This is a genomic window from Streptomyces sp. NPDC048258 (assembly GCF_043201995.1).
Classification (GTDB): Bacteria; Actinomycetota; Actinomycetes; order Streptomycetales; family Streptomycetaceae; genus Streptomyces.
The window spans coordinates 277148-334443 of record NZ_JBICZH010000008.1 but is presented as its reverse complement, the minus strand read 5'-3'; the positions used below and the strand labels follow the sequence as shown (position 1 = coordinate 334443).

45 protein-coding genes (2 of these 45 running past the window's edge) are annotated in these 57296 nt (G+C 72.3%); 20 read left to right on the top strand and 25 right to left on the bottom strand.

The window, feature by feature from the left end; all coding sequences use genetic code 11:
- The 3 genes from ACGFYQ_RS20820 to ACGFYQ_RS20810 form a co-directional block, all read right to left on the bottom strand.
- Positions 1–5, bottom strand: the beginning of a protein-coding gene (locus tag ACGFYQ_RS20820; protein ID WP_393745888.1) for a hypothetical protein. Its footprint begins 916 nt before the window's first position; 5 of the gene's 921 nt are visible here — the first part of the coding sequence; its start codon is at positions 3–5; its stop codon lies beyond the left edge, outside the window.
- 23 nt (positions 6–28) lie between these two features.
- A complete protein-coding gene (locus tag ACGFYQ_RS20815) occupies positions 29–895 on the bottom strand; it encodes a papain-like cysteine protease family protein (RefSeq protein ID WP_393745886.1) in 867 nt (288 codons plus the stop codon).
- A gap of 1128 nt (positions 896–2023) precedes the next feature.
- Positions 2024–2476, bottom strand: coding sequence for a YbhB/YbcL family Raf kinase inhibitor-like protein (locus ACGFYQ_RS20810; RefSeq protein ID WP_393745884.1), 453 nt, complete (start codon positions 2474–2476; stop codon positions 2024–2026).
- A 180-nt stretch (positions 2477–2656) separates the two neighbouring features.
- On the opposite strand from ACGFYQ_RS20810, the gene ACGFYQ_RS20805 reads away from it, so the two are divergent.
- On the top strand, positions 2657–3352 hold the full coding sequence (locus ACGFYQ_RS20805) for a hypothetical protein (RefSeq protein ID WP_393745882.1): 696 nt from the start codon (positions 2657–2659) through the stop codon (positions 3350–3352).
- Positions 3353–3524: 172 nt separating this feature from the next.
- Here the strand turns inward: ACGFYQ_RS20805 and ACGFYQ_RS20800 are convergent, their stop codons facing one another.
- Complete coding sequence (locus tag ACGFYQ_RS20800; protein WP_393745880.1) at positions 3525–4325, bottom strand: 3-hydroxybutyrate dehydrogenase; 801 nt, start codon at positions 4323–4325, stop codon at positions 3525–3527.
- A 178-nt stretch (positions 4326–4503) separates the two neighbouring features.
- Between ACGFYQ_RS20800 and ACGFYQ_RS20795 the strand changes: the two genes are divergently transcribed.
- Entirely contained in the window at positions 4504–5265 is a 762-nt protein-coding gene (locus ACGFYQ_RS20795; RefSeq protein WP_393745878.1) for a class I SAM-dependent methyltransferase, read from the top strand.
- 10 nt (positions 5266–5275) lie between these two features.
- Here the strand turns inward: ACGFYQ_RS20795 and ACGFYQ_RS20790 are convergent, their stop codons facing one another.
- Entirely contained in the window at positions 5276–5689 is a 414-nt protein-coding gene (locus ACGFYQ_RS20790) for a hypothetical protein (protein ID WP_393745876.1), read from the bottom strand.
- A 266-nt stretch (positions 5690–5955) separates the two neighbouring features.
- Here ACGFYQ_RS20790 and ACGFYQ_RS20785 point away from each other — a divergent pair, with 266 nt between their 5' ends.
- A complete protein-coding gene (locus ACGFYQ_RS20785; protein WP_393745874.1) occupies positions 5956–7551 on the top strand; it encodes an alpha/beta hydrolase in 1596 nt (531 codons plus the stop codon).
- Here the strand turns inward: ACGFYQ_RS20785 and ACGFYQ_RS20780 are convergent.
- Positions 7508–12151 (bottom strand): hypothetical protein, encoded by a 4644-nt coding sequence (locus tag ACGFYQ_RS20780; protein WP_393745872.1) that lies wholly within the window; start codon positions 12149–12151, stop codon positions 7508–7510. The genes ACGFYQ_RS20785 and ACGFYQ_RS20780 overlap by 44 nt on opposite strands.
- 165 nt (positions 12152–12316) lie before the next feature.
- Here ACGFYQ_RS20780 and ACGFYQ_RS20775 point away from each other — a divergent pair, with 165 nt between their 5' ends.
- Both ACGFYQ_RS20775 and ACGFYQ_RS20770 read left to right on the top strand, forming a co-directional pair.
- A complete protein-coding gene (locus tag ACGFYQ_RS20775; RefSeq protein WP_393745870.1) occupies positions 12317–13702 on the top strand; it encodes a hypothetical protein in 1386 nt (461 codons plus the stop codon).
- Between the two features lie 116 nt (positions 13703–13818).
- Entirely contained in the window at positions 13819–13998 is a 180-nt protein-coding gene (locus ACGFYQ_RS20770; protein WP_393745868.1) for a hypothetical protein, read from the top strand.
- On the opposite strand, the gene ACGFYQ_RS20765 is transcribed toward ACGFYQ_RS20770, so the two are convergent.
- Positions 13995–14429 carry a nuclear transport factor 2 family protein gene (locus tag ACGFYQ_RS20765; RefSeq protein ID WP_393745866.1) on the bottom strand — a complete coding sequence of 145 codons (435 nt, stop codon included), beginning with the start codon at positions 14427–14429 and terminating at the stop codon, positions 13995–13997. The genes ACGFYQ_RS20770 and ACGFYQ_RS20765 overlap by 4 nt on opposite strands.
- A gap of 86 nt (positions 14430–14515) precedes the next feature.
- Between ACGFYQ_RS20765 and ACGFYQ_RS20760 the strand changes: the two genes are divergently transcribed.
- The 3 genes from ACGFYQ_RS20760 (at position 14516) to ACGFYQ_RS20750 (ending at position 16810) form a co-directional block, all read left to right on the top strand.
- Positions 14516–15085: a PadR family transcriptional regulator gene (locus ACGFYQ_RS20760; protein ID WP_393745864.1), complete on the top strand. Its 570-nt coding sequence runs from the start codon at positions 14516–14518 to the stop codon at positions 15083–15085.
- Positions 15072–15845 carry an SGNH/GDSL hydrolase family protein gene (locus tag ACGFYQ_RS20755; RefSeq protein WP_393745862.1) on the top strand — a complete coding sequence of 258 codons (774 nt, stop codon included), beginning with the start codon at positions 15072–15074 and terminating at the stop codon, positions 15843–15845. Before ACGFYQ_RS20760 ends, ACGFYQ_RS20755 begins: the two co-directional genes overlap by 14 nt.
- Positions 15846–15916: 71 nt before the next feature.
- Entirely contained in the window at positions 15917–16810 is an 894-nt protein-coding gene (locus ACGFYQ_RS20750) for a sigma-70 family RNA polymerase sigma factor (RefSeq protein WP_393745860.1), read from the top strand.
- A gap of 349 nt (positions 16811–17159) precedes the next feature.
- Here the strand turns inward: ACGFYQ_RS20750 and ACGFYQ_RS20745 are convergent, their stop codons facing one another.
- A complete protein-coding gene (locus ACGFYQ_RS20745; RefSeq protein WP_393745858.1) occupies positions 17160–17501 on the bottom strand; it encodes a MazG-like family protein in 342 nt (113 codons plus the stop codon).
- A gap of 551 nt (positions 17502–18052) precedes the next feature.
- On the opposite strand from ACGFYQ_RS20745, the gene ACGFYQ_RS20740 reads away from it, so the two are divergent.
- The 4 genes from ACGFYQ_RS20740 to ACGFYQ_RS20725 all read left to right on the top strand — a co-directional run bounded on the left by ACGFYQ_RS20740 (position 18053) and on the right by ACGFYQ_RS20725 (position 23211).
- The gene (locus ACGFYQ_RS20740; RefSeq protein ID WP_393745856.1) at positions 18053–20071 is read left to right on the top strand and encodes an RICIN domain-containing protein; all 2019 of its coding nucleotides are present in this window, start codon (positions 18053–18055) and stop codon (positions 20069–20071) included.
- 197 nt (positions 20072–20268) lie between these two features.
- Positions 20269–20919, top strand: coding sequence for a hypothetical protein (locus ACGFYQ_RS20735; protein WP_393745854.1), 651 nt, complete (start codon positions 20269–20271; stop codon positions 20917–20919).
- A 15-nt stretch (positions 20920–20934) separates the two neighbouring features.
- Positions 20935–22083 (top strand): winged helix DNA-binding domain-containing protein, encoded by a 1149-nt coding sequence (locus ACGFYQ_RS20730; protein WP_393745852.1) that lies wholly within the window; start codon positions 20935–20937, stop codon positions 22081–22083.
- Positions 22084–22191: 108 nt separating this feature from the next.
- Positions 22192–23211, top strand: coding sequence for an endonuclease/exonuclease/phosphatase family protein (locus tag ACGFYQ_RS20725; protein ID WP_393745850.1), 1020 nt, complete (start codon positions 22192–22194; stop codon positions 23209–23211).
- A 107-nt stretch (positions 23212–23318) separates the two neighbouring features.
- On the opposite strand, the gene ACGFYQ_RS20720 is transcribed toward ACGFYQ_RS20725, so the two are convergent.
- From ACGFYQ_RS20720 to ACGFYQ_RS20695, 6 genes are all read right to left on the bottom strand, one after another.
- On the bottom strand, positions 23319–24203 hold the full coding sequence (locus tag ACGFYQ_RS20720; protein WP_393745848.1) for an ATP-binding cassette domain-containing protein: 885 nt from the start codon (positions 24201–24203) through the stop codon (positions 23319–23321).
- The gene (locus ACGFYQ_RS20715) at positions 24200–25204 is read right to left on the bottom strand and encodes an ABC transporter ATP-binding protein (protein ID WP_393745845.1); all 1005 of its coding nucleotides are present in this window, start codon (positions 25202–25204) and stop codon (positions 24200–24202) included. The genes ACGFYQ_RS20720 and ACGFYQ_RS20715 overlap by 4 nt, the downstream gene beginning before the upstream one ends.
- Complete coding sequence (locus tag ACGFYQ_RS20710; RefSeq protein ID WP_393745843.1) at positions 25204–26115, bottom strand: ABC transporter permease; 912 nt, start codon at positions 26113–26115, stop codon at positions 25204–25206. The genes ACGFYQ_RS20715 and ACGFYQ_RS20710 overlap by 1 nt, the downstream gene beginning before the upstream one ends.
- Complete coding sequence (locus ACGFYQ_RS20705; protein ID WP_393745841.1) at positions 26112–27080, bottom strand: ABC transporter permease; 969 nt, start codon at positions 27078–27080, stop codon at positions 26112–26114. Before ACGFYQ_RS20705 ends, ACGFYQ_RS20710 begins: the two co-directional genes overlap by 4 nt.
- Positions 27077–28741, bottom strand: coding sequence for an ABC transporter substrate-binding protein (locus ACGFYQ_RS20700; RefSeq protein ID WP_393745839.1), 1665 nt, complete (start codon positions 28739–28741; stop codon positions 27077–27079). The genes ACGFYQ_RS20705 and ACGFYQ_RS20700 overlap by 4 nt, the downstream gene beginning before the upstream one ends.
- 106 nt (positions 28742–28847) lie before the next feature.
- Positions 28848–30551, bottom strand: coding sequence for an amidohydrolase (locus ACGFYQ_RS20695; protein ID WP_393745837.1), 1704 nt, complete (start codon positions 30549–30551; stop codon positions 28848–28850).
- A 129-nt stretch (positions 30552–30680) separates the two neighbouring features.
- Here ACGFYQ_RS20695 and ACGFYQ_RS20690 point away from each other — a divergent pair, with 129 nt between their 5' ends.
- Together ACGFYQ_RS20690 and ACGFYQ_RS20685 are read left to right on the top strand one after the other, a co-directional pair.
- Positions 30681–31376, top strand: coding sequence for a TetR/AcrR family transcriptional regulator (locus ACGFYQ_RS20690; protein ID WP_393745835.1), 696 nt, complete (start codon positions 30681–30683; stop codon positions 31374–31376).
- Between the two features lie 148 nt (positions 31377–31524).
- Complete coding sequence (locus ACGFYQ_RS20685) at positions 31525–33234, top strand: flavin monoamine oxidase family protein (protein ID WP_393745833.1); 1710 nt, start codon at positions 31525–31527, stop codon at positions 33232–33234.
- Positions 33235–33301: 67 nt separating this feature from the next.
- Here ACGFYQ_RS20685 and ACGFYQ_RS20680 read toward each other — a convergent pair whose 3' ends face one another.
- Together ACGFYQ_RS20680 and ACGFYQ_RS20675 are read right to left on the bottom strand one after the other, a co-directional pair.
- Positions 33302–35323 carry a prolyl oligopeptidase family protein gene (locus tag ACGFYQ_RS20680; protein ID WP_393745831.1) on the bottom strand — a complete coding sequence of 674 codons (2022 nt, stop codon included), beginning with the start codon at positions 35321–35323 and terminating at the stop codon, positions 33302–33304.
- Between the two features lie 30 nt (positions 35324–35353).
- On the bottom strand, positions 35354–36409 hold the full coding sequence (locus ACGFYQ_RS20675) for an AI-2E family transporter (protein WP_393745829.1): 1056 nt from the start codon (positions 36407–36409) through the stop codon (positions 35354–35356).
- 114 nt (positions 36410–36523) lie between these two features.
- Between ACGFYQ_RS20675 and ACGFYQ_RS20670 the strand changes: the two genes are divergently transcribed.
- Entirely contained in the window at positions 36524–37822 is a 1299-nt protein-coding gene (locus tag ACGFYQ_RS20670; RefSeq protein ID WP_393745827.1) for an MFS transporter, read from the top strand.
- A gap of 81 nt (positions 37823–37903) precedes the next feature.
- Here the strand turns inward: ACGFYQ_RS20670 and ACGFYQ_RS20665 are convergent, their stop codons facing one another.
- Positions 37904–39007, bottom strand: a complete 1104-nt coding sequence (locus ACGFYQ_RS20665; protein ID WP_393745825.1) for a glycoside hydrolase family 20 zincin-like fold domain-containing protein — start codon at positions 39005–39007, stop codon at positions 37904–37906.
- A 167-nt stretch (positions 39008–39174) separates the two neighbouring features.
- On the opposite strand from ACGFYQ_RS20665, the gene ACGFYQ_RS20660 reads away from it, so the two are divergent.
- Together ACGFYQ_RS20660 and ACGFYQ_RS20655 are read left to right on the top strand one after the other, a co-directional pair.
- Positions 39175–39984, top strand: a complete 810-nt coding sequence (locus ACGFYQ_RS20660; protein WP_393745823.1) for an endonuclease/exonuclease/phosphatase family protein — start codon at positions 39175–39177, stop codon at positions 39982–39984.
- A 292-nt stretch (positions 39985–40276) separates the two neighbouring features.
- Entirely contained in the window at positions 40277–41713 is a 1437-nt protein-coding gene (locus ACGFYQ_RS20655) for a nucleobase:cation symporter-2 family protein (RefSeq protein ID WP_393745821.1), read from the top strand.
- A gap of 97 nt (positions 41714–41810) precedes the next feature.
- Here the strand turns inward: ACGFYQ_RS20655 and ACGFYQ_RS20650 are convergent, their stop codons facing one another.
- From ACGFYQ_RS20650 to ACGFYQ_RS20635, 4 genes are all read right to left on the bottom strand, one after another.
- Positions 41811–42533 carry a transcriptional regulator gene (locus ACGFYQ_RS20650; RefSeq protein ID WP_393745819.1) on the bottom strand — a complete coding sequence of 241 codons (723 nt, stop codon included), beginning with the start codon at positions 42531–42533 and terminating at the stop codon, positions 41811–41813.
- Positions 42534–42701: 168 nt separating this feature from the next.
- The gene (locus ACGFYQ_RS20645; RefSeq protein ID WP_393745817.1) at positions 42702–43526 is read right to left on the bottom strand and encodes an MBL fold metallo-hydrolase; all 825 of its coding nucleotides are present in this window, start codon (positions 43524–43526) and stop codon (positions 42702–42704) included.
- Between the two features lie 120 nt (positions 43527–43646).
- On the bottom strand, positions 43647–45158 hold the full coding sequence (locus ACGFYQ_RS20640; RefSeq protein ID WP_393745815.1) for an alpha/beta hydrolase: 1512 nt from the start codon (positions 45156–45158) through the stop codon (positions 43647–43649).
- 111 nt (positions 45159–45269) lie between these two features.
- Positions 45270–46229 carry an aldo/keto reductase family oxidoreductase gene (locus ACGFYQ_RS20635; RefSeq protein WP_393745813.1) on the bottom strand — a complete coding sequence of 320 codons (960 nt, stop codon included), beginning with the start codon at positions 46227–46229 and terminating at the stop codon, positions 45270–45272.
- A gap of 235 nt (positions 46230–46464) precedes the next feature.
- On the opposite strand from ACGFYQ_RS20635, the gene ACGFYQ_RS20630 reads away from it, so the two are divergent.
- Both ACGFYQ_RS20630 and ACGFYQ_RS20625 read left to right on the top strand, forming a co-directional pair.
- Positions 46465–47217, top strand: coding sequence for a class I SAM-dependent methyltransferase (locus ACGFYQ_RS20630; RefSeq protein ID WP_393745811.1), 753 nt, complete (start codon positions 46465–46467; stop codon positions 47215–47217).
- Positions 47218–47242: 25 nt separating this feature from the next.
- Complete coding sequence (locus ACGFYQ_RS20625; protein WP_393745809.1) at positions 47243–48175, top strand: endonuclease/exonuclease/phosphatase family protein; 933 nt, start codon at positions 47243–47245, stop codon at positions 48173–48175.
- On the opposite strand, the gene ACGFYQ_RS20620 is transcribed toward ACGFYQ_RS20625, so the two are convergent.
- The 4 genes from ACGFYQ_RS20620 to ACGFYQ_RS20605 form a co-directional block, all read right to left on the bottom strand.
- Complete coding sequence (locus tag ACGFYQ_RS20620) at positions 48162–49667, bottom strand: hypothetical protein (RefSeq protein WP_393745807.1); 1506 nt, start codon at positions 49665–49667, stop codon at positions 48162–48164. The two genes, ACGFYQ_RS20625 and ACGFYQ_RS20620, sit on opposite strands and share 14 nt — an antisense overlap.
- A gap of 50 nt (positions 49668–49717) precedes the next feature.
- A complete protein-coding gene (locus ACGFYQ_RS20615) occupies positions 49718–51199 on the bottom strand; it encodes a hypothetical protein (RefSeq protein WP_393745805.1) in 1482 nt (493 codons plus the stop codon).
- A complete protein-coding gene (locus ACGFYQ_RS20610; RefSeq protein WP_393745803.1) occupies positions 51192–54962 on the bottom strand; it encodes a CDP-glycerol glycerophosphotransferase family protein in 3771 nt (1256 codons plus the stop codon). The genes ACGFYQ_RS20615 and ACGFYQ_RS20610 overlap by 8 nt, the downstream gene beginning before the upstream one ends.
- A 343-nt stretch (positions 54963–55305) precedes the next feature.
- Positions 55306–56463, bottom strand: coding sequence for a hypothetical protein (locus ACGFYQ_RS20605; protein WP_393745801.1), 1158 nt, complete (start codon positions 56461–56463; stop codon positions 55306–55308).
- 381 nt (positions 56464–56844) lie between these two features.
- Between ACGFYQ_RS20605 and ACGFYQ_RS20600 the strand changes: the two genes are divergently transcribed.
- A protein-coding gene (locus ACGFYQ_RS20600) for a sensor histidine kinase (protein WP_393745800.1) crosses the window boundary here: on the top strand, positions 56845–57296 show its beginning. The gene runs 754 nt beyond the window's last position; only the first 452 of its 1206 coding nucleotides appear in the window; its start codon is at positions 56845–56847; the stop codon falls past the right edge of the window.

Sequence of the window (57296 nt, the reverse complement as noted above, 5' to 3'; positions counted from 1 at the left end):
CGCATGGTCTGCATGGTCGGTCTTCTCCTCAGCCCTGGATACCGATGCGGGAGTGGGTCCACTGGAACGAGTTGTTGTTCACGTACGTGGAGTGGTTCCACCAGGTGTAGGTCTGGGTGGTCTGCCACGGGTCGCCGACCGCGATCATGTTGGTGGTGCTGTCGTAGCCGTAGATGACGTTCATGTGACCGCCGCCGGTGCGCCAGCCGAACCGGACGGCGAACGGCCGGCCCGCGGCGATCTCGGCGACGGACTCGCTGAACGAGGCGTTGCGGTACAGGCTGCGGCCACTGTTGCTCAGCCCCAGCCTGGCCAGGCCGTTGGCCATGTCTTCCAGCGTCGCGGGCTGGTTGTTGCAGTTCACCCAGGTGCCCTGGGCGGCGAGTTGGCAGAACTGCTCCTGGCTGACGGAGCGGCCCCAGTGTTTGGCGATGGTCACGCCGGAGGCGTCCCAGCACCACTGGGTCCTGACCTGCTTCTGCATGTCGATCTTGAGCGTCTTCGCGGTCGTGGGGGCAGGGGGCGTGGGCTTCGGGTTCGGGTTCGAGCCGCAGACCGGCAGGCCGGTGGTGTTCTCCTGGATGAACGCGTCGGCGATGTAGTACGAGCCGGTGTAGATCCACCGCGGGTTGTTCTCCACGGTGTCGCCGGTGGTCCGGCAGGACATCCGGATCCTTTCGCCGACCTTCGAGGAGCCGTTGACCTGGGCCGAGAGGGACGGCTTGGCCCGGTGGTTGACGGTGTTGTAGTTGCCCTGCCCGCCGATGACCGTGCCGCTGACCACATCGGCCTGGGCGAGGGCGCCGAAGCCGAACAGCAGACCACCGGAGAGTGCGGCGGTGATCGCGACTATCAGCGCTTTCTTGCGGCGGGACGCGCGACGTTTGTGCATCATGCTCCTTGATCTGAGAATGCGGGAACTTGCTTGCTTGCCTGCTTGCTTGGCGGCGCTCCGATAAGTGACGAGTAGTCAGCTCGCTGTCAGGGTCAGGACCGAATGGAGCGCACAGGAACGTCACGCCCCCAGACCGCCGCGACGGACACCGCTGGTCTGCGGTTGCGGCGAGTCCGCCACCATTCCGAGGTGCGGCGCTCGGAGCCGGCGGCCGGCCGGCCGCTCGCCGGAGCAGCGGTACGGGTGGACAGCTCAGCCGCCCCGGGGCGGCGCCGCATTGGCGGTGAGGCTGCCGGGGTGGACCGGGGCGGGCAGCAGAGGCGATGGGCCGACGGTGATGCCGTCGGCGTCGGCCGCGCTCATCGCGCCGGCGATACGTTCCTGACCAGGTTCTTGCGGTTCCGCAGGCGGCGGTGAACTGCGCTGCCCGGCGGAGGCGGGTGCCCCGTCGCGAGACGGCGGCCCATCATCAACGGATGAATCTCCTGGTGGGTGGGACGGTTTTGCGGTGGAGCCGGTCGTCGGACACGCAGCTCGGCGGACCCCCGTGGTGGGGCAGTGTGCCGCCCTGCATCCCTGCTACGGCAAGACCTCACGGCAGCGGCGGCTCGCGACTGACCGGGCGTCACAACCGGGCGGCTCGACGCCCCTGCGCTGCCGGTGAAGCTGAGGTTCAGGTCCTCTACGACCAGGCACAACCGCACCTCTTTCCTTGAATGGATTGGGTGCCGGGAATCCTGCCAGAGAGATGGAGGGATCTGAACGCCGTTGATCTACGCGCGAAGATGTCGCCCATTCAATCACCGATGAGAGGTGATGTGACGATTCGTCAATCAACCTAGATTTGACGCCAGTTGACCATCTCGCGACCCTTGGTCCAGGCCATTTTTGCGAATCTGACGGTGCATGACTTTACGTAAACTTGAAGCATCGCGACCCTTTATTGGACGCTACGTCAAATAGCGAAATCGCCCAGAGTGTACGCCGCGTGACTCTCCATCATTTCAAAAGGGAAATCGACCTCAGGTTTTGCATGGAAAGGCCGCTGAGCCAAGAAAGGCGGGGTCTGCGCCCGCGCGACGGCCCGTCGGCCTGCTCCGTCCGGCGGTACGGCGCCCATGGCTGCGATCAGCGCTGATACGTGCCGACCAGAGTGCCGACGGCCAGTTCCCTGCCCTCGACCGCGCGGTGCACGGTGTCGGCCGCCGGCCGGCCGTGCAGGGTGAGCGGCTCGGACAGGGCGTACAGGCGGAAGAAGTAGCGGTGCGGCCCGTGCCCCGGCGGAGGCATCGGCCCATCCCAGCCCACGTGCCCGAAGTCATTGGGCCACGGCAGCCCGCCCCGAGGTTTCTGCCCTTCCTCGGCCCCGGTGACCCCCGGATCGATGCCGGTGACCAGCCAGTGGAGGAAGGTACCTCCCGGCGCATCCGGGTCCTCACAGAGCAACACCAGCTCAGCGGTCCCCTCGGGCGTCGCCGACCAGGTCAGGGGCGGCGAGATGTTCTCCCCCTCCCCGCTGTACCGGCGGGGGATCACGGTGTGATCGTCGAACGCGGCGCTGCTGAGTTCAATTCCGGTCATGCGCGGCGCACTACCCGCGGGCGGCAGCGCGGACACCGGCTGGCAGCGCAGAACACCCGATCAGCGGCGTCCGTGACGGGGAGTCCAGGGTGGGGTAGCAGGAATGGCGAGGTCCGTTGTCAGTGGCGGGTACGAAGATGTGACCGTACCGCTGAACCGGCGACATCCAAGGGATTCTTCATGTCCGCACCCGCCCCCGCACCCTTCCGCTTCCCCACCGGATGGTGCGCCACCGACCTGGGCTCGTACCGGCCGTGCGAGTTCACCTACGAGGTCTACCCGCTGGAGAGCCTGCCCTCCCTGGACGCCCACGGCCTCGACGGCGGCTTCGGGTGGCTGGGCGGGCCGGGTGCGACGGACGGGCCGCGGCCGGGTCACGGGGAGCACCTCGCGGCTGTGGAGGCAGACCTGGCGCCTCTCGGCCTGCGCCTTCCCGCCGACTTCCGCACGTTCTACAGCAGCGGCAGCCTCTGCCGCGCGTTCGACGAGGTGTCGGTGACGGCCTGCTGGAGCGACCTGTCCGGACCGCTGCAGAGCCCGGCCGAGGACGGCGCCCGCCTCGTACGGTTCCTGCGGGATCAGCAGGACTGCGTCATCTGGTACCTGTACCTGCGCCCCTCAGGGGAGACGTTCGTGGTCTGCTCGCACCTCGACCTGGAGCTCGCCGGGCAGGAGCTGGACGAGGCACAGGCGGCCGAGTTCCGTGCCGCGGCGGCGGACTCACTGGTGCGGTGCGCCTCGACCTTCGAGGAGTTCGCCTACCGTTTCGTGGTGGAGAACGAGCTGTGGATGCACCTGAACACCACCAACCCGGACATCTCGTTGGTCCCCCACCTCCAGGAGTACCTCGATCATTACGCAGCCGCGGCTTCCTGACCGCGCGCGGCGTGCTGACCGGTAGGTTCCGCCGGTCAGCCGGCCTCGGCGGGCGGCTCCGGAGTGAGTCTCGTCCACTCCGCAGGCATGCGCCGATCGCCGGATGGGCGGCTGCGAGCCCAACGCTCCCGGTCGCGTTGATCGCGATCGGCCGGTGCGCGCGGAGCGGAGTTCAGGCGGCTGTCCAGCCGCCGTCCAGGGGGATCGCGGCGCCGGTGAGGTAGCCGGTGTGGGGCCCGCAGAGCCATACGGCGACGGCGGCGACCTCCTCCGGTTCGATCAGCCGCTTGATCGCGGAGCGGCTGAGCATCACCTCGCCGACCACCTGCTCGGGGTCGATGCCGTGGGCGGCGGCCTGGGCCGCGATCTGCTGTTCCACCAGGGGCGTGCGTACGTAGCCCGGGTTGACGCAGTTGCTGGTGATGCCGTGCGGAGCGCCTTCGAGGGCCGCGACCTTGCTCAGCCCTTCGAGGGCGTGCTTGGCGGTCACGTATCCGGCCTTGAACGCGCTGGCCCGCAGCCCGTGGACGCTGGAGATGTTGACGATCCTGCCCCAACCGCGTGCGCGCATGTGCGGCATGGTCCGGCGGAGCAGGAGGAACGGGGCGTGGACCATCACCTTCTGGATGAGGTCGAACCGGTCCGGGGGGAACTCGGTCAGGGGGGCCACGTGCTGGAGTCCGGCGTTGTTGACCAGGATGTCGACGTCGGCCGGCAGCCCTTCGATGAGGTCGGCGCGGGCCAGGTCCACCACGTGTGGGCGGCCGCCGATCTCCTCGGCGACGGACGCGGCCGCCCGGGCGTCGATGTCCACGACGTGGACGCGGGCCCCGGCCGCGGCGAGGGCTGTGGCGCAGGCGCGCCCGATGCCGCTGCCGGCGCCGGTCACCAGGGCGGTACGGCCCGCCAGGTCGACACCTGCGGTCCGATCGGGTGCCGTCCGGTCGGACGCGGGAGTGGTTCCGCTTGTCATGGCCGGAATCATGCGCGATGTCCACCTGCCGCTCCCATGGCTGTGACCCCCATAGTCCGGCCGGGCCATGTGTCGGACACCGCCAGCCCGACCGCGCGCGAGGGGCGTCCGGCCCGACAGGGCCCGGTGGCCGGATCGTGCGCTCGTGGGCCGGGCCGCGTCCGGCGATGATGGCCCGATGGACATAGGGGTGGACACACGACCGGCCGAGGCGTATGCCGTGTCGGCCGAGTTCTACGACCTGCTGCACGCCCGCTCGTACCACCGGCACGCGCAGGCGCTCGCCGGAGCGGCGGCGGCGGCCCGCATCGGCATCGTCGAGATCGGCGCGGGAACCGGCCTGGTCACCGAGGTGCTCATCGACGCGTCGATCGTGCCGGTCCACGCCGTCGAACCCGCGGCCACGATGCGGTCGTTGCTGCTCTCCCGCCTGCACCCCCCGGTCGGCCGCTCCGCCGCAGACCGGGTCACCGTGCACGCCTGTTCCGCACTCGACCTGTCGCTCACGGAGCAGGCCGATCTGGCGGTCTGCCTCCGGCTGGTCCCGTGCCTGCCGCCCGAGGAGCGGCGCGCCCTGTGGCGGATGGTGGCCGATCTGCTGGTGCCGGGCGGCCTGCTCTTCCTGGACCGCCCGCCGGCCCGGCTCCCCGCCCGTCCCACCCGGCGTTCGCTGGGCGAGGTCCGGCTGGGCATCGACACCTACCGAGGTCAGGTCACCGCGCGCGCCGAGGACGGCCGGATCCGCTGCGACTACGCCTACCTGGTGTGCCGTCAGGGCCGGATCCTGCGGCGGGCGCAGGAGTCCTTCCTGCTCAGGCCAATGACCGTACGGGCGCTGCGCGAGGAGCTCGCGCAGGCCGGCCTCGCCCTGGAGGACGAGCTGACGGCGGACGTACTGCGCGTACGACGGGGGGTCCGCCGGGCCCCGGCACCCTGTTGAGGTGCGGTGGTCAGGTCGCGTAGATCACGGTGGTGACCACGATGATCACGGTGAGGACGGCGCTGACTCCGTGGGTGACGACGGCGGCGACGGGGAAGTTCCGCTCGGCCGCGGCGTCCCCGTCACGGGAGTGGCGGCCGCGGCTCGGCAGCCAGCGGAAGAGCAGGACCGCTCCGAGGGAGGCGACGATCAGGACGAGCGCGGAGGCCGCCCGCCCCGCGGAGTCCGCCCGGGAGAAGGTGAACAGCGTCCAGCAGCACAGCCCGACGACGGCGAGCAGGATGTGGGCGAGGATGACGGGCACCGGCAGGCGGGTGATCCCCACGGCGCGCTGCCGCCAGCCGCCCTCGCGCAGCCAGACCGTCAGCAGGTACCCGCCGATGCCGGCGGTGAGGATCCAGAATCCGAGCCCCGCGTAGCCCATCCCCCGCTCCTCCCCTCCCTCACGCCCCTGCCGCAATGCCCATGACAGCAGGCCCGGGCGGAACGGACGGCAACCCAGGGGCCGACTGCCACCGGAAGGAGTGAACTCCGCCGCCGGCGACGCACGGGTGCGCGTTCCCTCTGCTAAAGGCGCCCGTGCGGTGGCACCAGTGCCACCACGGGTACGGGTCGTAGCGATATCGCGCGAGGCCTACCCGTTCGAGGACGCTGAGCACGACCGATCCGCCCCAACGGGGAGAACAGCACATGCACTTGCTCAGGAAACCGGCGCGCTGGGCCGTGGCCGCCGCTTGCGGGATCCTCGCCGCGACCGCCCTGCCCGCGACCGTCCTGCCCACGTCCGCCGCGCACGGCGCGACCCCGGCCGGCGCACCTCCCGTACCGGAGCGGTACGCGCATCAGCGGCTCGACTGGCAGCCGTGCAAGAACGGTTCGCTGGAATGCGCGGCCATGTCCGTGCCCCGCGACTGGTACCACCCCGACGCGGGACCGAGCCTCACGGTGGCGGTGTCCCGGCACCGGGCCGCGGACCCCGCCGCGCGCCGGGGCGTCCTGATGATGGCGGCCGGCGGACCCGGCGCCTCGGGCCTGGGCCGGCCCGCCGGACTGGCCTCGTACGCGCCGAAACTGGCGGCCGCCTATGACATCGTCGGCTTCGACCAGCGCGGTGTCGGGGCCAGTACAAACGTGGTCTGCTCGGACCAGGACACCGTCGACGCCCTGTTCGGCAGCGGCGACCTGCGCGACCTGAGCGGGCAGGCCGTCCGCCGCACCCTGGACCGCACCCGGGACTTCGTACGCGACTGCCGGCGCAACTCCGGGGACCTGCTGCCCTACATCACCACCGACCAGGCCGTGCACGACATGGACCTCTACCGCGCACTCCTCGGTGCCGACAAGGTCTCCTACTACGGCCCGTCCTACGCCACCTTCCTCGGCGCCTACTACGCGACCGAGTTCCCCCGCCGCGTCGACCGGGTGGTGCTCGACGGCAACATCGGCTTCACCGGCAGCTGGCAGACCTTCATGACCGGCCAACCGCTGAGCTTCCAGCGCCGGTTCGAGGAGGACTTCCTGCCCTGGCTGGCGAGGAACGACGCCACGTACCACCTGGGCCGGACCCCTCAGGAGGCCGGAGCGCGCTACGAAGGGCTGCGGGCGGCGCTGCGCGAGCGCCCCCTGGACCTCGACGGAACCGTCATCACGCCCAACCACCTCGACGCGGCGGCCACGGGCGCCGTCTACAGCGGTGACTTCTTCCCCGACCTCGCGGCCGCCCTCGGCGTCCTGGAACACCCGGACAGCGCCCCTTCGGCCGCCCGCCAGGCCCTCGCCCAGAAGCTCAAGCACCCCATGGAGGCGGGGTTCGCCGCCGCCTTCTTCTCCGTCGTCTGCTCGGACACCCCGTGGACGCGCAGCACCGGTTACTGGGTGAAGAGGAGCGAAGCCGACACCCTCAGCCATCCCATGGCCGGGGCAAGGGAGTTGACGTTCGCTTCGGTCTGCGCGGCCTGGCCGCGCTCCACGGCGCCGCACATCGAGGTCACGGGTGAGGGGCTGCCGCCCGTCCTGATGCTCAATTCGGTCCACGACCCGGCGACCCACTACGAGGGCGCACTGCGAGCCCACCGAGGGTTCGCGGGATCGCGCCTGATCACGGTGGGCGGCGGCGACCACGGCGTGTACCAGGCGCACAACAGCTGCGTGGACACGTACGTCGAGGACTTCCTCGTCGAAGGCCGCCTGCCGGCCCAGGACTCCACGTGTGAGGGGAAGCCGCTGCCGGATCCCGCGGCGCCTACCCCTGTGCCCCCTCGCGCGTCTGCGCCCAGGCGCGGGTGAACAGTTCGTGCGGCGGGACCGGGGACACGAAGCGGGTGAAGGGCCCCTGGGGCTCCGAGGTCCCGGCCGACACCAGGTGGGCCGGGAGCTTGGCGGTCTCCACCGGGAGGTGCGGTGCCTTGAACTCCGTCCACGCGCCCGGAACGAACGCCGTCCGGCCGGCGCGGGCCCGCCTGCCGGTCTGTACGGCGCCCGCGGCCGCCAGTTCCGCCTGGGCCGCCTTGTGGCGGGCGGGAGTCCAGCCGTTCCAGCGGCGGACGTTCTGGTCCGTGGGCCGGGCCAGGGACAGGAGCTGGAGGTACAGGGCGGCCGCGTCCGCCCCGACCCCGAGGGCGGCCATGACCTCGCCGACCAGTTCCGGGGTGCTCAGCGCCGGGTTCAGCTCGTGGCCGCCCGGCGGCACCGGGGTCGAGGCCGTGCGGGCGACCATCCGGGCGAGCCCCTCGCCGCACACCGCCTGGACCCTGCGGACGGCCTCCAGCAGGCCGGGCAGGCCCAGCTCGCCGCACAGCCGCACCGCCCGGGCGACCCGCTCCGGATCGGCCAGTGCGGCCGGCCGCAGGAACACGTCGCGACCCGGCACGGCCACGACGAACAGGCCGTCGTCGCAGGCCGTGGACGGCTCCGTGTCCTCGCGGTACAGGGGCTCCGGGCAGGGCAGCACGGTTCCCGCGTACGGAGTGAAGGCCGGGTCCTCGGCCGCCGCGCGGCCCAGCTCGAAGTGCCAGCCCAGCGGGATCAGCGTGCCCGGGTCGTCCAGCAGCGCCCGCAGCGTGCCGTACAGGGCGACGGCGCCCGCGGCGGCCGGATCACCGACCGGACGCTCCGTGAGCGCCCAGGCCACGACGGACGCGGGCTCGGAGTGGAAGGACCGCCCGGTGATCGCCCAGCGGCCGGCGCTGCCGTCCGCCTCGGCGTGGTGCAGGCTGAGTCCGCCGCTCCGGTTGCCGACGAGGACGAACCCGGCGCTCGGGAAGGAGGCCTCCGCGGGCACCCCGCCGACCGCGAGGGCGCGGGCCCAGCCGTCGCCCAGCCCCAGGTCGGCTTCCAGCGCCCCGGCCAGCCCCTCGTCCACGTACGGGGTGGTGCCGAGCAGCTCCGCCCAGACGGCGGCCATCCGCTCGGCCGCCGCGGTCATCCCGCCCCGCGCCCACAGCTCGGCCGGGTCCTCGGGGACGCCCGCGGCGAGCACCGCCCGCCGCCCGGCGTCGCCGAGCCGGCGGCAGAGGTCGTCGTACTCCCGGGCCATGGCCTTGTTCGCCTTGTACGGGGCCGCCCGCAGCCTCTTCAGGTGCTCGTCGTGGTTCTCCCGGTCGGGCAGCCCGCCGAGCACCAGGGCGGCGATCGAGCGCCGGGCACCCGTACGCCACGAGAAGACGTCCAGTGCCTCGGGCGACAGCGCGAGCGGCCCCCGCTCCGCCACCAGGCGCAGCAGCCGGGGCAGCCGCGCCGCGTCGTCGCGGGCGATGGTGAAGGTCGCGCAGTCCACGGCGTCGGCGGCGGGCGCCGGGTCGGCCGCGGGCTGCACGAACGGTGCCACGCCGCCCCGTTCGGGGCCGGAGGCCACGAACCGCCCGGCCGCCCGGCACCGTTCCAGTTCCCGTTCGGGTGCCCGGCCGGTGCGCCACTCGCCTCCGCGCTCGGCGTACGGCTGTCCGCTCCAGGTCTCCAGCAGCGCGGCCAGGGCGGCGCGCTCCTCGGCGTCGGTGGTCTCCACGGCGGCCCGCCAGGCCACCGCGTCGATCCCGCCCACCAGCACGGACCACGCGTCCGGCGCCGCGGGCAGGGCCAGGCGGCGCGTCTCGTCGTCGATCTCGCCCCGCAGGTACCGGCCGTCGGCCGCGACCGCCGTCAGTGTCGCGGGCCGCGGGCCCGGTACGTAGGCCTGGTACGGGCGGACCATGGGCAGCAGCCCGCCGAGCGCGGGCGCCAGTACGGTGTCCGGGACGGCCGAGCCGAGCTCCACCACCGGCCCCGACCGCATGATGCCGACGCGCCGGGACAACTCCTCGCGCCGCCCCCGGACATCGGCTGCCAGCAGCGCGGCGCGCACCACACCGTCCACCACGCGCGGCTCGGTCACCTCGGGCAGCACCCGGGCGATCTCGGCGCGTACGGCGGCGTCGGCCTCGGCGTCCTCGCACTGCGCCCCGGCCGCGTCGAGGAGCGCCCGTACGGCGTCCTCGCCGATCGCGCGCAGTGCCTTGGAGCCCGGCTCGTCGCGGGGGGTGAGGAAGTGCCAGTACGCGGGCGGCGGCACGGGGCCCACGCTGTGGGCGGCGGCCCGCCGCGGGCGGTCGGAGCCGGGGAAGCCGTGGGCCTCCCACAGGAGCGAGCCGTCCTCGGCGGCGTGGCAGCGGATTCTCGACTCGCCGGCGAGCACGGCGTCCTCGCCGCCCTGGGGCATGCGGACGATGCCCCAGGGCCGGCGGCCCGGGCGCCTGCTGCGGTAGCGGGCGCGGCGGCCGTCGATGCCCTCCAGCAGGAAGTCGGTCGGTGACGGCCCCGCGTACGGCGTGCGGTACAGCACCCGGCAGCCCGTCAGGGCGCCGTCCTGGCCCAGGGGTGAGGCGGGCGCGCCCTCCGGCAGGGCCGCGAGGGTCAACTGGTCCCGGAAGACGGCCGTGCCCGGCGGTACCTCGGCCGTGCCGTGGCGCTCGGGCAGTGTGCCGTCGGTGCCGCGCGCTCCCGTCACGGGGTCGACGGCGGCCCAGCCGTTCCTCGACTGGAAGACCACGGAACTCCAGAAGCGGGCGCCGTCGCTCATCTGGAAGTCGTGGTGCCCGATGCCGTCGCGGCTGCCGGGCCGCAGGACCCGCTCGCCGTCGTGCCGGCCTCCGCCGTCCGCACTCTCGAACTGGTAACCCAGGCCGCCCTGGATGCTCTCGGTGTACGGCCGCAGCCCGTACGTCTCCTGCGGCTCGAAGATCTCGTCGGGGCTGCCGGACCAGAAGGCGTACGTGCCGAAGGAGTTCTTGGGGTCCGTCGTCCAGCTCACCAGGAACTGTCCGCCCGCGAAGTGGACGACGTTGCGCGCCGTGTCCTCGGGCAGCCGGTACGCGCAGGAGGCGCGGACGCCCGCGTGGTCGACGGCGACGGCCTTGTCCCGCCCGTACACCGTCAGGACGGGCCAGGTGCACGTCACGCCCGCGATCTCGCCGGGGTCGAAGTCCGCCAGGGCCGTTTCCAGGGCCGGCCAGCCCAGCTCCTCCGGCAGCCCGGCCCGCAGGGTCCGCGCGAGCGAACCCGCGAGGTCCAGGGAGGCCAGCACCTCCTCGATGCCGTCCAGGGCCGTGGCCGTCGGCCGGTCCAGCAGGTCGCGCAACTCGTCCACGGCCTCGTCCGCCGCGGCCAGTCCGCCGCCCGCCAGTGCACGGAGCAGGCTCTCGACGCGGGCGTGCACCTCGGCGGCGATGCCCGCGTTCTCCGGGAGCCGGGTGATCGCCGTGCCCGCGCCCCGCAGTGCGGCGTGCACGGTGCCTTCCAGACGCGGCCCGAACACCGGGTCCGCGGCCAGGGCCTTGAGGCCGCGCCGCGACCGCTCACCCCAGAAGGTGAGCCTGACCGCCTCGCCCGGGTCCTCCACCACGAGGCCCTCGGCGAGGCAGAGGTCGAGCAGGTCGGCGTCCAGCCCGGGCCAGCGCCAGCGGTCCTCGTGCAGCCGCAGCGGCCGGCCGGCCGCGCGCAGCCGGGGTGCGAACCGGGTCACCAGGTCGAGCAGTTCGGGCGGCATCGGCTGTCGCGCCACGCCTCCGTACGGCACCTTGTGGTGGCCGTACGCGCGGGTGTACCGCCCCAGCCAGGCGGCGATCCCGCCCTCCGGGGTGATCCGCCCGGCGACCACCGCGTCGGCCGCGCCCGAGGCCAGCAGGAGCCGCAGCCAGGCCGCCGCGTCGTTCTTCGACTCCGGGAACACCTCCAGCAACACGGCGTTCACCTCGTCGTCCTGCGGGTGGTCGGCCAGCAGTGCGGCGACCGCGTCGAGCAGGCGGTCCGGTACGGACTTCCCGCGCGCGGCGCCGATCATCGGGGCGAGCACCCGGGCCTCCTCGGCCGGGTCGAGGCCGGCGGCACGCACCGAGGCGCGGACCCTGCGGGCCAGATCGGCGGGGAGTTCGCCGGGCGACGCCGCCCACGCCGTGAGGACCCGTATGTACTCCGCGTGCGCCTCGGCCGGGTCCAGTACGCCGGCCAGCCATCCCTGGTGGCCGCTCAACTCCTTGACCGGGAGGGCCCCGGCGCCGGCGAGCAGCAGCACGTTCTCCCGGCGCCAGCCGGCGTCCACGGGCAGCGCGTGCTCGCGCTCCGCGGTGCGGGCCAGGGTGTACGCCCGCCCGGCTGCCCTCAGGTCCCAGGAGACGAGCCGGTGGGCCATCGTGTCCCAGAACCAGGGCAGGTGGCGCGGCGGCAGCGCGCGGGCGAGGTACTCCATCCCCTCCAGGGCCCGGCCCGCCTTCGGGTAGGCCCGGGAGATGCGGTCGCGCACGTCGGTGAGCAGGTCGACCGCGGCGGCTTCCGCCCCCGGGTCGTGGGCGCGCACCCAATCGGCGTACGCCTCCGACCTGTGGAGTTCCGACGGAAGGGGGACAGGAAGGTTCATGTGTCCGATCCTGCCACGCAGCACTGACAACCCCGGTCCGAACAGAACCCGTTCGGACGCCCGTCGTCCCAGGTCGGGCGCGGTTCGTGCTCCTAGGCTCAGGTGCGATCACCTCCGCACGGCGAGCGGGCCGTCGCACTCCCCCGGCCGAAAGGTGCTGCCTCCATGCCCCTGACCACTGCCCCGTCCCTGCCGGCGCGCCGACGCCCGAGGCGGGGTCGCCGCCTGGCCGTCCTGCTCGCCTGCAGTCTGCTCGGTCTGCCCGCGCTCGCCGGACAGGCCCAGGCCGACGTGGGTGACATCGTGGAGTTCGAACTCGCCGCGGACAGCGGTCCGGTCGGGATCACCGCCGGCCCCGACGGGAAGGTGTGGTTCACCGAGGGGGGCCGCAACAGGATCGGGCGGATCGCCCCCGACGGGGCCGTCGCCGAGCTCCCCCCGGTCACCTCCGGTTTCCCCGACGACATCACCACGGGAGCCGACGACAATCTGTGGTTCACCGAGTCCGCCGCCAACCGGATCGGGCGGATCACCCCCGCCGGCACGCTCACCGAGTTCCCGCTGCCGACTGCCGGCGGCTACCCGATCGGCATCACCGGCGGCCCGGACGGCAACGTCTGGTTCGTCGAGAACGGCGCGAACCGGATCGGGCGGATCACACCGGCCGGCAAGGTCACCGAGTTCCCCCTGCCCCACCCCGACACGTTCCCGTACCGGATCACGAACGGCCCGGACGGCAACCTCTGGTTCACCGAACAGGGCGCCACCCGGATCGGGCGGATCACGCCGGCCGGCAAGATCACCGAGTTCCCGCTGCCCGACCCCGACAGCACTCCGTTCAACATCACCGCCGGCCCGGACGGGAACGTCTGGTTCACCGACCCCACGCTCAACAGCATCGGCCGGATCACCACGCGGGGCGCCGTCTCCACCTTCCCGCTGCCCGAGACCGACAGCGGGCCGGTCGGCATCGCGGCGGGCCCGGACGGGAACCTCTGGTTCGCCGAGTCCAACGCCAACCGGATCGGGCGGATCACCACCCGCGGAGGAATCACCGAATTCCCCGTGCCCACCCCCAACCTGGAGAACACCCCCTTCCACATCGCCGCCGGCCCCGACGGAGACATGTGGTTCACCGAGCTCATCGGCAACCGGATCGGGCGCGTGTCGGTCGGCGCGCCCGCGGCCGACGTCGCGGTCGCCCTGACGGCGCCCGCCACGGCCCGCGCGAGCAGCCCGTACACCTACACCGTGACGGTCACCAATCACGGCCTGTCCCCCGCGAACGGCGTGGTGGTGACGCTGGCCAAGCCCGCCCCGCTGCACGTGGTGAAGTCCTCACCGCCGGCCCGGCGGACCACGAAGACCGGGATCACCTGGAACGCGGGACGGATCGGCGCCGGGCAGTCGCGTACCTTCCGCGTCACCGTACGGCCCGGCACTCCGGGTCCGGTCACGGCGCTGGCCGAGGTCTCCTCCGCCACCTTCGACCCGAGTACCGGGAACGACGCGAGCGCCGCCGAGACCCGCGTCGTCCGACGCCACCCGTAGACACGGCGAACGAGAACGGTTTGTACGTACCGGCGGGTATCGCGACCCGATAGTGCCGGGATTTGATACTTCTGGACAGCTCCGGTGTGCGCACTGCCCGCGGGAAGGACGTGACCGTGCTCGATTCCCTGCGCCCCAAGACCGTCGTCTGCCCGTATTGCCAGGCCACCGACAAGGAAGGCGTCGCACGGACCCTGTGCGCCGTGGCGGGCGTGCTGTCGGTGACCTGGCACACCGCGGCCTGCCCGCACTACGCCGCCGACCTGATCCTCGCAGACGGGGAGAACCGCCTCTAGGGGGTGTCGGGGGCGCCGGGGACGAGGCCGTCGGCCACCAGGCCGGCGAGTACCGCCTCGCCCAGGGCGTGCACGGCGGACTGGGGGCGGACCATCACGGTGAACTCCTTGACCCGGCCCGCCTCGTCGAGCTGGAGCAGGTCGATCCCGTGGATCTGCTTGCCGTTCACGACGGCCCGGAAGGGCAGGATCGCCGACGGGGCCTCCGCGCCGTCGCCGCTGGTCTCGGCCGTCCCCTCCAGGTGTCCGACGTAATGGAGGTCCTCGAACACGCGCAGCAGGACGCCGAAGAGTCCCAGCACCATCGGCTTGCCCTCGAACGGGATGAACTTCACCGGGCTGTAGAGCCGGATGTCCTCGGTGAACAGGTCGTCCAGCGCGGCGAGATCGCGCTTCTCCACGGCGGCGCGGAACCGTTCGGCAGTCTCCATGACCCCTCCTGATACTCAAGGAATTGACTAGTCACTTTCTTGAGTATCATGCACCGGACGGACGAGACAGGGAAGGGGCTGCCGCGATGGCCTTGAGACATGCCGTGCTGGCGGCGCTGCTGGACGGCGAGTACAGCGGGTACCAGCTGGCGAAGGTGTTCGACATCAGCGTCGCGAACTTCTGGCCCGCACTCCCCCAGCAGCTGTACGCCGAGCTGGCCAAGCTGGAGAGGGAAGGACTGGTCGCGGGCCGGGAGGTGGTCCAGGAGACCCGGCCCAACAAGCGGCTGTTCCAGGTCACCGACGCCGGCCGCGCCGCGCTGGAGGAGTTCGCCGCGGCGGCGGCGAAGCCGTCGGTCATCCGCGACGACCTGCTCGTCAAGGTGCAGACGGCGGACCGCATCGGCACGGCGCCGGTCATCGCACAGCTCGAAGAGCGGGCGTCCGCCGCCGAGGCCAAGATCGAGCTGCTCGACACACTGCTGCGGCGGATGCGGGGCGACGTGGACGAGGCGGAGTTCCTGCTGCGCGGCGAGCGGATCGGCGGGTACCTGACGTGCCTGCGCGGCATCGCCTTCGAGCAGGGCCACCGGGAGTGGTGCCTGCGGACCGCGGCCGTCCTGAAGGAAAGGCAGGCCACCCGTGCCGAACGGTGAGTACCTGCGCTACGTGGCCCTGGGCGACAGCCAGACCGAAGGGATGGGCGACGGCGACGACACGGCCGGCCTGCGGGGCTTCGCCGACCGGCTCGCCGAGCACCTCGCGGCCGCCGACCCCGGGGTCCGCTACGCCAATCTGGCCGTACGGGGACGCACGGCCGGTCAGGTCCGCGCCGAACAGCTGGGGCCCGCCCTGGCCCTGCGCCCCGACCTGGCCACCGTAGTCGCCGGGGTCAACGACCTGCTCCGGCCCCGGTTCGACGCCGCGGAGGTGGCCGGGCACCTGGAGGAGATGTTCGCCGCGCTCACGGCCGCCGGAGCCCACGTGGTGACCGTGACCTTCCCCGACCTGGGAGAGATCGTGCCGCTGGCACGGCCGCTCGCGTCCCGCGTGTCCGACCTCAACACCCGCATCCGCGCGGCCGCCGCACGCCACGGGGTCACGGTCGCCGAGATCGGCCGGCACCCCGTCGCCACCGACCCGCGCTTGTGGACCGCGGACCGGCTCCACGCGAGCCCCGTCGGCCACGCCCGGATCGCCGGGGCCCTCGCCCAGGCCATCGGCCTGCCCGGAAGCGACGACAGCTGGACCCTCCCCCTGCCGCCCCGGCCGGTCCCGGGTCGCCGGCAGGCCGCGGGAGCCGAACTGCGCTGGGTCGCCGGATTCCTCGGCCCGTGGATCGGACGCCGCCTGCGCGGCCGCTCCTCCGGCGACGGCCGCAGCGCGAAACGTCCCGAACTCCAGCCCCTGGAATAGGAGATCACCGCGATGATCCCGTCGGTTATCGTCCGTCACTGACGAAGGAACCGAACACGGGGATGTGACGGGTGAGCGAGAAAGACGTTCTGGCGCAGCGCTTCGAGGAGCACCGCACCCATCTGCGGGCCGTGGCCTACCGCATGCTGGGCTCGCTCAGCGAGGCGGAGGACGCCGTACAGGAGGCCTGGATCAAGCTGAGCCGATCCGATGCCGACGCCGTGGACAACCTGGGCGGCTGGCTGACGACGGTGGTCGGCCGGGTGTGCCTGGACATGCTGCGCTCGCGCACCACCCGGCGCGAGGATCCGCTGCACGACCAGGACGGGCAGGTCCGGCTCCCGGACCCGGTCGTCAGCAGAGCGGACGGCCTCGACCCCGAGCAGGAGGTGCTCCTGGCGGACTCGGTCGGCATCGCGCTGATGGTCGTGCTGGAGACCCTCTCCCCCGCCGAGCGCCTCTCCTTCGTCCTGCACGACATGTTCGCCGTGCCCTTCGACGAGATCGCCCCTGTCCTCGGCCGTACGCCCGTCACGACCCGGCAGCTCGCCAGCCGCGCCCGCCGCCGCGTCCAGGGCGGGGCTCCCGCTCCCGACACCGACCCGACCCGCCTGCGGGAGGTCGTCGACGCGTTCCTGGCCGCCGCGCGCGGCGGGGAGTTCGAGGCCCTCGTCGCCATCCTCGACCCCGAGGTCGTGGCGCGCTCCGACGGCGGCGCGCTGCTCCCCAGCCTGCTCCGCCGCGGCGCGACCGAAGTCGCCTCCCAGGCGATCACCTTCGCCCGGTTCGCCGAGGCCGGCCACCCGGTGCTGGTCAACGGCACCCCCGGCGTGGTCTCCGTATCGCAGGGCCGGCCGCTCTCGGTCATGGCGTTCACCGTCGTCGACGGGAAGATCACCGCCCTCGACATCCTCACCGACCCCGAGCGCCTGGCGCGGATCGACCTGAGCGCCATCGTCGGCTGAGCCGTCGGCGGACGCTTCCGTTGCGGTGCGGCGGGCCCAACCGGCCCGCCGCACCCACGGCTCGCGCCGTTGCGCCGGAGCTGTCCGGCCGCCGGGGCGGTCAAACCTGGACTCGCCCTAGGGAGTGCCGTCAAAGTAGCGTCGGCCGCCCGAAGGGCGGGGCTGGTGGGGTCTGGCGCGTGCGATCGCAAGGCGGAGGAGGGAATCGACGCGGTGGGGGCACCTCCCAGCGGTAGCTGGGGGACGTCGGTGACCGACGACAACGCGGCTGGGGGTCCCCCGGGCGGAGTCTGGGGGAGTGCGTGCCAGGCCCCACCAGCCAGACGGGACTTTGACGACACGACCTAGGTCAGGTGCCGCTCTCCTCCGGGGCGGGCAGGAACTTGCCCGCCTTCAGGGCGAGCTGCCGGGCGAAGTGGGCCGAGGCGTCGGGTCGCATCCGGGCGAGGGCGACCATGCCCGTGATGATGACGTCGCAGACCTCGTCGTGGACGTCCTCCCAGCTGTGGGAGTGCCCCTTGCGGGGGTTGGTGCCCTTGGCGCCGATCACGGCCTGGGCGGCTTCGCCGAACTCCTCGCCGATCTTGAGCACTTGGAGCAGGTGGCTCTCCTCCGGCTTCAGCCCTTTCTCCGCGTCGGAGGCGTCGAAGCGGGCGGCGAGGGCGGTGATGGTGTCCCATGCGGCGGTCACGGCGTGCGGTGCCTCTCTGTTCCCCTGCCCCTTTGCGGTGGAATCGAGCAGAGGCAGCACCCTACCGGCGGCGCGGCCCCGTCCCGCTCACCCTGGCGGCCGGACGTGGTCCCGTCAGCCTCCCCCCACGGGACGCCCGTTCGCCGGGACGGCGGTGATTGTCCCGTTGTCGGGGGCTACCTGGGGGATGCGGACGGTTCCTCACGGGTCGTGACGGAGGCAATTCGACAGGTAGTAATTAGATGAATCCCTGACTGAATTCCCGTCAACAAGCCAACCCCGTATATCTCGATTTGATAACGACTCCCTCGGGAAGGCCTGGACCAATCACCTGCGACGCGCGTAACTTCCCTTGTTTTATTGGAGATTGACGGTTCGTCAAATCTGATCGACAGGTAACGGAACGATTTCTCGAAGCACCCTCCCCTTTGTCCGAATTCTCCGGCGCATTCGTCTGGCAGGCTTCCGCGCACCCAGTGATCCGATCACGATTTGAGGTGCCCATGACAGGACGACGCAGACGGCGCGAACACCGCCGCAAACCCCGGCGGTTGATACTGCTCACCGCCGCCACTGCCGCGGCGGCGGTGATCGCCGCAGGCATCGCCTACTCCGGACTCGGCGACGGAGCCCAGGCGGCGGCCCCCGTGGAGGCCGCCGCGGAAGCGGCCTCGCCGGCGGCCGCACCCGCCCGGGACCAGGACCCGGAGCCGATATCGAGCGCGCCCGCCAACGAGAGCGCCCGCGGCATGGTCTACGACGGCCTCGAGGCCGCGCCGAAGGGCGACCGGTGCGTCGGCGTGTACCGCACCGGCGCCGGGCAGTGCACCCACGGCCCCGACGCCCCGCCCAAGGGCGTCGACATCACGAAGGACATCCAGCCCGCCGTCCAGGCGAAGGCTCCCGCGGCCGATCCGGCCCGCCCCGCGACCGACGACCCGGCGACCACGGAAGGCGGCGGGCGTCCTCAGGACGCGCCCGCCGCTGCCGATGCCGGGTCCGCCAAGGCCAAGGCCGACGCACCCCCGCCCGCCGCCGCGACCGGTGGTCAGACCGTCGCCGCCGGCCCCGCCGGCCAGACCGTCCAGTGCGACGGCGACGGCAGCACCGGCAACCGCGTCCAGGTCGTCTACGTCCACGGTCCCGGCCGCGACCGCTACTCCGAGTACGTCGCCTCGTTCCGCAAGTGGGCGGCGGACGCCGACCTCATCTACTCGGCGAGTGCCCAGGAGACCGGCGGCATCCGGCACATCCGTTACGTGACGGCCGCCGACTGCACGCCGACCGTGCTCAACATCGAGCTCCCGGACTCGGCACTGGCCGAGTTCAGCGCGACCAACTCCGCGCTCGCCGGCAAGGGACTCGACCGCCGCGACCGCAAGTACATGATCTTCGCCGACACCCAGGTCTACTGCGGCATCGGCACGTTCAACGGGGACGAGCGGCCCGGCCAGGCCAACCTGAGCAACTTCGGCCCCTCCTACGGGCGTACGGACTCCGGCTGCTGGGGCGGCCACACCGCCGCCCACGAACTCGGCCACAACCTGGGCGCGGTCAACAACAGCGCCCCGAACACCAGCCGGGGCGCGCACTGCACGGACGAGTGGGACGTCATGTGCTACTCGGACACCCCGTACTACCCGCAGATGCGCAACATCTGCACCAACCAGGCGTCCGAGAACATCCTGGACTGCAACCACGACGACTACTTCCACACCAGTCCGAAGGCCGGCAGCTACCTGGCCACGCACTGGAACATCGCGGACAACCAGTTCCTGATGCGGAACAAGGGCGGGAACGGCACCGACCCCGGTCCGAACCCGAACCCGACTCCGACGCCGACCAAGAAGCCCACGCCGACGCCGACCAAGAAGCCCACGGGCGGACCGGCCGTGACCGCGGCCCAGATCCAGTCCGACTCGGTCGTGGTGAGCTGGCCGAAGGTCGAGGGCGCCTCCTGGTACCAGGTCCTGCTGAACGGCAAGCACCTGGCTTGGGTCCAGTCGCAGGCCCTGCGCATCTACAACCTCCAGCCCGGTACCGCGTACACGGTCGCCGTCTCGGTCCGCGACGGCTCCGGCCGTGACAGCGGACCCGGCAAGGCCGCCTCCTTCCGTACGACGGGCGCGGGCGGCGGTACGACCACCCCCGGTGCCCGGTACCTGCTCGGCAACGGCAGCACCGGCATGAACGCAGAGGTGTGGGGCGGCCGCGGCGCCGACGGCACCGTGCTCGTCGGTGCGCGTGCCAACGGATACGCCCAGCAGCAGTGGTACTTCGACGACGCGGGCAGCGGGCAGGTCCGCATCCGGTCCGCGGTCTCCGGCAAGTGCCTGCAGCCGGGCGGTACCCCGGCCGCGGGCATGTGGGTCGTGCAGCAGCCCTGCGGCTCGAACGCCGCGCAGGCCTGGAAGCTGACGGCCCGCGGTGGCGCGGTGGCCGTCACGGATCCCAGCGGCGGCTTCGCCCTGACCGTCAGCAACCGCCCCTACTACGGGAACTGGCTGCTCGACCTGCAGCGCGCGGACGGCCGCGCCACGCAGGCCTGGACCGTCCAGAAGTCCGGCTGACCGACCGGTCGGGCGAGCTGCTGACCGGCCGGTCGACCGACCGGCGGTCAGCCCCGACGCCCTGAGCCCACCCCGGGGGGGGGGGGCCCCCCCCCGCCCCGCCCCCCCCCCCCCCCCCCCCCCCCCCCCGGGGGGGCGGCCCCCCCGGGGCGCCCCCCCCCCGGCCCCTCACCCCAGTCCTCCGGAGCACCGCCACCATGCGCATACGCATCGCTTTCCCCGCCCTGCTGGCCGCCCTCGGCCTCATGTTCCTGACCCCCGTCGCGGCCCACGCCCACGGCGACACCGTGAAGGTGGTGGTGACCGGACAGCGCAACGGCCACGTCACCGCCGACATCACCTGGGAGAACGACGGGGACGCCGTCGAAGAGGCGGTCGCGGCCACGGTGAACGCCGTCAGCGCCGACGGCTCCCGCTCGCTCGGCTCCTGGCGCCTGGTCCGCGATCCCGGCGCGTCACCGGCCGGCTGGACCACGGCCGAGACGCTGCCGCCGGGCGCCTGGAAGGTCACCGTCGACGTGGGCTTCCCCGCTCTCGGACACGGCGAACTCGATGTCGCCGTGCCGGTGGTGGATCCGGCGCCCACGACCGGTACGCCGGCGCCCGGCACCCCGGCGCCCGGCACCCCGGCCTCCAGCGCCCCGGCCCCCGTACCGACTCCCACGACTCCCGCCGCACAGCCCGCCTCTGCCCCTCCGGCGCAGGCGCCGCCCGCCGAGGCCTCGGACGACGCCGTCTGGTGGACGACGGCGGGTGTGGCGGCGACCGCGCTGGCCGGCGCGGCCGGCGGTCTCCTGATCCGCCGCCGCCGGATGCGGCGGGCCCGGTCGGGGCGCCGGACGGCCTGACGGCAGAATCCCGGTATGGACATCACCGCGCACGCGCTCAACCGGGCCACGCTCGCCCGACAGTTGCTGCTGGACCGCGAGTCGCTCGACGTCGCCGACGCGATGCGGCGTGTGGTCGCCTTGCAGGCACAGCAGCCCGCATCGCCGTACATCGCGCTGTGGAACAGGCTGAACGGCTTCGACCCCGCCGGCCTCGACACGGCCGTGGCCGGTCACCAGCTGGTCAAGGCGACGCTGATGCGGCTCACCTTGCACGCGGTCCACGCCGAGGACTACCGGACCTTCCGCGAGGCCATGGAGCCGACGCTGCGCGGCTCCCGACTCGGCGACGCGCGCTTCACGGCATCCGGGCTCACCGCCGACGACGCCGGCGTACTGGTGCCGGATCTGCTGCGGTACGCCGACAGGCCGCGGACCTCCGCCGAGATCGGGGGCTGGCTCGCGGAGCGACTGGGCGCACCGATGGAGTCGGGCGCCCAGCGGATGCTGCGGCAGTACGCGCCGCTGTGGCACGCGCGCACGGGAGGGCCCTGGTCGTTCGAGACCCGGCCCTCGTACGTCGCGGCGGGCGCGCTGCCCGTGCTGGCGGACCCCGACGTGGCCGCCGGGAGTCTGCAGGCCCTGATCCGCCGCTACCTGGAGGGCTTCGGGCCGGCGTCGGTGGCGGACATGGCCCAGTTCGCGCTGGTCCAGCGGGCCAGGGTCAGAGCGGCGGTGAGCGCGCTCGCCGACGGGCTCGAACAACTGACGGGCCCCGACGGCACGGTGCTGTACGACGTTCCCGGCGCGCCACGGCCGGCCGGGGACACTCCCGCCCCGCCCAGGCTGATGGCGATGTGGGACAGCATCCTGCTGGCCTACGCCGACCGCGGCCGTGTCATACCTCCCGCCTATCGCAAGCACGTGACGCGCATGAACGGCGACGTGCTGCCCACGCTGCTGGTCGACGGGTACGTCGCCGGCGTCTGGCGTCCCGTCGAGGGCGGGATCGAGGCCACCGCCTTCCACCCCCTTCCCGGCCGCGTCTGGGAGGGACTGGCGGCGGAGGCCGGGTCGCTCGTCGCGTTCCTCGCCACCCGGGACCCCAAGGTCTACGGGCGCTACGGCCACTGGTGGGCCAAGGGGCTGCCGAGCGCCGAGACCCGGCTGCTCCCGGGTGGCTGAGCAGCGGTGGCTGAGCAGCGGTGGCCGAGCAGCGGTGGCGTCGGGCCGAGAGGAGCCGACGGCGCCCGGCTTCGCGGGGCTTCCTTCTTCCCCGGGAGGAGAACCCCGATGCCGGTCGCGCGCGTCCACAAGGTCATGAAGGTCGAGACCTCCCCCGCACCGACGGCGACGGCCCCCGGCCACCGCCGGGCCCTGCCCCCTGCCCGCCGCTCGGCGCGCCGTGGCCGGATCACCGCCACCCTGGCCGTCCTGACGACCCTGCTGATGCTGCTCCACGGCTGGATCCCGAACCGGATCGCCAACTTCGGCAGCTTCGTCCAGACCTTCCTGCCCTGGACCGGCGTGGCCGTCGTCCTGCTGTCGGCCGCCGCCCTCCTGCGCCGCTCCCGCGTCGCGCTGATCTCCGTCCTGCTGCCCGCGCTCACCTGGGCGGCGCTCCACGGCGGCACGTTCCTCGACCGGGGCGCCGGCGGAGCGGCGGACCTCACCGTCGTCACCCACAACGTGGACGACGTGAACCCCGACCCCGCCGGTACCGCCCGCGCCCTGGCCGCCTCCGGCGCCCAGCTGATCGCGCTGGAGGAGCTGACCGATCCCGCCGTCCGCGAGTACGAGCAGACGCTGGCCGGGACCCACCCGTACCACGTGGTGGAGGGCACGGTCGGTCTGTGGAGCACCTACCCCCTGCGCGACACGGCCCCGGTGCCGATCATGCCGTGGACCCGTGCCCTGCGGGCCACCGCCGACACCCCCGCCGGCCCGCTCACCGTCTACGTCGCCCATCTCCCCTCCGTACGCGTACGCCTGGGCTCGGGTTTCACCACCGAGCGCCGCAACGCGGCCGCGGGCCGCCTCGCCGGTGCTCTGGCCGGCGCCCCGGCCGGCCGTACGCTCCTGGTCGGCGATTTCAACGGGACCACCGACGACCGGGCCCTCGCGCCGGTGACGGGCCGCTTCCGCTCCGCCCATGACGAGGCGGGCGCGGGCTTCGGTTTCACCTGGCCCGAGAGGTTCCCCGTCGCCCGCATCGACCAGATCCTGGTCAGGGACCTCACCCCGGTGTCCGCGTGGACCCTTCCGGCCACCGCCAGCGACCACCTGCCGGTGGCGGCCTCGTTGCGGTTCTGACGAGCGGAGGCGACGCGATCGACCTGCTCGCCCGCCGCCGCGGGGATCCGCCTCCCCACGCGGGGGAACCCGGACCGACCGGCGGGCGACCGATGGCTGACCCGCGGCTAGCCGGCGGCCGGGCCGTCTCCCCCGGTCGTGAGCGGATCGAGGCGCCGACGCCGCCGGCTGATCGAGTCGGGGTCCCAGCCCGGTCGCGGAACGGACGCCAACAACAGCCGCGTGTAAGGGTGTTCGGGGCTGGTGAGGAGTTCGCCGACCGGCCGGTGTTCCATGGTCCGCCCGCGGTACATGACGAGCGCCTCGTCACAGACGTAGCGGACGACGGCCAGGTCGTGGCTGACGAAGACCAGCCCGATGCCCGTGTCACGCCGGATGTCCGCCAGCAGGTTGAGCACCTGCGCCTGCACGGACACGTCCAGCGCGGACACCGCCTCGTCGAGCACCAGCACGGCGGGTTCGACCGCCAGCGCCCTGGCGATCGCGGCGCGTTGGCGCTGCCCGCCGGACAGGCGCCGGGGCAGGGCGGCCGCCTCCCGGTCGCCGAGGCCGACCTGGGCCAGCAGCTCCCTGACCCGGTCGGCCCGCGCCGCGGGGTCACGCCAGCCGTGCAGCCGGAGCACGCCGTCGACCGTCGCGCCGATGCCGATCCGGGCGTCCAGGGAGAGGTAGGGGTCCTGGAAGACGATCTGCACGGCCTTGGCCCGGGCCAGCCGGGCCGCCCTGCCCCGTACCGACGCGGCCAGTGGCCTGCCCTGGACGAGGATCTCTCCCGCGTCGGGGCGTTCGAGGCCGATCAGCATCCGGGCCGTCGTGGTCTTCCCGGACCCGGACTCGCCGACGATGCCGAGCGCGCCGCCCGCCGGCAGGCAGAACGACAGGTCGTCGACCGCGACGACCTCCGTCCCGCCCGTACGGTAGGTCTTCCGCAGGCCGGTCACCCGCAGGAGCTCCTGGGCGTTCGGTCCGGTCACGGGCTGGTCGGTGGTCAACTGTCCTCCCTGCTGGGCTGGATGGAGCCGACGAGCTCGGCGGCGCGGTGGCAGGCGACCTCGGCCGGGCCCTGCCGTCTGAGCGGCGGCGGGGACTGGTCGCAGCGGCCCGGCTCGGCGAACCGGCAGCGCGGTGCGAAAGCGCAGCCCGGCGCGGACTCCAGCAGACCCATCGGCGCGCCGGGGATCGGAGTCAGCCGGCCGGCCGGGCCGTCGAGGGGCGGGGAGGAGCCGAGCAGCCCCGCGGTGTACGGGTGCCGCGGCGAGGCGAAGAGGTCCGCGACGGGCGCCGTCTCCACGATCCGCCCGGCGTACATCACGTAGATCCGGTCGCTGACCGCGGCCGCGAGTTCGATGTCGTGGGTGATGAGGAGCAGCCCGAGTCCGCGTTCGCGTCGCAGGCGCCCCAGGATGGCCAGGATCTCCGCCTGGGTGCTGACGTCGAGGGCGGTGGTCGGTTCGTCGCACAGCAGCAGCCGGGGTTCGGCGGTGAGGGCCGCCGCGATCACGACGCGCTGGAGCATTCCGCCCGAGAGCTCGTGCGGGTACTGGTTCAGGTGCCGGGCGGGGTCGGGCAGGCCCACCGCGCCGAGCAGTTCGACCGCCCGGGCGTCGGCCTGGGCCTTGGACCAGCCGTGGACCAGGCGCAGCGGCTCGGTGAGGAAGTCCCCGACGCGGCGTACCGGGTTGATGGCCGCCCGGGGGTCCTGGTAGATCATCGCCGCCTTGTTCGTACGTACGTCCCGCAGGCTCGCGGGGTCGGCTCCGACCAGGTCGGTGCCGTCGACGCGGACCCGGCCGCCGACCTCGGCGCCCGGGGGGAACAGGCCCAGGGCGGCGCGGGCGGTGACGGACTTCCCCGACCCGGATTCGCCGACGAGGGCGACGATCTCCCCGGCGCGGACGCTCAGTTCGATGCCGTCCAGGATCGGGCGGGCCATCGAGGGGAGGGTGACGGTGAGTCCGTCGTATGCGAGCAGCGTCGTGTCGAGCGCGGTCATCAGGAGTCCCTCCCCGCGAGGCGGTCGCCGAGGTCTTCCCCGACGACGTTGAAGGCGACGACCACGAGGACGACGGCCACGGCCGGCACCACCGCGGACAGCGGCTGCCCCTGGAGCACGGCGGCCTGCCCCTGGTTGATCATGGCGCCCCAGTCGGGGGTCGGCGGCTGTACGCCCAGCCCGAGGAAGGAGAGGGCCGCGAGGTCGAGCAGGGCGTAACCGAAATTCACCGTCGACTGGGCGAGCAGGGTCGGGGCGATGTTGGGCAGCATCCTGCGTACGGTGACGAACAGGGCGGAATGCCCCTGTACCTGGTAGGCGGCGACGTAGGGCCGGGCCTTCTCCTGCACGGCCAGGCCGCGTACCAGGCGTGCGGTGTACGGCATGTAGGCGATCGCCATGGCGATCACGGGCGCCGTCATCCCCTTGCCGAACAGGGCCACCGCGAGGATCGCCAGCAGCAGGGCGGGGAAGGCGAACACCACGTCGAGCACCCGGCCGGCCAAGGAGTCGACCCAGCCGCCCCGCCACGCGGTGAACAGGCCGACGGCGATGCCGACGACGGTGGAGAACACCACGACCGCGAGGGGGCCGGCGAGGCTGGTGCGCGCGCCGGCGAGCAGCGCCGAGAAGGTATCGTGGCCGCCCTGGTCGGTCCCCAGCCAGTGGTCGGCGCTCGGACCCAGGAGGCCGTCGCCGAGCTGCCCGAAGGTGGGGTCGTGCGGGGCGAGCCAGGGTGCGAGCAGTGCGACGAGCGCGAACAGGACGAGGAGCAGCAGGCAGGCCCGCTGGAGCCGGCTGCCGCCGAGGGTCCGGAGCCGGGCGAGGCTCCGGAGCCGGGTGCGGGTGCGGGGCCGGGGCCCGGGGCGGGGGCCGCGGGGCACGACGGGTGTCAGGCTCGGCGCGCTCATCGTGCGCTCCCCGCCGCCGCCATGCGCGGGTCGATCAGCGGATGCACCAGGTCGACGAGGGCGTTGACCACGACGAACGCGGCCACGACGAGCAGGACGATGGCCTGGACGACCTGGAAGTCCAGCTGGTCCACGGACTGGACCAGCAGGGAGCCCACTCCGGACATGCCGAAGGCGGTTTCCACGATGGCGGTGCTCACCAGCATGCCCGAGACCAGGAGCGCGGAGACCGTCACGATCGGCCCCAGCGCGTTGCGCAGCACGTGGCGCCGGATCACGGTCCGCCGCGGTGTTCCCCGGCTGAGGGCGACTTCGACGTGCTCGCGGCCCAGTTCGTCGATCATCGCCGAGCGGGTCACGCGGGTGACCAGCGCCATGAAGGTCACCGACAGGGCCGCCGCCGGAAGGATCACGTGGTGCAGCCGGTCCAGTACGCCGGTGCCGTTCCCGATCGTCGGGAACCAGCCGAGCCGCACGCCCAGTACGGACCGGAACAGGAGCGCGGCGACGAAGGCGGGCGCGGCGGCGCCCACCGTCACCAGGAGCATCAGGGAGCGGTCGGTGCGGGTCCCCCTGCGCAGCGCGCCGACCACGCCGGCGCCGACGCCGACCACGGCGATCATCAGGGCGGACGTCCCGATCAGCAGCAGGGACGAGGGCAGGCGCGACCAGATGACCGAGCCGACGTCCTGGTGGAAGAGGTAGGAGCGGCCGAAGTCGCCGCGCAGCACCCCTTCGAGCCAGGTTCCGTACCGGACGAGGAAGGGTTCGTCGAAGCCGTACTGGCGGCGGATCTCGGCGAGTTCCTGCGGGCTGGGGCTGCGCCCCTTCACCAGGAAGCTCGCCGGGTCCCCGGGCGCCAGGAAGAGTGAGGAGAACACGAGGAAGGAGGTGACCATCAGGGTCGCCGCCATTCCGGCGAGCTTGCGCAGGACCCGTACGGCGCGCGCCGCCGCGGCCGTCATCCCTTGGCCCCGATCTCGGCCGCCCACGGGTAGTAGAGGTAGGCGATGGACGGCTGGACGCCGGTGATCCGCTTGCCGAGGAAGACGCTCACGGGCTGGGTGTACAGGGGCAGCCACGGCAGGTCCCGCATGGCGACGGCCTGGGCCTCGGCGTTGGCCTTGGCGTGCTCGGCGGGGTCGTACGCACCGATGGCGCGGTCCACGGCGGCGTCGAACTGCGGGTCGGACCAGTTGCCGTAGTTGCTGAACGCGCCGGTCTGCAGCGATCCGTACATGTCGAGCGGGTCGGTGATGGACGTGTACCAGAAGGTGAGGAACAGGTCGATGCCCTCGCGTGCGGCCGGGTCGGTGAAGAGCGTCGAGTACTTCTCCGCGGAGACGGAGTCGATCTGCGGCTTCAGTCCGATGGCCGTGGCGGCCTGGGCGACGGCCTGGGTGATGATCGTCGTCTGCGAGTCCAGCGGGCTGGTCGCGATCACGATCTTCTGGCCGGAGACTCCGGCCTCGGCTGCGAGCGCCTTGGCCTTGGCCGGGTCGTACGGGTAGTCGGGCAGGTCCTTGCGCTGGCCGTCGCGTATCTCGGCGGGCGCGTCTCCCCAGAGGTTGTCGGTGACGAGCGAGTCGGCGACCTCGCCGACCCCGCCGGCTCCGGCCTTGACGATGCCCTTGCGGTCGATGGCCATGAGCAGGGCGCGGCGCACCCGGGGGTCGCCGAGGGGGCCCTTGAGGTTGCCGACGACCTCGTCGGCGACCGTGGTGTTGCGGCCGAAGTAGAGCGTGCCGGCCTGGCTCGCGCGCAGTCCGGCGTACGCGTTGGGCGGGACCATCCAGCCGCCGTCGACCTCGCCGCTCTGGAAGGCGTTGACGCGGGTGGTCGGATCGGCGAGGAAGACGAACTTCACCTGGCCGGACTTGGCCTTGAGCTCGGGGTTCCAGTAGTCGTCGAACCGCTTGAGCGTGAGCGACTGGCCGGAGGTCCAGGAGGCGAAGGAGAAGGGGCCGGTGCAGTTCACGCCGGTCATCGGATTGCCGTAGTCCTTGCCGGACTTGGCGAGGGTGGCGGCGGACTCGATCGTGCCGGGGCTCGCGGCGAGGTACTTGTTGAAGGTGGAGTCGGGCTTCGCCAGGGTGACGGTGACTTCCATGGGTCCGGTCCGGTCGACCGAGGTGACGTTCCGGAAGGGGTAGGCCCAGACGCTGGCCGTCTGCGGGTCGAGGTTGCGGCGCAGGGAGGCCACGACGTCGTCGGCGGTGAGCTCGGTCCCGTCGTGGAAGCGCACGCCGGGGCGGATCTGGTAGACCCAGGTGGTGGGGGTGGGGTTGGTGTACGAGGCCGCGAGGTTCGGCGAGGTCGTCAGGTCGGCGTTCCAGCGGAGCAGGCTCTCGCAGACGTTGGCGAGGATCTGGTTGGGCGGGTAGTCGAACGAGTAGGCGTAGTCGATGGTGGTCGGCTCGGCGAAGACGGACCAGGTGAACGAGTCGACGGTGCCGGCGGGGGCGGGTGTCCGGTCCGTGAGGGTGTAGGCGGTGGCGCCGCCCGCCGCCTCGTTCGCGGTGCCGCTGCACGCGCTCGTGATGAGCACCGCGGCCGCGGCGAGCCCGGCCGCCGCGGCCCGGCGGATCCGGCGGCGTCGAGGCGATCCCGTTCGGGGTGATGACATCGTCTGGCTCCCTGAGGGTGAGCTGGGTGAGGTACGTGGTGCCCGGCCGGTTGCGGTCCCGGCGGTCCGGTGGTTCAGCGGTCCGGCGGTCCGGCGGTCCGGCGGTTCAGCTGGTGGCGGCGAAGACGAGTTCGCCGTCGATGTAGGTGCGGCTCACCCTGGCCTCGGCGATCTCTTCGGAGGGGTGGGCGAACGGATCCCGGTCGAGGACGACGAGGTCCGCGAACTTGCCCGCCTCGACGGTGCCGGTGACGTCGTCGAGGTGGTTCGCCCAGGCGCTGCCCGCCGTGTAGGCGGTGAGGGCCTGGGAGAGGGTCAGGGCCTGCTCCGGGAAGAACGGCGCCATCGGTTCGAACGTCCCGGGCGAGTTGGGAGCCTCGTCGGGTACGGCGCGGTTGACGGCGACGTGGATGCCCCAGAGCGGGTTGGGGCTGCTCACCGACCAGTCGCTGCCGGCGACCAGGCGGGCTCCCGCCCGCTGGAGATCCCCGAACGGGTACTGCAGGGCGGCGCGCTCCGGTCCCAGGAAGGGGATCGTCAGCTCGTCCATCTGCGGTTCGTGCGCAGCCCACAGGGCCTGGATGTTGGCGGCCGCCCCCAGGCTCGCGAAGCGGCCGATGTCATCGGGGTGGACGATCTGCAGGTGGGCGAGGTGGTGGCGGTTGTCGTTGGCGCCGTTCGCGGCGCGGGCCGCGGTGAGGGCGTCGAGCACCTCCCGGACGGCGCGGTCGCCGAGCGCGTGGAAGTGGATCTGGAAGCCCGAGCGGTCGAGCCGGGACACCGCCTCGGTGAGCAGCTCGGGATCGATGAAGCTGAGTCCGGAGTTCCCCGTGGCGCAGCCGCAGCCGTCCAGGTAGGGCTCCAGCAGGCCCGCCGTGAAGTTCTCGGCGATCCCGTCCTGCATGATCTTCACGCTGGTGGCGTTGAAGCGGCCCACCCGGCCGGTGCGGCGGCGCTCCTCCAGGTCAGGAATCTGCTCCAGGCCGCGCTCGCGGTCCCACCACAGGGCTCCGACGACACGTGCGCGCAGGGCCCCCTCGCGTGCGGCGCGGAGGTAGACGCCGAAGTTGTCGGGGTGGCCGGGGAAGGCGCCGATCATGGCGTCCTGCCAGCTGGTCACGCCGAGGGAGAAGAGGTGCTCCTGCGCGGCGAGCAGGCCGGCGTGTGCCTCGTCGGGTGTCGCGATGGGCGCGTGGCGGGCCACCAGGTCCACCGCGCCCTCCTGCAGGGTGCCGGCCGGCGTTCCGTCGGCCTCCCGCTCGATCCTGCCGTCCGGCGGGTCGGGGGTGGTGCGGTCGACGCCCGCGACGTGGAAGGCCCGGGTGTTGGCCCAGGCTCCGTGGCCGTCGCGGTTGGTGAGTACGACGGGCCGGTCCGGCACCACCGCGTCGAGCATGGCGCGGGTGGGCGTACCTCCGGGGAAGACGTCCATCGACCAGCCGCCGCCTCGGATCCAGGACGCGTCCGGGTGGTCCTTGGCGTACGCGGCCACCACGGCCAGGTAGCCGTCGACGGTCCGCTCCTCGGCGAGGTCGCAGCCGAGCATCTGGGAGCCGGCCACGACCGGGTGGACGTGGGCGTCCTGGAACCCGGGGAGGAGGAGCCCGCCGTCCAGGTCGACGACCTCGGTGGACCCGTCCGCCAGCGAGCGCACGGTGCTCGCGTCGGTGACGGCGAGGATCCGGCCGTCCGCCACGGCGACGGCGGCGTCGACCGGGGTGGGCGAGGTCCCGGTGAAGACCCGCCCTCCGACGAAGACCGTGTCGGCCCGCTGCTTGACCGGCTGCCTGGTGTTGCCCATCGACGACATCGACGCATCCTCCGGCTCGGCGGGACGGACCCGCACGGCGTGTTTGTTGAGGAGGAGTGAACGGGAGCGCAACATTGTTGTCAACGGTGTTGCGCTCCCTCTGTTCCAAATCGATACACTGACCGCACCATGCCGAAGTCATCCGACACACCCGCCCGGTCCAAGCGCGCGGGCAGCCAGCTCACACCCGACGCGATCATCGAAGCGAGCCTGCGCATCGCGGCTCGCGGCAGCGAGGACGCCTTCACCGTCCGCCGTCTCGGCGAGGAGCTCGGCGCCGACCCGACGGCGATCTACCGGCACTTCCGCGACAAGGACGAGCTGCTGCTGTCCGTCGCCGACCGCACGCTCGGCGAGGTGCTCGACAGCATCCCCGAGGGCCTCGACTGGAAGGACCGGCTGCGCGCCCTCGCCGACGGCTCCCTGGAGGTCGCGCTCAAGTACCCGGTGGTCGGCTCGACGATGGCCAGCCGGACCACCCGCAGGTCCAACGAGTTCCGGGTCGTCGAGCTCATCCTCGGCGCCGTCACGGAGGCCGGTCTGGACGGGGCGGAAGCGGCCGTCCACTACCGGATGGTCGGCGACTCGCTCCTCGCGTACGTCGGCCAGCGCGCCGCCTACCTGCTGTTCGACGCGGACATCCGGGCAGCCGACGAGTCCTCCTGGAGCCGCGAGTACCGCCTGGTCGACCCGCAGGGATTCCCCCACATCACCCGGCTGAGCACCCAGCTGGCCGAGGTGACGGACGAACAGATCTTCCGTGCCCGGGTCGAGGCGCTGATCACCGCGATCGAGACGCGGGTCGAGACGCTGCGCGGAGCGTAGTGCGCACCCCTTCGCGCAACGGCGTTGACATCACCGTTGACAATGTCGTTGCGCGAGCGGTTCACTCCCCCTCAGCCCGAGTGCCGTGCCCGCACGCACTGTTCGGCCCGGTGCCCGGATTCCGAGAAGAGGGGGTCACATGCACCACGTGCGCAACGAACCTGCTTCCCCACCCCGTTCGGCCGACCGGGCCGGCATTCCCGACCGGCTCCGCCTCGCGTTCGCGCTGCACGGCGAAGCGCGCCGGCGCGGCATGCCGGTCGAGGAGGTCGCCGGCGAGCGCGTCGAGACCGTCCGCCGCGAGACCGCCCGCCGCGAGCGCGCGCGTCACGCGGAGGAGCAATCCGCCGCGCTCGGAGGGACGTTCGGCCGCCGCCGCATCCTCGGCGCCGCGGGCGCGCTGACGGCCGCCGCGGCGCTGCCCGGCGGGCTGCTCGCCCCGAGCCGGGCAGCGGCGGCCACCGGCGCCGCCGCACCGCGCGTCGTGGTCGTCGGCGCCGGGCTCGCGGGACTGCGCTGCGCCCACCGGCTGTGGAACCGGCCGGACCCGGTCGCCGCCACCGTGTACGAGGCCGACGCCACCCGCATCGGCGGCCGCTGCTGGTCCCTGCGCGGCTTCTTCGACAACGGCGCGGTCCACGAGCACGGCGGGGCCTTCATCAGCTCGACCGACACCGCGATCCTCGACCTGGCCCGCGGCCTGGGCCTGCGGCGGGAACGCGCGAACGGCGGCGAACTGAACGCCGGGGACTACGCCGCCTGGATCGACGGCGGCTCCTACCCGGGGCTCAGCCAGCAGGACGACTGGATCGCGGAGGCCTACGACGCGTTCAGCGCCTCGTACGCGGCCGTCGGCACCGCGCGCCACGACAGCCACACCCCGGAGGCGTACCGGCTGGACCAACTCTCCTGCCTGGACTACCTCGACGAGATCGGGCTGCCCCCCGGCTCCCGGCTCGGCCGGCTGATCCAGTCCCTCCAGCTCCAGTCGGGCGGCGAACCCGGCGAGGCCTCCGCGCTCGGGATGATCGGCTTCCTCGGGGCCTCGTCCGTCTTCGCCGGCGGACGCGGCTTCGACGAGAAGTACCACCTCGTCGGCGGGAACGACCAGCTCGTCAGCGGGATGGCGGCGCAGCTTCCGGCCGGCACCGTCCGCCAGGGGTACGAGCTCATCGCCCTGCGGCAGAACGGCGACGGCTCGTACACCTGCACCTTCGACCACGACGGCAGCACGGTCTCCGTCCCCGCCGACCACGTCGTGCTGGCCCTGCCCTTCAGCACGCTGCGCGACGTCGATCTCTCCCGGGCCGGCCTGTCCGCCCGCAAGCTGACCGCCATCCGGCAGCAGGGCATGGGCCAGAACGCGAAGCTCGTCACCCAGCTCTCGGCCAAGACCTGGCCGCGGCTCGGCTGGAACGGCATCAGCAACACCGGCCCCCTCGGCTACCAGACGGCCTGGGACGGCTCGGTCGCGCTGGGACCCAACGGGTCACCGGCCCTGCTGGTCGCCTTCCCCGGCGGGAACACCGCCCGCGACACGCTCACCGGAGCCGCGCACGGCCCGGCGCCCGCGGCGGACGTGCACTGGTTCCTCTCCCAGATCGAGAACCTGTACCCGGGCACCTCGGCCGCGTTCACCGGCACGGCGTACGAGGACCACTGGTCGCGCGCCCCGTGGCAGCGGGGCGCCTACCACTACTACAAGGTCGGCCAGTACACCTCGATCGCCGGCTGCGAAGGGATCCAGGAAGGCCGGATCCACTTCGCGGGCGAACACACCGACGTGGACAACGCCACGCTGAACGCGGCGGTCTCCTCCGGTGAACGGGTCGCGGCCGAGATCGCCTGCCAGATCTGAGGCCTCGCCCACACGCTTTGACCGGTCACCGCGCCGGGGCCACCTCGACGGCGTCACGTCGACGGCGTCACCTCGACGGGGTCAGCCGCTCCCACAGGAAGGTGTGCACCAGGGCCTCGTTGAAGGCGGTCTGCCCGTGGTCGGTGGCACCCGCGTGGCCGCCCCCGAGGTGCTCGTGGAAGAGGACGGGATGCCCGAACTCGCGCAGCCGGGCGGCCATCTTGCGGGCATGACCGGGGTGCACGCGGTCGTCGCGGGTCGAGGTGAGCAGCAGCAGCGGCGGGTACGGGGGCCCGTCGGCCCGGACCTGGTGGTACGGGGAGATCCGCTCCAGGTGGGGCCGGTCGGCCGGGCTGTCCGGGTCCCCGTACTCGGCGATCCAGCTGGCGCCGGCGAGCAGCTTGTGGAAGCGCAGCATGTCCAGCAGCGGCACGTGGGCGACGACCGCGCCGAACAGTTCGGGGTCGCGGGTGAGCATCGCGCCCATGAGGAGGCCGCCGTTGCTGCCGCCCTCGATGCCCAGCTGGGCGGGGGTGGTGACGTCCCGGGCGACGAGGTCCCGGGCGACGGCGGCGAAGTCCTCGTACGCGCGGACCCGGTTCGCGCCCAAGGCCGCCTTGTGCCAGCTCGGCCCGTATTCGTGCCCGCCCCGGATGCCCGCGACGACGTAGGTGCCGCCGCGCGCGAGCCAGGCCCGGCCGGTGACCGCGCTGTAGTACGGGACCATGGAGATCTCGAAGCCGCCGTACCCGTACAGCAGGGTGGGCCCGGGGCCGGGGCGGTCCTCGGGCCCGACGACGAAGTACGGCACCCGCGTGCCGTCCGCGGAGGTCGCGAAGTACTGGCGCACGGCCAGTCCGGCGGTGTCGAAGAGCGCCGGTCCCTGCTTGACGCTCTCGCTGTCGCCGCCCGCGGTGCCCCGGTAGAGGGTGGACGGCTGGAGGAAGCCGGAGACGTTCAGGAAGTACTCGTCGCTCACGTCCGGATCCGTGCAGGTGACGGAGGCCGTGGACAGCGGCGGTACGCCCGCCAGCGGTGCGCGGCTCCAGCCGTCGGGGCCGGGGGTGAGGAGCTCCATCCGGGAGGAGACGTCGGCGCGGGTGGTGAGGACGAGGTGGTGGCGCGTCCAGCTGTAGCCGCCGAGCGCGGTGCGCTCGTCCGGGGTGAACAGCACCTCGGCCTCCCGCTCCCCCGCCTGGAAGGCGTCGAAGTCGAAGGCGAGCAGGGCGCCCGCGGGGTGGCCGAGCCACGGCGACTTGGTGGTGACGGTCAGCCAGTTCCGGTACACGGAGGCGCTCGCGTCGTCCGGCACGTCGATCTTCAGCGGCGCGGCACCGGGCTCCGCGGGGAGGAGGAACAGCTCCTGGTTCCAGAAGTCGATCTGCCGGTGGACGAAGTCCCGTTCGAAGCCGGGTGTGTCGTCGCGCCAGCCGGTGGCGGACAGGTCCGAGGGCCGGCCCTCGTAGACCGGTTCCGCCTCGGTGAGCGGTGTGCCGCGCCGCCAGCGGCGTACCTGGAGCGGGTAGCCGGACCCGGACATCGAGCCGGGACCGAAGTCCGTCCCGATCCAGACCCGGTCGCGGTCGATCCACCCGATCCGGGTCTTGGCCTCCGCGACCTCGAACCCGCCCCCGACGAACTCCAGGGTCCGCAGGTCGAACTCGCGCACCACGCAGGCGTCCGCGCCGTCCCGCGACAGCATGACCAGGGCGTGCCGGTGCTCGGGGGCCAGGACGCTGCTGCCCGCCCAGGCCCACTTCTCCCCCTCGGCCTCGGCCAGGGCGTCCAGGTCCAGGACCGTCTCCCAGGCGGGCCGGTCCTTTCGGTACTCCTCCAGCGTGGTGCGCCGCCAGACCCCGCGTACGTGGTCGGCGTCCTGCCAGAAGTTGTAGAGGTGGCCGCCCCGGCGGGTGATGTAGGGGATCCGGCCGTCGTCGTCGAGGACCTCGCGGATCCCGCGCTCCAGCTCCTTGAACCCGGGGACCCCGGCCAGCGCGGCCACGGTCTCGTCGTTGCGCTCGCGCACCCAGTCGAGGGCCGCCTCGCCCGAGATGTCTTCCAGCCAGAGGTACGGGTCTTCATCGCTCATCCGCCGATTGTGCAGGACGCGGGGCCGGGGTCAGGAAACGCCGGCCGACCCGAGGCGGTCGGCGCGCAGGGCCGTGTACACCGACCACGTCACCGACACCAGCGGGACGGCGACGACCGCGCCCACCACTCCGGCCGCGATGGCGCCCGCGACCACCGAGACCGCCACCACCAGCGGGTGCAGCCGGACCGCCCAGCTCATCACCAGCGGATGCAGCAGGTGCCCCTCGATCTGTCCGATGACCACGATCAGCGCGACCACCACGGCCGCGGTCAGCGGCCCCTTCGCGGCCAGGGCGACCACCGCGGCGACCGCGAGCGCGACCGGCGAGCCGACGAGGGGGACGAAGGCCGCGAGGAACTCCAGCAGCGCCAGCGGAACGGCCAGCGGCACCCCGAGGAAGTACAGGGCCAACCCGACGAGGACGGCGTTCGTCGCCGCGATCAGCACGATGCCGTGGGTGTAGCCGGTGAACGTCCGCCATGCCGCGCTCCCGGCGACCGCCGTGCGTGCGCGCGCCGCGGCGGGCAGCTGCGCGCAGAACCACGACCACTGGCGCTCGCCGCCGTGCAGGAAGAGGACGGCGGAGAAGACGGCGAGGGCTAGGACGGTGAGGACCTGCACCAGGTGTCCGGCCCCGCTGAGCGCCGTGCTGAGCAGCGTCGAGCGGTGGCTCGACAGGAAAGCGCCGACACGAGACTCGATGTCCGACAGCGCTCCGGGATCCATCCGGAAGGGGGGCCGCTCCAGCCACTTCTCGATGCTGCCGAGGCCCTCGCGGAACTCCCGGACCAGGGTGGTGCTCTCCCCCGCCACCGCCTCGCCCACCAGTGCGAGCCCGCCCAGCAGCAGCACCACGCCGCCGACCAGGCACGCGGCGACCGCCAGGGACCGGGGCAGGAAGCGCCCCAGCCAGCGGACGGGGCCGGTGAGCAGCGCCGTGACGACCAGGCCGAGGAACAGCGCCACGGCGATCTCGTGGAACCTCCCCAGCAGGGCGAAGACCGCGTAGACGACGGCGCCGACGACCAGCAGGCGCCAGGCGTACGACGCGGCCGTACGCAGGAAGGACGACACCGGCGGCATGACCCCATGGGTGCCACGGCGGAGCTCCGATGGCACGCGCACGGCCTCGGATTCGCCCGTCCGGGGCGGATAATCCGTTGCCGAGACCTTCGCGACCGCCGACGATGGAATCTCGTGAGTACTTCCCGATGGGCCTCGGTCCTGCCCGATCTCGCCCCCTGGCGCTCCAGCCGGGACTTCCGGCTGCTGTTCTTCCAGGGGACGGTCACGTTCTTCGGCTCGTTCATGGCGATGATCGCGCTGCCGCTGCAGATCAAGCACCTGACGGACTCGCCGCTGGCGGTCGGCGCGATGGGCGCGGTGGAGCTGGTTCCGCTGGTGGTCTGCGGGCTGTACGGGGGCGCCCTCGCCGACGCCGTCGACCGGCGCCGGCTGATCCTGCTGACCGAGGCCGGGCTCGGGGTGCTCGCGCTGGTGCTGCTGGTGAACGCGACCCTGCCGAGCCCGCTGTTGTGGCCGCTGTACGTGGTGGCGGCCGGTGTGTCGGCGCTGACCGGGCTGCAGCGGCCCGCCCTGGACTCGCTGATGGCCCGGATCGTGCCGCACGACCAGCTGACGGCCGCCGCCGCGCTCAACGGGCTGCGCTACCAGTTCGGCGCGATCGCCGGTCCGGCGCTGGCCGGTCTGGTCGTCGCGTACGCCGGCTACGCCCCGGCCTACTGCGTCACCGTCGCGGGGTTCCTCGTCTCCGTGCTGCTGTGCGTCCGGCTCGCGCCGGCTCCGCCCGTGCGGGACGCCGAACGCCCCTCGCTGCGCGCGATCGCCGAGGGCGCGCGGTACGCGTGGAGCCGTCCGGTGCTGCTCGGCACCTATGCCATCGACCTCGCGGCGATGTTCTTCGCGTTCCCGAACGCGATCTTCCCGTTCCTCGCGGACGAGCTCGACGCGGTGTGGGCGCTGGGCCTGATGTACGCGGCGGGCGCCGTCGGCTCGCTGGTGCTGGGGCTGACCAGCGGCTGGGTGTCGCGGGTACGCCGGCACGGGCTGCTGGTGGTGTGCGGGGCCGCGGTCTGGGGCCTGGCGATCGCGGCCGCGGGCTGGTCCTCCGGCATCTGGCCGGTGCTGCTGTGCCTCGCGGTGGCGGGCGCGGGCGACATGGTGAGCGGGCTGGGCCGCGCCACGATCTGGAACCAGACGATCCCCGAGGAGCTGAGGGGCCGGCTGGCCGGCATCGAGGTGCTCTCGTACAGCGTCGGCCCGCAGCTCGGCCAGGTCCGGGCGGGCACCATGGCCGGCTGGACCGGCACCCGGGCGGCCTTCTGGAGCGGCGGTCTGGCCTGCGTGGCGTCGGTGGCCGCGCTGGCCGCCCTGCTGCCGAAGCTGATCTCCTACGACGCGGACACCGACGAGGACGCCCTGCGCCGCCGGGCGGCCCAGGAGTCCCGCTCCCGGGCGGCCGCGGCGACGGCGTGAGGTCCTGATCCGGGCGGAGGGGCGGTACTCGCCCGGTGCGTGCCAGGCCCCACCAGCCAGACGGGACTTTGACGACACGACCTACGGCCAGGGCACCTCGGGTGTGCGGGAGTACCGCACACCCATCGCGTCCAGGCGCGGGCCCTGCGCCGCGAGCCGCCGGCGGTACGTGTCCCAGTTCAGGGCGGCGGGCGGTGACCAGCCGAGTTCGGCGACGCCGAGGACCTGCTGGAACTGCCCGTGCTCCGGCGGCGCCTCCACGCCCAGGACCGCCTGGCGCGGCAGTCCGGGCAGGCAGTCGCCCGGGTCCCACTCGTACGCGCGCCGCACGGACACCGCCCGGTCGGCGGGCGACAGGATCACCCGGGCGCCCGCCCGCACCGCCTCCGCGAGCTTCGCGTGTTCCGCCGCGCCCGCACCGTCCTGCCGCGCGTAGGTCACCACCGCGCCCCGGGCGGCCTGCCGCCGCTCCGGGACGACCTCCATGTAGCGGCCGCGCGCGTGGCGGACCAGTTCCCGGTACTCGTCCCGGGTCCAGACGCCGTGCGTGCGCAACACGTTGATCTTGTAGAGGGCGAGCTGGTCCACGTACCTCTTCAGCCGCTCGACGCCGTCCTCGGGGCGGACGGCGTCGACCGTCGCGGCCCGGTGGGCGAAGCGCGGTGTGTCGGTGACCGCGCCGCCCGCCACGGTCCACGGCCCGCCGCCCACGGGCAGGAGCTGACGGAGGGTCTGGGTACCGCGGAACAGGCCGGCGGGCCGGTACGCGGTGACGAGGACCCCGTCCTCGCCGGACTGGAGCCGGTAGCCCTCCTCGCCGAAGCTTCCCGCGTACGGGTCCAGGCGCAGGCGGATGCCGTCCGTGCCCGCTCCGGCGTCGGTCTCCTCGACCGGCAGCGGCAGGCGCGCGGTGCGGCGCCAGGCGGCGGCGAGCTGTTCGCCGATGGCGCGGACCTCGCCGGAACCGGCGGTCGTACGGATCACCGTGCGCGCGCCGAGGGTGTAGCCGGGGCCGCCGGGTGCGATGGCGGCCGGCGCGGGGATGATCCGCTGGTACGGAGTCGCTTCGGCCCGTCCGACGGGCGCGGCGGAGTCCAGGAGGTGGGCGGCGGGAGCGGAAGAGGCCGCGACGGCCGCGCAGAGCAGCAGGCCACCGAGAGCGCCGAAGGCGACGGGGAGCTTCATCAGACCAGGAATAGGTCAGTTCCGCCGGTTTTGCCGGTATGCGCGTCCGGGGCGGGCGGAGCCCATCCGAAAGGACCCCGTCGGCACGCCGGGCAGAGCCCGGCATCGGAGGGCGCGCGCGGCTTGTCGTCGGGCGAGGAACCGTCCGCGGCCGCTACCGTCGCCTGATGACGCCGACCCGTCGTGGCGCCCTGGCGCTGCTGGCCGCCGGACTGCCCGCTCCCGCGCCCGCTCCCCCGGTCCCGGTGCGCGTCGTCTCGTACAACATCCACGCGGGCGCCGGCGCCGACGGCGTCTTCGACCTGGACCGGCAGGCGGCTGCCCTGCGCGCCCTGCGCGCCGACGTCATCGGGCTCCAGGAGGTCGACGTCCGCTGGGGTGCCCGCAGCCGGTGGCTCGACATGGCCCGTGAACTCGGCGGGCGACTGGGCATGCGCGCCTCGTTCGCCCCGATCTACCGCATCGGCGGCCGCGAGTTCGGGGTGGCCGTCCTGTCCGGTTTCCGCGTCCTGGGCACCGCGAACCACCGCATCACCAGGCTCTCCACCCAGGACCCCGGGCCGGGGCGGCCGAGGCCCGCGCCCGCGCCCGCGCTCGCGCCCGGCTTCGGGGAGGTCGTCCTGCGGGTGCGGGACGTACCGCTGCGCGTGTTCGTCACCCATCTCGACCACCGCGCCGATCCCTCCGTACGGACGGCGCAGGTGGCGGAGACGCGGCGGATCATGCGGCGGGCGCCGGGGCCGAAGATCCTCCTCGGTGACTTCAACGCGCCGCCCTCCGCACCCGAACTGGCCCCGCTATGGCGCGAGTTGACGGACGCGGACCCGGGCGGGTTCACCTACCCCGCCCGCGAACCGGTCGAGCGGATCGACTTCGTGGCCGTATCGGCGGGCGTACGGGTGCACGCCGCGGCGGTCGCCGGCACCCTCGCCTCCGACCACCGCCCGGTCGTCGCCGACCTGCGACTGGAGCGCTAGGCCCTGTCCGGCGAGCGGGGCAGGGGGTTACTCGCGAGGAAACACGGCCTTTGGCTATGGTGAGCGCCCTCCGGTCGAATCCCCCTTCGGATCCCAGGATCAAATGCGGATCCGATGTGTCGATCGAAGGATGTCCTGCCAATCCAGGACGCCCTACGCAGTGCAGAGCGACGTGGTGTCGGCAACACCGCCCGGCGTCGGCTCGGTGCGAGCCGACCTGCCTTCGTCCTGTCACCCAGGGCTTGAGGGCGGCGGTCCTCTCATTCACCTACCTCGCGAAGGCAAGGCAGAGATGGCAAGAATCTCCCGACAGTCCTCCCGGCTCTCCCGACAGCAGCCCCACCCTGTCGACGAACTGCTCCCGGTACCCAAGCTCGCCCTCTACGGCTTCCAGCACGTCCTCGCGTTCTACGCGGCGGCCGTCATCGTCCCGGTCCTGCTGGGCAACGCGCTGGGCCTCTCCCGCCAGGAGCTCGTCCACCTCATCAACGCGGACCTCCTCACCTGCGGCGTGGCCTCGATCATCCAGGCCCTCGGCGTCTGGAAGGTCGGCGCCCGGCTCCCGCTGGTCCAGGGCGTCACGTTCACCGCGGTCTCGCCCATGATCGCCATCGGCACGGGGGCGGGCGGCGGCACCGCCGGCCTGCTCGTCGTCTACGGGGCGGTGATCACGGCGGGCATAGCCACGTTCGCCTTCGCACCGCTCTTCAGCAAGCTGGTGAAGTACTTCCCGCCGGTCGTCATCGGCACGATCCTCACGATCATCGGCATCACCCTGATCCCGGTCGCCCTCCAGGACGCGGCCGGCGGCGCCCATCTCATCGGCACCCCTGCGTACGGGGATCCGAAGAACCTCGCGTACGCGCTGGGCACGCTCCTCTTCATCCTGACCATGGTGCGGATCGGCAAGCCGTTCCTCAGCAGCCTCGCCGTCCTGCTCGGGCTCATCGTCGGCACGGCGGTCGCGTGGCTCTTCGGCGACGCCGATTTCGGCGCGGTGCGGGAGACCGACTGGTTCGGGGTCACCACGCCGTTCCACTACGGCATGCCGCGCTTCGAGCTGCTGCCGATCGTCGCGATGCTCGTCGTCATCCTGATCACCATGGTGGAGACCACCGGGGACGTGTACGCCATCGGCGAGATCACCGACAAGAGGGTCGACGCGGACACCGTCGCCCGGGCGCTGCGCGCCGACGGCGTGGCGACCGTACTGGGCGGCATCCTCAACTCGTTCCCGTACGTGGCGTTCGCCGAGAACATCGGGCTCGTGCGCATGTCCAAGGTGATGAGCCGTTACGTGGTCGTGGCGGCCGGTGTGTTCATGGTCGTACTGGGGCTGTTGCCGAAGGCGGGCAGCCTGGTCGCCTCGGTTCCGCACCCGGTGCTGGGCGGTGCGGCGATCTCCATGTTCGGCATCGTCGCCGCGGTCGGCATCCAGATCCTGGGGAAGGCCGATCTGCGCGATGAGCGCAACACCCTGATCCTGGCCGTCAGTCTGGGCGCCGCGCTGCTGCCGACCACGGTCGCCCCGTTCTTCGACCGGATGCCGGAGGACATGCGCGCCGTGCTCAACAGCGGGATCACGCTGGGCGCCCTCACGGCGATCACACTGAACCTGCTCTTCAACGTCTTCACGAGCCGCTCCACGACGGAGATCGACTGGGAGGACATCGAGGAAGGGGACGGCGGCGGCCCGCCCGGTCCGCACGTGGGAGCGGCCGCCCGCTGAAGCCGGCCGGGCCGTGGGCCGGGACCGCGGGCCGCCGTCCGGCCGGAGCCGTGGGCCGGGAGGGGTGCGCACACCCGGCCCGGCCCGCCGCGCCGTGTCAGCGGCCGCCCGCGGGGAAGGGCGACGCCTCGCCCTCCTCGCCGATCAACTCCCAGAAGTGGTCGACGAGTCGGCGCAGGTACGCGGCGCGCTCCGCCGCGACCTCCTTGAGCCTGGCGTCCGCGTTGAGGGCGACCAGGTGCCCCATGTACCGCTCCGAGAACTCCGAGAACTCGGCGTGCATCGTCTGCAGCGCGTCGCCCACACTGGTCGCGTCCACCACCACGATCTCGGCCACCGGCTCGACATGTGCCTTCCACCGCCCGTCGACAGCGGAACGCAGGTGCTCGGACAGCTCGTCCACCCGGCCCATGATCCCGATGAGCTTGCGCAGGGACAGCCCCAGGGCCTCCACCAGCGCCCTGGTCTGCCAGGCGTCCCCCTGCCAATGCCGTGCCGACTCGGCCGCGCGGTACTCGGACGGGTCCATGCCTATCCGGTACGCCAGCCGCTCCACCGTGAGCCGGCCGGCCAGCCGGTGCTCGGCGAGCGTCTGCGGCTCGACGCCCATCAGCGTCTTGGTGTCGCACCACAGGACGTCGGCCAGGGAGAAGAGCTGCTGGTCGGAGGGGGTGTGGGAGCCCTGTTCCCAAGCCGCCACCAGCTCCGGGTGGACGGGGGTGCCGCAGGCCGCCATGGCCTGGGCAACCTGGACCGGGCTCAAGCCCATACGGGCCCGGGCGGATCTGGCCTCGGTGGGGGAGAACGGAGTGCTGTACACGTACGAGACACCTCGCAACACCCTGGGGCGCGCGGCGCCCGAGGGGAGACGGATTGATGGATGAACACCAAGAGCGGGCACAGTAACAGATGTTCAGTGGGGCGCAACCGCCCCAACTCCTTCAATTCCAAGGTGCTGCACAGCGTGTACCAGGCAATCAGTAACCGTCTACGCGGGTCCTCCTGGCGCGGGGCCTCCGGGTTCGAAGCCCGCGAGCATCTGTTCCAGCGCGGCCTGGTCCGGACCCACGAACGGGCTGAGGCCCGGGGCGCCCGCGACGGTGTCGACGAGCCGCGAGGTCAGGCCGACCGCCGGGGGCAGGTGGGTGGACAGGACGGTCTCCGGGTCCATGGCGCGCAGCGGCTCCACGGTGGCGCGGAACCGGTCCGCGTCCACCAGCTGGACCCAGGGGCTGTCCACGCTCGCCCACAGCATCTGGGCCGCGCGTAGGTCCTCGGCCTGCACGGCCGTGACGTCGGTGCCCGTGGCGAGGTCCGCGGTGGGCAGGGCGGCGCCGAAGCAGTCGGAGCTGAAGCAGGTGCGGGAGCGGTCGTCGTAGAAGCCGACGGTGGCCGGATTGTCGAACAGCGGGGGCCGGAAGGCGTGGAGCTTGCGGTCGCCCACGTCCAGGCTCTGGCCCGGATTGAGGAAGTACACGCGGTCCATCGGCAGCAGACGCTCGGTGGACATGATGCCCGCGCCGATGAACGTGGTGACCAGGCGCGCCCGGGGTGCGGCTTCGAGCAGCGCAAAAAGGCCGCCCGTATGGTCGCGGTCGGGGTGGGTCAGCCAGATCCACCGCACGTCCGCTGGGTCGATCACGGAACCCAGCGTGTTGAGGAAGTCGCGGTCGGGCAGTCCGAGGCCGGTGTCGACGACCACCGGCTCCGCGGCGTGCAGGACGAAGGCGTTGACCGGGAGGAAGCCGATCCCCGGCACCTCCAGGCAATCGGCGAGAACAGTACTGTCGGGACCAATCTTGTGCGTGCTCATGGCGCTCTCCACGGGCCGCGGCGGCCCTGCGCCGACCCGGCCCTCCTTCCCATCCTGGCGCGGCCGGGTTGCGGCCGCGCGCGGGACGGGGTGCGGCACGGGTGCGGGTACCGGCCGTGGTCAGTCGGCGCAGTACGCGTCACGGGCGGGACGCTCGCCGGTGGCGAGGAAGGCAGTGACGGTACGGTCACCGCACGCGTTGCCGTTGCCGAGGTAGACGCCGTGGCCGCCCTGCTCGACCGTGACCAGCCGGGCCCGCCCGCCCAGGGCCTCGCGCATCTTCAGGCCGCCGGAGTACGGGGTCGCCGGATCCCGGCGGCTCTGGATCATGAGGATGTTGGACGGCCCCTCGTCGGTGATCCGGGTCGGCTGCTCCGCGAGCCCGGTCTTCCAGAAGGAGCAGGGCAGCACGTTCACCGGCAACCCGGCCGTGAGCGGGTGCCGGGCGCGGTCCGCGGCGACCGCGCGGCGGTACGTGGCCATGGGCGTACGGGGCCACGCCACGTCGTTGCAGATGACCCCGACCATGAGCGCGGCGTCCTCGTTGCCGATGGGCTGCGCGAGCTCCGGCGGCAGTGCGGGGGTGCGTGCCGGGTCCTGGGCCGCCTTGACGAGCCGGGCGAAGGAGGCGAAGGCGGAGTCGCTGTAGAGCGCGTTCTGCAGGGCCTGGCGCAGGCCGTTGCCGGTCAGCGGCACGCCCGCGGTCGTGGACTCGCGCGGCGCCCGGTCCAGCGAGGCCGCGAGCGCGAGCACCAGCGGCTCGACCTCCTGCGGCGTTGCGGCCAGCCGCAGCCCGTCCCGGTCCCGGTCGGGGTGGGCCGCCCAGGCCGCAAAGTCGGGGAAGCGGTCCTCCACCCCCTGCGCCATATTGGCCAGCCAGCCGCGGGCGACCCGCTGCGGGTCGGGGTCTCCGCTGCTGTCGAGGACCCAGCGGTCGGTGCGCCGCGGGAACTTCTGCGCGTACACGGCCCCCACGTACGCCCCGTACGAGACTCCCCAGGCGGACAGCTTGCGCTCACCGAGCGCCTCACGGAAGCGGTCGATGTCGCGGACCTGGTTGGCGGTGGTGAAACTGCGCAGCACGGGGCCGCCGCTGCGGGCGCAGGCCTCGGCGGTGCGGCGGGAACGGGCGGCGATCTCGGTGATCTCGCCGTCCGGGCCGGGCCAGGACCGCAGGCTGGTCAGGTAGCGGTCCTCGGGGGCGAGTTCACAACTCGCGGTGGTGCTGCCGCCGACCCCGCGCGGGTCGAGGGCGACGAGGTCGTACGCCCCGCCCAGCTCCCTCTGCAGCGCGGCGCCCTTCTGTGCCAGCCGCTGGACGCCGGATCCGCCCGGGCCGCCGGGGATCACGATGAGGGAGCCGCGCCGGGCCTGCGGGCGGTCACCGGGGATCCGGGAGACGGCGACGGTGATCTGCCGGCCGCCGGGGTCGGCGTAGTCGAGCGGGACGGGCAGTTCGGCGCACTCCTGCGTGGCGGGACCGCCCGGCTTGGCGCAGGGATGCCAGGTGAGTGCCGGGGCGGCCGCCCCGGTGCGGGCGGCGGCGGGGGCCGCGGTGGTCGCGGCCAGACCGGTGGCCGCGGTGGCGGCGGAAAGGGCGAGGAGCAGGGCCTTGCGCGGGTAAGTCGTCATGGGGCAAGCCTTGTTGAGCCGGCCCCGGACACCCATCCGGCAGGCCGGTCGGCCCTCGGTGGGGCTATCCCCCGGGCGCCGCCCCGGGACAGGGGGCCCAGGACAGGGGACTCAGGGCAGCGGGACTCCCCTGGCCGTGACCCACAGCTCGTACCACTCCTCGTGCGTCAGATCGGGCTCGCGGACCGCCGCGTCCCGGCAGGCGCGTATCCGGTCGGGCCGGGCGGTGCCGATGACCGGGACGATCCCGGCCGGGTGCCGGCTCAGCCACCACAGCAGCACCGACTCGGGTGTCGTGCCCTTGCGCCGGGCGAGGTCGGCCAGGAGCTCCGCGGTGGCCCGTTCGGCGGCCGTCTGCTGGCGGCCGGTGAACCGTCCCTGCGCCAGCGCTCCCCAGGCCTGGATGCGGATGCCGTGGTCGCGGCAGTGCTCCAGCGTGCCGAAGGGGAACCCGTTGCCCGCGGATTCGGGGGTGTTGAGCAGGACCCCGGCCTCGACCCAGTCCCGGTTGTGCAGGCTCATCTCCAGCTGGTTCGCCACCAGCGGTACGTCGAGCCGGGCCTGGAGGGAGGCGATCTGCGCGGCTCCCATGTTGGACACCCCGAAGTGCCGTACGAGGCCCTGCCGGTGCAGGGACATCAGCGCCGAGGCGATCTCGTCGGCGTCCGCGAGGGGGTCGGGCCGGTGCAGGAGGAGGACGTCGACCACGTCGGTCCGCAGCCGGGTCAGGCTCTCCTCCACGCGCCGCGTGATGCTCGGGCCGCGCAGGTCGTACATGCCGGGGCCGTCCTTGCCGGCCAGCCGTATCCCGCATTTGGTCTGGAGGGTGATGCGCTCGCGCAGCCCCGGCGTCCGCGCGAGCACCTCGCCGAAGACGGCCTCGGCCTTGCCGTGGCGATAGATGTCGGCGTGGTCGAATGCGGTGATCCCGCTGTCGAGGGCCGCACCGATCGCCGCCTCGGCGGCATCGATGTCCGCGGGTCCGTACGGACCGGGCTCCCAGCTCCCGCCCAGCCCCATGCACCCGTAGAGCACCCGGTCACCCCTCACGCCCGCCCCCTCGTTCGTCACGCCCCCACTCTATGGGGTGCCTCTCCCTGGAAAACCCGGCTCGGCAGGGCCGGTACTGCCCCCGAGACGCCCTTCTACGGGCACGGGAACGCCCGACCGTCGCCGCGCGAAGGGGGCGGGCTCCCTGCCCTGTCCGCAGGCCGCCGGAGGGGCGCGGGAGCGCCCCCGACACTGCCTCTGAGCTGGGTTTTCATACCTCCGAGACATACAATTCCCCTCTCGGGAAAGGGACTTGATGAACCAGAACGCGGACCGGAACATCCGCACCGTGGACGACGTACTGAACCTCCTGGACGGCTTGTTCGCGCCGGAGGCGGACCGCTGGACGGCCGGCGCGGCCTCCTGGTGGGACGGTTTCTACGCCGACCGCTCGAAGCCGGTGCCCTTCTTCGTGGCGAAGCCGGACGAGAACCTGGTCTCGTACCTCGACCGGGGCCTCATCACCCCGGGCCGCGCCCTCGATCTCGGCTGCGGACCGGGCCGCAACGCGCTGCGGCTCGCCGCCCTGGGCTTCGAGGTCGACGCGGTGGACCTGTCACCGACTGCCATCGCCTGGGCCGAGGACCGCGCCGGCGAGGCGGGGGCCGACGTCCGCTTCCACTGCGGCGACGCCTTCGCCCTCACCGCGTCCGAGTTGAGCGGTCCGTACGACCTGATCTACGACTTCGGCTGCTTCCACCACCTGCCCCCGCACCGCCGCATCAGCTATCTCGGCCTCCTCGACCGGGTCCTCGCGCCCGGCGGCCACCTCGCCCTCACCTGCTTCGCAGCCGGCGGGATGGGCTCCGAACTGCCCGACGCGGACTTCTACCGTCAGTCCCGCCTGCACGGCGGCCTCGCCTACACGCCGGAGTCCTTGCGCTGGATCTTCTCCGACCTCACCGAGGTCGAACTGCGCCGTATGCGCGACGAGCCGCCCGAGTCCCCGCTCTTCGGCGAGCCCTTCCTGTGGACGGCACTGTTCCGGTCCCCCCGATGCACCGCCTGACCGGCCCATACTCAATGATGGCGGGATGCACAGACACACTGGGACCGGGATACGTCGTCGATCGCGCCGCTTCGGCCGCGTGGTGACGGTCCTCGGTCTGCTGACCACGGCGGCCTGCACGACCGGGCGCACCGCCTCGATGCCGCCGTCGCTCAGTCCCGAGCCCAAGGCGGACACCGTGTCCGTGGCCACGTGGAACATGTGCGGTGTGGAGCAGTGGGGCTGCGAGGACACGGGCAGCCCGAACGAGAAGTTCCAGCAGCTGCGCGCCCTGGCCGACGGACGCGGGGTGCGCGTCATGCTCCTCCAGGAAGTCTGCTCCGAGGACCTGCTGTCGGCCGCCCGTCGCCTGGGCAAGGACTGGCACAGCGAGTTCGATCCCTACGTCAGCGTGGACGAGGCGGGCCGCAGTGTTCCCGTCACCTGCACCGGAGAGGGCCGGGGCCAGGCCGGCTCCGGTCTGCTCGCCGCCTCCCCGCTCACCGAGGTAAAGGCCGTGCCGACCCAGCAGCCGACGGCCGGACTGCACCGGCGGTTCCTGTGCGCCCAGGTTCCGGCCCAGGCGATCCGGGTGTGCAACGCGCACGTCGCCCTGCGCGGCACCGATACGGTGCACCCCGAGTGGGACTTCCGGGACGACCAGCTCCGCTCGCTCTTCGAGGCCGCGTCCGAGGACGACCGTACGATCGTCGGCGGTGATTTCAACTCGCCGCCGCCGGTCGGCGGTAGCCCGACCAGCTGGCTCTGGCCGGCCGAGGCCTACAGCACGTACCAGGAATGCGACCAGAAGGGCGTCTCCCGGGCGGGACGCCGCACCCACGCGGACGGGGCGAAGATCGACTACCTGTTCACGACGCTGCCGCGCACCGCCTGCCAGGTGGTGGAGACCAAGTTCTCCGACCACCGGGCCCTGGTGATGCGGGTGACCCGTCCGGCCCCGGAGATCAGTATCTGGTAGCGGTGTAACCGCCCTGTGCCGGCACGATGTAGGCGTTCATGAGGACGAAGGGGACGGAGGTCCAGGCGGAGGCGTTGCCCATCGCGTCCACCGCCACGGCCTCGACGAAGTGCTCGCCATCGTTCCAGGCCCAGCCCGGATCCCAGGCCCAGGAACCGTCGGCCATCACGTCGCACGCCCCCAGGGCCGTGCCGCGCTCCTGGAAGTCCACCCGCACCGCGCCCGGGGCGAAACCCGTGAAGCGCACCGCCGGGCCCTGCACCTGCTGCTGGGGAACCGGGGACGTCACGGACAGGACGAGCGACGGGGCCGGCGCCTGCGCGGCCGCCCCGGCCGGGGCGGGAACCTGCGACGGTGCGACGGCCTCGTCGGTGGCGGTGAACACCACTTCGCTGCGCCCGGAGTGGAAGTTGTTCGCGTCCACCCCGAACATCCGCACCACGTGCCGCCCCTTGGCCCAGGGCTTCTCCCGCTCCCAGGTCCAGCTGCCGTCGGGGGCGACCGCCGGGGAACCCTGGAACTTCCCGTTCTCCCAGATGCTCACCCGGACCGCACGCGGAGCGGACCCCACGAAGCGGACCGCGTGCGCCGGCAGCCGCTCCTCCGCCGCCGGCATCAGCACCACCGGCGCCGGGAAATCGTCCCCCCGCACCTGGGAGGTCGCCGAGAGGTACCCGTCGATGCCGGACGTGTCGCGCTCCGGCTCCTCGCGGCCGTTGCGCACGGCGCCTATGCGGGGGACGATCCCGTGGATGACGAGGTTCAACAGCCCCACCATGGAAGGGATGTTCCGCGTGGTCACCTTGTCGTGACCGGAGATCAGCGGAGAGTCGTTGAAGATGAAGTTGAAGTTCTCGTAGCCCTGGAACAGTCCGAGGTACGGCTCGATGTGGATCGCGTACTGCCGGTCCTGGGGCGAGGAGATCAGGTAGATGTTGGCCGAGCGGTTGGCACTGCCGCGGACCACCTCGGGAAGCACCGAGTCGAGGAAGCGCACCTTGTCGTCGGTCACCTCCCCCATCATCGCGCGGGCGGAATCCGCCATGGCACTCACGACGAACGTTCCGATCCGGAACTGCGGCACGCTGGCGATGATGTTCTTGTAGCCGTACTTCAGGCCGAAGTGGAGCGCCGCGCTGCCTCCCTTGGAACTGCCGAACATCGTGCACTGGTCCGGTGTCAGCGACAGGGCGTTCATCACGCGCGCGATGAGCCCCGCGACCGACTGCTCGATGCCGAAGTCCATCCCCTGGCACAGGTAGTAGCTGTTCGCGCCGTCGAAGGAGTCCCGGATCCACAGGATGTTCGACCGGAGGTTGTCGAGGATTCCGCCCCCCATCCCGTACTCACCGGGCGCGTTGAGGTTGGCGAACACCACGACGAGGTGGCGGTTCCCGTTCTTCGCGTGGGAGAACCGGTACTCGACGGGAACCGGCCCGGAGGCATCCACGCCCGTGATGACGCGGCGCTCGTTCTTCGCTGTGTTAGACATGCTCGGAATCCATTCTTCTCACCGGCCTGGCACGAACCCGCCCCCGCGGGTCAGTGCCTCGCGCCGGGGTAGCCGCCTGGCGCGGGGACGGTGTAGGAGCCCGCCACCGCGAAGGGGACGGAGATCCAGGCGGAGGCGTTGCCGCCGGCTCCCACCGCGACCGCCTCCACGAAGTGCGGCCCCTCGGTCCAGGCCCAGTTCGACTCCCAGGACCAGCTGCCGTCCGCCATCACGGGGCAGGCTCCCAGGCTCACTCCGGCCTCTTGGAACTCCACCCGCACCGCACCGGGCGCGAAGCCCGCGAATCGGGCGACCGGGCCCGGCACCTGCTGATGGGCGCCCGGCGAGGTCACCGTCAGCGCCAGGGGCTGGGCCGGCGCGGACACCGGAGCCGGCCCCTCCACCGGGTCCGCGACCGTGAAGACGACTTCGCTGCGCCCGGAGTGGAAGTTGTTCGCGTCCACCCCGAACATCCGCACCACGTGCCGCCCCTTGCTCCACGGCTTGTCCCGCAGCCAGGTCCAGCTGCCGTCGGGGGCGACCGCCGGGGAACCCTGGAACTTGCCGTTCTCCCAGATGCTCACCCGGACCGCACGCGGAGCGGACCCCACGAAGCGGACCGCGTGCGCCGGCAGCCGCTCCTCCGCCGCCGGCATCAGCACCACCGGCGCCGGGAAATCGTCCCCCCGCACCTGGGAGGTCGCCGAGAGGTACGCCTCGATCCCGGCCGTGTCGCGCTCCGGCTCCTCGTAGCCGTAGCGGACGCCACCGATCACGGGGCTGACTCCGTCGACGAGGAGGTTCAGCAGACCCATGATGACGGGGACGTTGTGTGCCACCACGTTCGGATGGCCGCTGACCAGGGAGGAGTCGTTGAAGATGAAGTTGAAGTGCGGGTACCCCTGGAACAGTCCGAGGAACGGTTCCACCTGGCGCGCGAACTGCTCGTCCTGGGGCGAGGAGATCAGGTAGATGTTGGCGGCGGGGTTCGGCCGACTGCGCACCAGGTCGGGGAGGACCGAGTCGAGCACGCGCACCTTCTCCTCCGTCACCTCCCCCATCATCAGCCGCGCGGCGCCCGGAACGGCCTCCCTGACGTACGTCCCGATCAGGAACTCGGGCACGCTGGTCACGATGTTGCGGTAGCCGTACTTCAGCCCGAACCAGAGCGCCGCGCTGCCGCCCCCGGAACTGCCGATCATGGTGCATTGGTCCGGTGTCAGCGACAGGGCGTTCATCACGCGCGCGATGAGCCCGGCGACCGACTGCTCGATGCCGAAGTCCATCCCCTGGCACAGGTAGAAGCTGTTCTCACCGTCGAAGGAGTCGCGGATCCACAGGATGTTCGACCGCACCTTGTCGAGGACTCCGCCCGACATCCCGTAGTCGTCGGGCGCGGCCACGTTCGCGAAGACGACGACCAGATGCCGATTCCCGTTCCTGGCGTGGGAGAACCGGTACTCGACGGGAACCGGCCCGGAAGCATCCACACCCGTGAAGACGCGGCGCCCGCTCTTCGCTGCGTTAGACATGCTCGGAATCCATCCTTCTCACCGGCTGCCGTGGCACCTGGCCGAGGGTGCCCCCATTCCAGGACCCCGCCTGGGCGGGGGCGTGGCCGCCCGCGGGGCCGACGGCCGTACCCACGGCCGGTGCCTGCGCGTGCGCGGGGTCGAGGTCTCCGCCGGCGATCAGGATGCGGTCGGTCAGCCGGGCCGCCGCGTAGCCGTCGTCGAGGTCGCAGAACTCCTGCTGGAACCAGCGGTAGCGGGCCGCGTAGCCCTGCTGGATCCGGTCGATGTTGCGGATCGCCCCGATCAGTTCCGGGGAGCTGAAGAGCAGCGGACCGGGCGCGGACTGCTCGAAGTCGAAGTAGAAACCGCGCAGGGTGTCCCGGTAGTGGTCGAGGTCGTAGGTGAAGAACAGGATCGGCCGCCCGGTGTTGACGAAGTCGAACATCAGGGAGGAGTAGTCCGTGATCATCACGTCGGCGATGAGGGAGAGGTCCGCCATGTCCGGGTAGTCGGACACGTCGAAGACGAACCCGTCACCGGCGCCGGGCACCGGGTCCACCACGTTGGGGTGGCGGCGCACCAGCAGGACGTGGTCGTGGCCCAGCTGCGCCCGGGCGTCCTCCAGGTCGATGCGGAAGTCGAGCTTGTACTTGCCCGGGGCGTAGAACTGGTCGTCGCGCCAGGTCGGTGCGTACATGACGACCCGCTTGCCGGGCGGGAGCCCGATGCGGCGGCGCACTTCCGCCGCCCGCTGTCCGGAGTCCGCGCGGCGCAGGATGTCGTTGCGCGGGTAGCCGCTCTCGACCATCTCGCCGGGGAACTGGAAGGCGCGCTTGAGGATCGGGGTGCTGAAGCTGTTCGGGGACACCAGCATGTCCCAGTTCTGCACCTCCTTCTCCACCCGCTCCAGGTACCGCTTGTCCGCGAAGTGCACGGCCTCGATGTCGTGCCCGATCTTCTTCAGCGGCGTGCCGTGCCAGGTCTGTACGACGACCTGCCCGTCGCGCTTCTGGAACCAGTCGGGCAGGTGGTTGTTGGCCACGATGTAGCGGGCCCTGCCCATGGCCTCGTACCAGTCCGGGGACCACATGCGGACGGGGCGGGCGGTCGGGGGAACCGCGACCTGGTCGTCGCGCACGACCCACAGGTGTTCGAGGTCGACGCCCCGGCGCACCATCTCCTCGTGCAGGGCGCGCGGGCTGTCGGAGTACTGGGTGCCCTTGAACGCGTCGAACAGCACCGCCTGATTCAAGGACTTGCGGCGGGCGTCCGGGTAGGTCTTGGTGCGCATCAGCTTCTGCCGGTACGGGCCGCGCGCCTCGTCGGGCATCGCCGAGTGGACCAGGAGCGAGAGCCGGTCGTACGCCTCCGCCTGCAGTTCGTAGCGCCGCTCGTCGGCGGTCATCTCGCTGGGGAACGTGGGGATCAGTTCCTGCGCCATCTTGACCATGAGGTCGTTGGACCGGTTCTCCGGGGTGACCGCGGAGGGGTCCTGGCGGCGCAGGAAGAAGTCCCAGCGGCCGGAGGCCAGCGGAATGTCGCCGGCCAGGGTGCGCATGGCGGCGGGCGTGAGGACGAAGCGGAACTCCTGGCCGTACCAGGTGATGGGGACGACGCGCTCGGCGCCGTGCGCCCGGGAGCGGACGACGATGTGGGCCGCGGCGTACTCGGACGCGTTGAGCATGTCCTCCGCCGCGTAGCCGACAACGACCTCCAGGGAGCCGTCCGGGTGCCAGGTGGCCGCCGTGGCCAGCGGCAGGGTGTCGCGCTCGAACAGCACCACGTAGCCGGAGCCGTTGCGGTGGACGAAGACCTCGCGGTCCGCGGCCTGCGTCTGCAGGGGGGCCGGCAGGCGGTAGTGGCCGTCGGTGGCCTCCTCCGCCATGACGGGGTAGATGGCCGCCTTGCGGCCCTCGACGTGGAGGGTGGTCTTCCAGCCGTTGCTGCCGGTGTTCCAGGTCTGCGGGACCCCATCGCCGGAGTTCGTACGGTGGCCGGGCACCAGCGCCTTGACCGGGATGCGGGTGACGAAGGTGTACCAGCCCTCGCCGCCGGGCTTGAAATGGACCCAGGAGTCGTGTCGCCCGGCGCCGGCCATGCTGGTCACCCGGAACTTGCCCCACTCGGGCAGCTTGGGGCCCAGGTAGACACCGCCGAGTTCGAGGTTGTCGCCGACGATCCGGTGCCGGGTGATGCGGCAACGGACGATCTCCACACGGAGCTTGAGCTTGCCCTGGAGGAAGAGCGGTACGACGCGGGTGTTCTTCTCGACGTACTGGTAGGGCGGGTTGGCGGCGGTGCCCGCGCCGCCACGGGCGATGCCCTTGTAGCGGAACAGCCCGCGGCTCAGCACGCCGGCGGCCACGTCCCATGTTCCTTCGACCCACTGGCCCTTGCGCTTGAGGCGGGCGGTGTCGAAGCTGACCTGGAATCCGGACCAGTCGTAGCAGTAGCGGTTCTGGTTGGAGTGCTCGGTGGCCTGCGGGTAGTACGTGGTCTTCGCCTTCGCGACGACGACCCGGCCCTGCTTCTTGTTGCGCAGCGCGATGGCCTTCATCGACATGTGCCGCTTGTGCACGTTGATGAAGCGGACGTACGCGGATCCTTCGAGCTTCAGGTGGCCGGAGTCGTCCCAGAGCGCGCTGGTCAGCGAACCGTGCAGCGACAGTTCCTTGTCGAGCCGGTAGGCGCTCTTGTCGAGGCCGATCGAACGGTCCCCGAGATAGGGGTAGTTGAGGTACCGGTGCAGGCGCCGCTGAACGGGCAGCGGCCCGCCCTTGCGCTCGAACTCGACGACGTCGAGCAGTTCCTTCAGCCGTCCCTCGCGCACCAGCAGCCATTTGACGCGGGCATCGGCGGGGAGTTCGTCGATGATGTCCTCGTCGGCCTCGTCCAGGAACTCGTTCGCCCAGTGCATGAAGGCGTCCTGGTATTCCGCGTCGGCGTCCGGCAGCACCTTCAGATGCAGCATCAGGTCGGACTTCAGACAGGCGAGATCGTACTTCCGCTTGTGATCGCTGTACGACCTGGCGCGGTGTCCGGCGAGGAACCGGCTGACCGACTGCACGGCGGCGACCCGGTCCTGCAGATTGCTGAACTCGGTATGCCGCTGCGTGATGGAGGGCGCGGCCCCTCCCTCACGCCGGCGCCAGAAGTAGACGATGTCCGTGAGGATGTCCACCTTGGTCGCACGGAAATGGGCGAACATGTTGACCCAGGAGTCCTCATACATGACTCCCTCGGGGAAAGCGATGTAGTGGTAGTCCCAGAAGGACCGCCGGAACAGCTTGTTCCAGACCGTCCGGTCGTAGATGAGCTCCGGCACCTTGGTGATGTGGGTACCGCGCTTGCTGCGCTGCATGGGCGCCTTGTGCAGCGGGGACTGCCACTTCTTGGTGGAGTTCATCATCTGCACGTTGCCCGACACGAAGTCGGAGCCGGAGGCTTCGAGGGTCCGCACGAGCAACTCGTAGGCGTACTCGGGTATGACGTCGTCGCCGTCGACGAATGCCAGGAATTCCGCCTGGGGATGAGCCGCGCGAATACCGACATTGCGGGCATGTCCCGGTCCCATCGACTCCTGACGCAGGAGCCTGAACCTGGAGTCCCGGCGGGCGAAGTCCGCGGCGATCGCTGTGGAGGAGTCCGTCGAGCCGTCGTCGACCATGACGACCTCGAGGTCGGGGAACGTCTGCCTGGCTATCGATTCCAGGCACTCTTCGAGGTATATCTCGACGTCCTGGAAGGGAACGACAACACTCAGGCGGGGCGTACCTGCCACTCAGAAAACTCCTCGATCGCCACTCTTCTGTCGGCGTGTGGCCACCTGCCGTGACACGAAGCCAGATCCGCCCCCGCCGCTCACCACCGCCGCCCCTCGCCTCGCCCGTCCTGCCCGGCGCCGGGCCCGCACACTTATGCGACCTTCACAGGGCGTGTGCAGCCTAGGCCAATTGTTTGACGCCGAGCAAGTATGCGGAAACGCTCCGGCCGCACAATGTTTCGCATGTGTTAATGAGCAACTACATCAAGGGAGTAGCGGGCTCGCCGGCTGTCCATTTGGGCGGGGGAACAACCGGAATGACCAATTCACCCCACCAGGCCGAATGACTCGGTGATGAAGCTCACCCCACGCACTGCCACGCGCCGAACGCGAGCCCCTCGGCCGCGAGATCCTGCCGGGCGATCCGCAGCCCGCCATCCGTGTCAATCATCGCGATCGTGACCGAGCCGCGGGCGTCGAGGGCCATGGCCGGGAGCCCTGCGCACCGGTCCCCCACGGGGGCCCACCAAGCCCCGTACTGCTCACCCTGCGTGGGGTAGGCCGCAATCTCCGGGTATCCCTCGGCGCCGCGCTGGAGGAGGACCGTGCAGTCGTATCCGTTGATGGGCGTACGGACGACGCCGACCGGGCCGACGCCGCCCGCGCCGCCCAGGGACATGAACCCACTCGTCGTCACCACGCCGAATCCTTGCGGTCGGCAGGCGGCGACGGTGCCGTCCGCCGGGGCGCGCCAGAAGTGGGTGGCGACGCCGGGACTCGTCTCGCAGGAGCTGTACGTCCCTTCGACGGCGTCCGCTTCCATCCGGCCCAGCCAGGCGAAGCCCCCCTCCCCCGGCTTCGTCTGGCCCATCTGCACGGCCCCACCCCGGAAGGGTGCCAGGAATCCGACCCGGCCCTGGATCGGAGCGGTCGGCACGACCGCACCGCGCACCCACCTGAGCTCGTGGTCGGCCCAGGCCGTCCATGACCCGTCGGAGCGCTGGGTCCGGGCGCGGACGCCCGCCCCGAAACGGGTGACGAAGTAGTGGAGGGAGCCCGATCCGTCGGCGAGGACGACAGGGGCGCCCGGGGCGGGTGCCGAATCGCCGCCCGGCGGGAAGGGATTGCCCACGGCGCGCCAGTCGCTCAGCGGCCGACTTGTCTGGTATTGGGCCGCTATGGCGAATTCACGGCCGTCCGGCGCCCCGTCCCGGTAGCGGGTGGCGGCGAACCAGACGAAGCCGTTGCGGTCCTGGGTCAGCGTGTACTGGCCGGTCCAGCCCTCCACGGGGAACAGGTCGGGCCCGTGCCAGACGTCGGAGCCGGGTGCCGACTCGGTCCAGCGCACCAGACCCTCGGCGCAGCTGGCGTAGGCGGTCAGCCGGCCGTCGCACCCCAGGCGCAGCCAGCCCGGGGTGGCGTGTCCGCCGTCGGCCGCCGCGGCTATCTCGGAGCCCGGGACCGCGGGCTCGCCGGAGGCGGTCCCTCGGCCCGTGTCCGCACGTCCGCGTCGCGCCATGTCCTGCCCACTCCTGTCCACGCTTGTCACTTTTGTCCGATCGGGCCCGGCGGGCCGTGGGACAACTTACGGCAGCGCGGGGACCGGCCGATGCCTGGGTCCGATGCCCATGACCGCCTCGGCATCCGTGCAACCTAGCCTGATCGGGCGCCCTCCACCACCGGCGGTCCGGGCGTCTCGGAGTACGGTCCGCGCGGGCCGGGGACAACTCACCGCGCACGCCGCGGGGCGCGGGGACCGCCGCCTCGCCGAGGCGACGAGGGCGCACGGGGTGAGGCGGCGAGGGCGCACGGGGTGAGTCCTCGTACTACCCGGGGAGTACGCCGCGAACGCTACGCCGGGGTGACGCGGGTGACGGCCGGTGCGCACTAGCGTGGCCGTATGGAAGAGCAGCGTGCGCGCCCGGGTCCGCCGTGGCGGCGGTGGGTGGAGCGGACCGGACGGGGGCCGGGCTGGCGCTCCGTGCTGCTCGTCGCCGTCTTCGCGCAGGCCGGCTCCAACTGGGCCGCTCAGGCGCAGACCGGGCGGGTGCCGCTGGACGCGTTCGCGCGGGTCCTGCTGCTGCTCGGGCCCGCGCTGCTGCTGGCACGGCACCGGTATCCGGTGGCCGTGGTGTACGGGGTCAGTGCCGTCACCCTGGTGTACATCGGCGCCGGGTACCCGTACGGCCCGGTCTTCGTCAGCCTGGCGCTGGCCTGCTTCGCCGCCGTCTGGGCCGGTCACCGGAGAGCCGCCTGGGGGGCCGTCGGGCTGCTCTGGGCCGGGCACCTGCTCATCGGCCACTGGCTGTACCGGTGGCTTCCGCCCGCCGGCGACGGGCCGGCGCCCTGGGG

Excerpts from the sequence above, each read along its gene's own strand:
- ACGFYQ_RS20760 (WP_393745864.1), top strand. The coding sequence starts at position 14,516 with ATGGCCTTGAGACATGCCGTGCTGGCGGCGCTGCTGGACGGCGAGTAC.
- ACGFYQ_RS20815 (WP_393745886.1), bottom strand. The coding sequence starts at position 895 with ATGATGCACAAACGTCGCGCGTCCCGCCGCAAGAAAGCGCTGATAGTC.
- ACGFYQ_RS20700 (WP_393745839.1), bottom strand. The coding sequence starts at position 28,741 with ATGTCATCACCCCGAACGGGATCGCCTCGACGCCGCCGGATCCGCCGG.
- ACGFYQ_RS20675 (WP_393745829.1), bottom strand. The coding sequence starts at position 36,409 with ATGCCGCCGGTGTCGTCCTTCCTGCGTACGGCCGCGTCGTACGCCTGG.
- ACGFYQ_RS20705 (WP_393745841.1), bottom strand. The coding sequence starts at position 27,080 with ATGACGGCCGCGGCGGCGCGCGCCGTACGGGTCCTGCGCAAGCTCGCC.
- ACGFYQ_RS20665 (WP_393745825.1), bottom strand. The coding sequence starts at position 39,007 with ATGAAGCTCCCCGTCGCCTTCGGCGCTCTCGGTGGCCTGCTGCTCTGC.
- ACGFYQ_RS20730 (WP_393745852.1), top strand. The coding sequence starts at position 20,935 with ATGGACATCACCGCGCACGCGCTCAACCGGGCCACGCTCGCCCGACAG.
- ACGFYQ_RS20625 (WP_393745809.1), top strand. The coding sequence starts at position 47,243 with ATGCACAGACACACTGGGACCGGGATACGTCGTCGATCGCGCCGCTTC.
- ACGFYQ_RS20640 (WP_393745815.1), bottom strand. The coding sequence starts at position 45,158 with ATGACGACTTACCCGCGCAAGGCCCTGCTCCTCGCCCTTTCCGCCGCC.
- ACGFYQ_RS20790 (WP_393745876.1), bottom strand. The coding sequence starts at position 5,689 with ATGGGCTACGCGGGGCTCGGATTCTGGATCCTCACCGCCGGCATCGGC.
- ACGFYQ_RS20725 (WP_393745850.1), top strand. The coding sequence starts at position 22,192 with ATGCCGGTCGCGCGCGTCCACAAGGTCATGAAGGTCGAGACCTCCCCC.
- ACGFYQ_RS20775 (WP_393745870.1), top strand. The coding sequence starts at position 12,317 with ATGCCCCTGACCACTGCCCCGTCCCTGCCGGCGCGCCGACGCCCGAGG.
- ACGFYQ_RS20630 (WP_393745811.1), top strand. The coding sequence starts at position 46,465 with ATGAACCAGAACGCGGACCGGAACATCCGCACCGTGGACGACGTACTG.
- ACGFYQ_RS20690 (WP_393745835.1), top strand. The coding sequence starts at position 30,681 with ATGCCGAAGTCATCCGACACACCCGCCCGGTCCAAGCGCGCGGGCAGC.
- ACGFYQ_RS20605 (WP_393745801.1), bottom strand. The coding sequence starts at position 56,463 with ATGGCGCGACGCGGACGTGCGGACACGGGCCGAGGGACCGCCTCCGGC.
- ACGFYQ_RS20800 (WP_393745880.1), bottom strand. The coding sequence starts at position 4,325 with ATGACAAGCGGAACCACTCCCGCGTCCGACCGGACGGCACCCGATCGG.
- ACGFYQ_RS20620 (WP_393745807.1), bottom strand. The coding sequence starts at position 49,667 with ATGTCTAACACAGCGAAGAACGAGCGCCGCGTCATCACGGGCGTGGAT.
- ACGFYQ_RS20680 (WP_393745831.1), bottom strand. The coding sequence starts at position 35,323 with ATGAGCGATGAAGACCCGTACCTCTGGCTGGAAGACATCTCGGGCGAG.
- ACGFYQ_RS20615 (WP_393745805.1), bottom strand. The coding sequence starts at position 51,199 with ATGTCTAACGCAGCGAAGAGCGGGCGCCGCGTCTTCACGGGTGTGGAT.
- ACGFYQ_RS20765 (WP_393745866.1), bottom strand. The coding sequence starts at position 14,429 with ATGGAGACTGCCGAACGGTTCCGCGCCGCCGTGGAGAAGCGCGATCTC.
- ACGFYQ_RS20810 (WP_393745884.1), bottom strand. The coding sequence starts at position 2,476 with ATGACCGGAATTGAACTCAGCAGCGCCGCGTTCGACGATCACACCGTG.
- ACGFYQ_RS20805 (WP_393745882.1), top strand. The coding sequence starts at position 2,657 with ATGTCCGCACCCGCCCCCGCACCCTTCCGCTTCCCCACCGGATGGTGC.
- ACGFYQ_RS20735 (WP_393745854.1), top strand. The coding sequence starts at position 20,269 with ATGCGCATACGCATCGCTTTCCCCGCCCTGCTGGCCGCCCTCGGCCTC.
- ACGFYQ_RS20710 (WP_393745843.1), bottom strand. The coding sequence starts at position 26,115 with ATGAGCGCGCCGAGCCTGACACCCGTCGTGCCCCGCGGCCCCCGCCCC.
- ACGFYQ_RS20715 (WP_393745845.1), bottom strand. The coding sequence starts at position 25,204 with ATGACCGCGCTCGACACGACGCTGCTCGCATACGACGGACTCACCGTC.
- ACGFYQ_RS20655 (WP_393745821.1), top strand. The coding sequence starts at position 40,277 with ATGGCAAGAATCTCCCGACAGTCCTCCCGGCTCTCCCGACAGCAGCCC.
- ACGFYQ_RS20660 (WP_393745823.1), top strand. The coding sequence starts at position 39,175 with ATGACGCCGACCCGTCGTGGCGCCCTGGCGCTGCTGGCCGCCGGACTG.
- ACGFYQ_RS20645 (WP_393745817.1), bottom strand. The coding sequence starts at position 43,526 with ATGAGCACGCACAAGATTGGTCCCGACAGTACTGTTCTCGCCGATTGC.
- ACGFYQ_RS20795 (WP_393745878.1), top strand. The coding sequence starts at position 4,504 with ATGGACATAGGGGTGGACACACGACCGGCCGAGGCGTATGCCGTGTCG.
- ACGFYQ_RS20695 (WP_393745837.1), bottom strand. The coding sequence starts at position 30,551 with ATGTCGTCGATGGGCAACACCAGGCAGCCGGTCAAGCAGCGGGCCGAC.
- ACGFYQ_RS20780 (WP_393745872.1), bottom strand. The coding sequence starts at position 12,151 with ATGAACCTTCCTGTCCCCCTTCCGTCGGAACTCCACAGGTCGGAGGCG.
- ACGFYQ_RS20785 (WP_393745874.1), top strand. The coding sequence starts at position 5,956 with ATGCACTTGCTCAGGAAACCGGCGCGCTGGGCCGTGGCCGCCGCTTGC.